Origin of the sequence: Gangjinia marincola, assembly GCF_039523415.1 — a bacterium.
Taxonomy (GTDB): Bacteria; Bacteroidota; Bacteroidia; order Flavobacteriales; family Flavobacteriaceae; genus Gangjinia; species Gangjinia marincola.
The window spans coordinates 2,038-59,708 of sequence record NZ_BAAAFG010000016.1 but is presented as its reverse complement, the minus strand read 5'-3'; the positions used below and the strand labels follow the sequence as shown (position 1 = coordinate 59,708).

Here is a 57,671-nt window from a genome sequence, read left to right as displayed (position 1 = left end):
GTTTGCGTAGCGCGGATTTAAAATCCGCGCACTCTAGACCAACAAAATTTATTTCTGTTTGGTTACATCAGGATATTCCGGTTTTGGCCAAGGCTTTACAGGGTTTTCTTTTAATTCTTTTAATGCAATTTCAATTGCTTTTTCCAGTTGAGGGTCCCTTCCGGCGATCACGTCTTTAGGGGTTTGGTCTACTTCTACATCTGGTGGCACGCCTTCATTTTCAACTTTGAATCCCTCTTCCGTATAAAATGCAACATTAGGTGCCGTCACACTACCGCCATCAATAAATTCCGGGTAACCCAATACACCAACTAAACCTCCCCAGGTACGTTTTCCAACCAATGTACCCAGTTCAAATTTTCTAAACATCCAAGGCAAGTAATCTCCTCCGGATCCTGCTGTTTCGTCTATCAACATCACCTTAGGTCCTTGAATAGACGCACTGGGAGCTTTCATATCATCTCCATACCTAAAATCCCAGTAGGATTGTACCGGCTTTTTGAGCATGTCAATCACATAGTCTGCCAATTGCCCACCGCCGTTAAATCGTTCATCAATAATAATGGCTTTTTTGTTTGCCTGTGGATAGAAGTATCTCTTAAAATACTCATGCCCGGCGTACGCCGTATTAGGGACATAAACATAGGCTACTTGCCCATTAGTCGCTTTGTTTACCTTTTCAATATTGCCTTCAATCCAGGCTCTGTTGCGCAAAGCCCGCTCTGATGATGCCGGAGTTACTTGTACTTCTTTTGAGTCTTTACCATTCGCACTTTTACTTATCGTAAGCGTGACCAATCGGTTGGCTTTATTTTCAAAATATTCGTGCAGGTTATCGCTTCCGGTTACTTCCTTACCGTCTACTTTTATGATATACATACCTTCACTTACATTCACGCCGGGCTCAGTTAATGGGGCGCGTAGTCCTGGGTTCCAATTGAGTCCGCCATAAATCTTGTCTATTTTATAGCGATTATTTTCAATGACATAATCTGCACCTAACAGTCCGCCATTAATATTGTCCGTTTCAATAAAATCATCTCCTCTGGATCCAAACCTGTGGTGACCAACGCCAAGTTCGCTAAACATCCATCCCATCATGCGATACAAATCTTCCTTTGTGGGCGCATCGTTTACCATAGGTTGGTATTTAGCCTTCATTGCGTTCCAGTCTACCCCATGCATGCCGGGATCATAAAAATAGTCGCGGTTGACACGCCAGGCTTCATTAAAAATACTGGTCCATTCAGCTTTAGGATCAATCTTGATTTTGATCGAGTTTACCGCTAAAGGTTTGCCGTCTGGTTTTTTACCGGTATCGGTTACGTACCATTGATCGTCGCGATACACCAGCATCTTTTTCCCTTTTGCAGCAACCTCAAACGCCCAAGTTGTAAACAAATCCTCATTCTTGCGATCTTTTAGGTCATAGCGGTTTAACATAGGTGGTTCTGAAAAACTATTGCCGTAGGCGAGATAATACAGTTTACCTTCTTCCGGCGAAGCAAGGCTTCCATAATTTCCGGGAGGTACCGGGATATGCACAATGCGATTCATAAGTCCGTCTACGTCTACCTTTATGGCTGGTGTTGCAGGTGCCTTGTCCTTTTTATCTTTCTTTCCTTTTTTATTTTTCTTATCATCCTCTTCGTCATTTTGAGCCTTTTCTTCAGGCTTTTCCATATCATTTTCACGTGCAAACGGATTGGGCGTTTCCTTAGCTAAAGTGACCAGGTAAAGACTATTCGTACTTCTCATGTCCTGATTGCTTTGATCAAACCAGTTCACCACGGGTCCGGCATCGGTAGATGCGGTCATGTAGACATATTTTCCACTTGGATCAAACGTGGGTTCGGTCACATTACTCAATCCATCCGAAATGGGATAGGATTGATTTTTTTCTACCGAAAATAAGTAGGCCTGTTCAAAATTTGTTTTGATGATGTTTGTATAGGTTAACCACTTTGAATCTGGTGACCAGCTGCCAAACAACTCCCGAAACACGCCTGGTACATACAGCACGTCTGAAGCTATTTGAGTCGTTTTAGCATTATCAACATTTGTGATGTATAATGTTCTGCTATTGTCGACATAAGCAACCTGCTTACTGTCTGGTGACCAGTGGAGATAAGCATAAAATCCGGCTCCTTTTAACGGAATTTTCTTTGTACTTACCGCATCGCCCATACTGCGAACGTGTAAGGCATATTCACCCGACTCATCTGAGAAATAGGCGATTTTAGCTCCATCCGGAGACCAGGCAGGGAATTTTTCGTGAGTACCAGTGGTTTCGGTAAGGTTATTTACATCTCCCTTTTCTGCGGGAACGGTAACTATATCACCTCTAAAGTCAAGTACCACCCTTGCACCTGAAGGTGAAATTCCGCCACTACGAACGTATTCGCTTCCGCTTACAAAACGCGAACGCATTTGTAACAGATCTGTTCCTATTCCTACACTAATTTTGGTGCTTTTTTGCGTAGAAGGGTTAAATTGATGCAGGTAACCGGCTTGTTCATAGATTAACTTTCCGGCGTTAGCCGAAAGGTTAGCGACATGATGATCGGTATAATTGGTGTGTTTGGAAACTTGTTTGGTCGCAGGATCAAAGCTGTATATATTGAATTCGCCGTCGCGATCACTTTTAAAGTATACCTTTCCATTGAGCCAGTTTGGCTGAGAGTCGTTGCTTCCGCTTGTGGGTTTTGGGACTTTTGTAATTTCTTGAGTAGCTACATCGTATACCCATATCTTAGAAGCGGTGCCACCACGGTAGTGCTTCCACTGGGTAAATCGATCAGAAATTGGGGTATAGGCGATGTATTTTCCGTCAGCAGAATAGCTGGCCCACCAGGCATTGGGAATTTCTAGTTGAGAGACCGGTCCGCCATTAGTAGAAACGGTAAACAATTGTGCGTAGCGGTTGGTGAAAATATTACGCTGTGAGGCAAATAAAACTTTTTTGCCATCTGGTGTAAAATCGCGGGCAATGTCCGGATAGGGATGATAGGTGAGTCGTTTGGGTATTCCACCAGTCACAGGGACGGTGAATACATCCAGGTTTCCATCATATTCAGCAGAAAACGCAATGGTTTTACCATCGGGGGAGAAGATAGGATTACTTTCATAGCCTTCATCCACGGTTAATCTGCGGGGGTTATTCCCATTAAGATCGACTACCCAAAGATCATTGGCATAGATAAACGCAATATGGTTTGTGCCAATCGCAGGTTGGTGCATCAATCGCGTATCGGTGGTATTGATGGACTGTGCTTGTAAAAAAGATGAGAACAAAAGTGCTAAAACACTTAAGAAAGGGAGTAGAGCGCGTTTCATAAGACAAATAGGTTGGTTATTGTGAAATTGATGTAACAAGATACAGAAAAATGACATTCCTAATATCTTGAACCTTGCCTAAAGAGACGTCAATCAAAGAGATATGTTACAACATTATAAGCTTAAAATCTCAATCTTACTTAAGGGTAAACCAGCGCTGAAGTTTAATAAAAGGATTTTCTAATCTGTTTCCTCACGTAGAAAAAGCGCACCAGACCTATAATCAATAAGACAAAAGCCGTTGAAATAAAAAAATACCCTAAGGTGGTAAGATTACTCAGCACATCTACCTTGAATATTACAAATCCAGAACTGAGTAGCACCACAAAGGTCCTAAAGTACGCCAAAAAGGTTCGCTCATTCGCAAGTTTAGTACGTTCTAACGCCAAGATGTCTGTTCTGCTTATACTGCTTTGATTTAAATTTTTTATCATAAAACAATAATTAGAGAGATCTAAGAATTTTTCTATTAGAAATCACCTAATCCAGGTTTTTTTTATAAATGAGTTTATTAATTGCACTTGATCTGGATACTGAGTTTTCCATATATTGAGAAAAGCGCTTTTTACTACTATTTCTGAAATAAAACCAAGCTTTTTACCAATTTGACTAAAAAGTAAATGATAATCTCTATTGGTTAATCTTACGTGATTAATTATTGATTTTACCTCTTCTTGATCTTCAAACTTTCTGTGAAGCGCTATAGTAAGCTCTCCTATCATTGAGTCTGTTTCGGAATTGATATTTTCCAATACTTCATCAAAAATATATGCTTCTGGTGATTCACCTGGGAGTTTATATACTTTTTCTTCTTCTGAATCGTTTTGTTGAGAATCACCATCAAGAATGCAAATTGAGCTATTTCCTGTGGTTGGATTCATATTATGGTATTTATTTACTGATTTGGCAATGCCATCACCTTCCATCTTGTGCACTTGAACCTCTTCATAATTAATTTCTGAATCACTTGCGATACAAGATTCCACCCACATCTTGGCAAAATCATCCTCTACGAATATTGCTAATTTCGCATCTACTTGTCCCGTTATCGCTCTCAATGACTTTACGTCTAATTTACCTTGGAAAAACTTATTATTGGTCGCAGACCATATAGCCTTAGAGGGAAGAGGTAAGAGAGCATCATTACTATGGGTTGTAAAAATTGCCTGTGAACTTTTTCTAGAGGCTACATCGATGAGATATTCGACCATTCTGATTGTCGCTATCGGATGGAGACCATTTTCTATTTCTTCTATTAGAATGAGAGAATTATCGGGTAAAGATTCTATTTTCAGAACCATTTTTATAATACTGGATTCTCCAGCACCAAAGTGAAATTCAGAAAATTGAACACCTTCATTTGTTGATCCCGTTAATAAAGTAACCTTACCATTGTCATCAACATTAATTCTAGTATAATTGTTTAAATCTTTACCAAGAATTTTCTGTGCGGCATCAATAACATTTTGTTCAAGTTGAAATATTCTATCTTCCGTTACATGAAATCTACCAGAGGCGCATTTACTAAATTCTTTTCTTTCATTTGCAGGTACAGTTCTAGATACACCAAACAAGGCCACATTTCTGGAGATTCGATCCCTAGTCCATTTAAAATTTGTAAATTTTGCTCTTCTATTTATGGAATCATTAGGGTTAATACTTCTATCTATTAATTCATAATTAATTTTCCAGTTTTGCATGCTATCATCAAATCTTCCACTTTTAGCAAAAAATCGACCAGGTCTAACAGAAATATACGCGCAACCTGCAGCTCCCAGTACACTAGTTTTTCCACCTCCGTTAGGACCTATAATAGCGGTAACGGGAAAATCAAAGGTTATAGTTTCATCTTTGAAACCACGTATAGGATTTAGACGTACCTTATTTAAGTATTTACCATAATTCCTGCCGTTAACTTTTTCGGTCAATCGATTTATTAGACTCTGCCTTATCTCACTTTGAAATGCCATATTCCGATCTTAATAAATTTTCAAAACATCTGAAGATATTCTAAAGTTATAATTTGATTAATCTCATATTGAGACCGTCTTGAATTTAAATCCGCGCCAACTTATTTGTACGTTAAAAGTATTACGTTCATAAACTCATAAACTCATAAACTCATAAACTCATCAACTCATCACTTCTCCTTCTTCTGCCCTTCGTATTTATCACTATATCGCTTAGCCAGCGTGGTTTGATGGGTTTCTAAACTAATATCTCTTCCTTCAATAAAAGCTCTGGTGAGCTGATTGGTTCGCATGTCCAATGCATTCCCTTCTGAAATAAATAGAGTAGCATCCTTACCTTTCTCCAAAGTTCCTAATCGATCATCAATGCCTAAGATTTTAGCAGGATTACTGGTAATCAACATTAATGCCTGCTCTGCTGTCAGTCCTGTACTCATGGTTTGCCCGGCCTGAAAAGGTAGGTTACGGGCATTGGCACGTTCCATTTGTCCCGCATTTTGTAACGCCACCAACACTCCTTTATCAACCAACATTTTAGCAAGTTTGTAGGGTAAGTCATAATCTTCATCGTCGCGTTGCGGAGTCGTATGTACACGTTTCAACAATACAGGAATATTATTCGCCTTAAGCTGATCAGCCACTTTGTGTGCATCATAGCCCCCAATGACTACCATATCCACATCATATTCCTTTTTAAAGGCAATCGCATCTAAAATTTCGCGCTCACCGCTTACATTCACGTATAGTTTTTGACTTTTATCAAACAATCCTGCCATCGCTTCAAACTGCAAATCTTTTTCAGAACGCGAACCTGCTAAATAGGCTTTAGCAGTCTTGAAAACCTGCTCAATGGTCGCGATGCGTTCTTTGTATTTATCATTGGCTTTATACCCAGGATCTTCACCCATCCACCAACGACCTCTGGTTACGCTATTGGGCCAGTTTAGGTGAATGCCGTCATCTTCTTTGATCACAGCATCTTCCCAGTTCCAGGCATCAAACTGAACAATAGAAGAGGTTCCTGCAACTACGCCGTCACGCGGGGTTATTTGACCAATCAACACCCCGTTAGGGCGCATACTTTCGACCACTTGAGATTCTGAATTATAGGCAATCAATCCCCTTACATGCGGGATGACGCCACCAATTTCACCATCATCATTTGTTTGACGCACCGCGCCAATTTCTACTAATCCTAAGGTTGAATTAGGAGCAATGATCCCTGGGTAAACGTGCTTACCGGCAGCATTTATGATTTCTCCTTTGGCTTCAATTTTAACCGTGGTGGCATCGCCAATAAAGCTAATTTTTCCGTTTTCAAACATGATAATGCTGTTCTCAATCACTTCGCCATTGCCAATATGAGCCGTAGCATTCATGATGGTTACCGCTTGAATTTGCTTAGGTGCCGGAGTTTGCTGTGCAAAAGACACCAAACCACAAAACATCACTACTTGAACTAGTATATAGATACGTGTTTTCATCGTAAAAATTTTATTTTTTAAATACATCATGAGTTTCTACGCTATCACAGTGAAAACGCATTTTATCTTTTCCTTTTACCGGTACGGTTTTGAGTCCGGCGTTTTTCTCTTGTAACATGGCCGCAATGAGTTGATTGCGTTGCTGTTTGATCTTAGCGCGTTGCTTAGCATCATTCTCAATGTCAAAATAAAGCTTTCCTTCGATCACTGTTTTTTCGGCTTTAGTCGCGACATGCAGCGGGTGGCCGCTCCATAAGACCAGATCTGCATCTTTACCCACCTTTACACTACCCACCTTATCATCAATATGAAGTAATTTTGCAGGGTTTAGCGTAACAAACTTGAGGGCATCTTCTTCGCTTATTCCGCCGTACTTAACTGATTTGGCAGCTTCTTGATTGAGTCTTCGGCTCATTTCGGCATCATCACTATTAATTGCGGTCACCACGCCAGCGTTGTGCATGATGGCTGCGTTGTACGGAATGGCATCTTTAACCTCATATTTGTATGCCCACCAATCGCTAAAGGTAGAACCACCGGCTCCATGCGCTGCCATTTTATCGGCTACTTTATATCCTTCTAAAATGTGGGTAAACGTATTGATATTAAAGCCGAAACGTTCAGCCACTTTCATGAGCATATTAATTTCACTTTGTACATAAGAATGACAACTTACAAAGCGTTCGCTGTTAATGATCTCTAACATGGTTTCAAGCTCCTCATCCATGCGGTAGTTGCCCGTCGCCTTTTTCGCTTCGTACTCCTTAGCTCTGGTAAAAGCATCAACAAATACCTGCTCTACACCCATACGAGTTTGTGGAAAACGTGAATAACTGTTCCAGTTGGCTTGCTTTACATTCTCACCTAAAGCAAACTTGATGAAGCCGGGTGCATCCTTATTGATCATCTCTTCAGCAGAGGATCCCCACTTTAATTTCAATATGGCTGAGCGTCCACCAACGGGATTAGCAGATCCATGTAATAATTGAATGGAGGTCACTCCTCCGGCCAGGTTGCGGTAAATATCTACATCTGTAGGGTCAACAACATCCTTCATGCGCACTTCCGCGGTGTTGTTATGTCCTGCTTCATTTATAGCAGATGCCGCGATATGCGAATGTTCATCCACTATTCCCGGGGTGAGATGTTTTCCGGTTCCATCAATGACCGTAGCTCTTCCTGCGGAAAGATTTTTACCAATTTTCGCAATTTTACCGTCCTTTACTAACACGTCGGTTTGTTCTAAAATTCCTTCGGCTTCATTGGTCCATACTGTTACATTCTTAAAAAGCATATCCTGCTGCTGCGGAAGCTTCTCATATCCATAGGCATTGTTGGGATAGGTGATCGGAAGCATGTCTAGCTTCTTCTCATCCTTCTTTTTCTTTTCGTCATCTTTCTCTTTGTCTTCTTCCGGTTTTTGAGTGGCTGTAAAAGAAGTTTCTGTGCCATTGGGTAGTACTGCTTTTCCTGAAAAATTCTTCGGGTTTGCAGGAATTTTAGCAATTAAGCGAACAAACTCTTTTTTGGTGGTATCTGCAGATGTCATCACCAGATTCATCCAGTCATTGTTTAGGCTTACCTTACCTCCTAATTTTAAATCACCTTGAGTTACTTCCGCCTTTGGCTTAGACGCATCACCGGTGATCGCGAGATCGTATTGTTGCCCTTGTACGTTTAAGGTATACTTTCCGGTAAGATCAACCGCATTCATATCGGTGATAACCGTTTTATTGCCTTGTACCCAATGTTCATATACTTTTGTGTCTTTTTCAAATAAATCACCACTGGTAATCATGAAGTTTGCCAGAGCACCTTTTTTAAGAGTACCTAAACTGTTTTGCATACCAATTAGTTGAGCAGGGACAGTAGTAAGTGCTGCTAAGGCATCCTCTTTACTCAACCCGTGTTTAACGGCTTTCATTAGATTACCTTTAAACTCTTTGGGTGATTTTAAGCCATTCGTGGTTAAAACAAATGGAATCTCATTTTTAGCAAACATCGCCGGATTAGTAGGGCCTTGTTGCCAGTGTTTCATATCCTCCAGACTAACATAATCGGTGAGGTACGGGTCAGACACATCATAAGTTTCCTGAAAGTCGATTGGCAGAATATAAGTAGCCCCGGTCGCTTTGATATCTTTAATACGTTGATACTCATCACCGCCACCTACAATGATATATTGAATGCCAAATTGATCCCCCACTTTATCAGCCCGCATGTCGTCTAAAAGTCCGCCGGCATCAAAAATCTGCGGTAGGGATTTATTTTTATTGTACGCCTCTAGTGTTAAGTCCTTGTTTTCAGCATTACCCCCTGCATACCATGTGGCATCATGATTTAATTGACGTAAAAGCGCCATGGCTCCCATGCGAGATGTAGGATACAATTGCTTTGAACGGGCACTTTTTTGAAATGAGTTGTACTGTGCAACATTTGTTTTCAAAATGCGATCACCGTTGTTCCCTTTTTCATTAAGTGCTACCACCATCCCCGTACCGCGAACGATACCATCTGGTACGTGAGTAACGACGGCACCAAAGCCGGCTTTGATCATCGCATCGGCCGATTTTTTATCAAATTTAAATTCTTCTAATGGGTCGTTGGTAGGTCTTATATGGTCATTCCAGTAATAACCTTCGCGTGAGGAGCCGTATTGAGGATTTCCGCCAAAAGGACTTCCACCTTCACTTTTTGGTTTTTCAATACCAAAGTGAGAGTAGATATCTACGAAAGAAGGGTAAATTTCTTTTCCCGCTAAGTCCACACTCATGGCATTTTTAGGAACTGAAAAAGATTTCCCTACATCTACTACCTTACCATCTTTAATAAGTAGCATCCCATTTTTAATGGTTTTACCGGGAGTGGTATGTATCGAGACATTTTTAAACACCGTATATACGGTTTGCGAAGCTTTAACGCCGTCATTTTTAGGAAAGTATTCTTGAGCAGAAGCAACAATCCCAAAAAATAATAGCGCTGCTGAAAGTACGTTTCGTAGCATGTGAAAGGTTTAATTGATTGAAAGATGTTAAATATAGCATCTTTTTTAGGTTTGAACGGTCGTTTATTCAAACTTTTCTAACCCGTAGTTTACAAGTAATGCTACAACATAGCTGTAGCTTTGCATGCCCTGGGGTTGATTATTTACCTTGAGAAATTGCCCATAAAATGCCTCAAATACGGGTTCCATAGGGTTTTGATAGGCCAGCCAAAATTGGCGTACTTCATCGTAATTAAGTCTGATTCCATAATTGACCCGGTCAATAAGCTCTTCGGTGTCCTCAGGTTCACGTCGGTATAATTCGGCTAAGCAATATCTAAGCGCAAACGTGTAACCGGAGTATCTAAAATATTCATTCTCATGCACCATACTATTTAGGCAAGCGATAAAATTCGCCTCATTTTCCTTAGCAAATCCCAGCTGGTGTCCAATTTCATGACTGGTTGTGGTGGGGTGTTTGTAAGAAGGCATCAAATAATTTACCTGTGCCTCATTGGTTAATGGATTGAGATAGCCGTTAAATCCCATATAGGTTAAGGGAATGCTATAGACCGAAGATTTTACACTGGGTTGGGTATAGGTCAACGGAATCTTATCATCATTTTGTTTTGCAGCAGCAATGGCCAATTGGCGCAATTCATGCTTAGAATAGGGCATCACTACCTTTAGGGAGTCATTTTGAGTCAACTGAAGATGAAGCGCGTTTGCTTTTTGTATGAGCGTAGTGGTGTATTCTCTTAATTTTTCTGTGGTATAATCACGCTCAAGACTCAAAATAGTATGCAAAGGTTGGCGGTAGTAATTAAAGCCCCAAAATAGGTGAAAGCAGAAGTAAATAATCGATAGAGTAGCAAGACTGCTGGTGATCCAACGTTTAGGTTGTTTAAATTTATTTTTGATACGTAACCACATCCACCGAATTAATAAAATCCCTAATACCGTGTAGAGTAAATCCCCAAAAGAAAAAGGTAACCATCCAAATAAGAAACGTTCTGTCATGGAGATATAGGGATAAACGCCATTGCTGTAATACTCCTCTACAAATTGTGGAGAGGTTTTTAATCCCTGAATGATACCCCATTGGACAGGCAGAAACAAAGCGAATGCAATCGTACGTTTTTTGGGCATTGATCAAAAATACAATGTTTGTTTTAATCTACAGATTTTACAGATATCTTTGGAAAAAAAATTTTTATGAGCCAAGAAGTTCGATCACTTTCACCTAAGTCTATTTGGAAAAATTTTGCTGATCTAAATGCAGTTCCGCGTCCATCAAAAAAAGAAGAGCGCGTACGCCAATTTATGAAGACCTTTGGTAAGTCATCGGGACTGGAGACCTTAGAAGATAACATTGGAAATATTATTATCAAAAAACCAGCCACATCGGGTATGGAAGATCGCCAGACCGTGGTGATGCAATCCCATTTAGATATGGTGCATCAAAAAAATAACGATACCACCTTTGATTTTGATCGTGAAGGAATACAAATGTATGTGGATGAGGATTGGGTGAGAGCAAAAGGAACGACGCTGGGAGCAGATAATGGATTAGGTGTAGCTACTATTATGGCTGTATTGGAGAGTAAAGACCTGCCTCACCCGGCCATCGAAGCCCTTTTTACTATTGACGAAGAGACGGGAATGACCGGAGCAAAGGAACTGGATGAATCAATTTTAAGTGGAAGCATCTTATTAAACCTAGATACAGAAGAAGATGATCATATTGACATTGGTTGTGCCGGTGGAGTAGACGTAACAGTAACTCACGCTTACAAAGAAGAAAAAACAGCTTCGGACGATACCTTTTTTACTTTATCTATTAAAGGACTTCAAGGGGGACACTCTGGGATGGATATTCATAAAGGTCTTGGGAACGCTAATAAGCTGGCGGCACGTTTTCTAAACATAGGAATTAAGCATGGCATCCGGTTAATTTCTTTTAAGGGGGGTAGCCTAAGAAACGCTATTCCGCGTGAAGCTGTAGTGACTTTCTGCCTTTCGGCGGAAGCCAACAATGAATTTCAAGGTGAGTTTGAGGAATTAAAGTCTGCTGTTCAAGTGGAGTTTAATGCCATAGAGCCTAACTTAAAGATAGCATTGCTTAGCACGGAAGCTGCTGATAAAGCGATGAGTATATCAGACTCCGGAAAATTTATCCAAGCTCTGCATGCCGCTCATAATGGCGTCTTTAGAATGAGTCCTACGATTGAAGATTTAGTCGAAGCATCTAACAATGTGGCGCGTGTAACTCTTAAAAATGGAACTTTAGAGATCGCCTGCTTAACAAGATCCTCAGTTGATTCAACCAAATGGCAAGTTGCAGAAGGTCTTCAAGCGATTTTTGAGTTGGCGGGATATCAGGTAAAGTTTAGCGGAGATTATCCGGGGTGGGCGCCAAACACAGATTCTGCAATTCTAGACGTAGTTAAGCGATTATATGTTCAGCTGAATGATGGAGAAGAACCTCATGTTGGCGCTTGTCATGCCGGATTGGAGTGCGGAATCATTGGTGAGCATTATCCAAACTTAGACATGATTTCATTTGGTCCTACCATTCGCGGGGCTCACTCACCCGATGAGCGGGTGAGCATTTCTTCGGTTCAAAAGTTCTGGACCTTTGTACAGGAGATTTTAAAGGAAATCCCGAAGAAATAAATACGACTGTTTGGGTCATTTCGATTTGCCGGCTGGCGGAGAGAAAGCACATTCTTAAATAATCCTGTAAGATCTTTTTTTGACCTTGGAGGTATAAATCAAAGGACCTACAAGGTTTTGGAAACCTTGCAAGCCGTCAAGTTAGTGGAATGCAAATTCCCTCCTAATAAGGAGGGCTAGGGAGGTGTTTTGTGTTAGTAAGTAAGATTTTTTAAACTCCCCTGAATAGTTTACAACTATTCTTTCCCCTCTAAAGTGAGCTTACTCGAGTAATTATAAAAAGTATGATAATATGATGGTTTTAGAGAATCTGTTCCCTTTTACTAATGAGGCTTAAGGAGATGTTTTCAGAATTAAGCATAAAAAAAGCGCCGCATTCTTATGCGGCGCTTTTTACTAAGGCATGTAAGGATTTAATTGATACCAACGATTTCCATGTCAAATACTACATCTGCATTAGGTGGTATGGTGCCTCTTGAGCCGCGCTCACCCCAGGCAAGTTCTGTCGGAATAAAGACAACCCATCGATCACCGACCTGCATGTTCAGCATAGCTTCCTTAAATCCCGGAATCATTGGGGCATCTGCACTGTAGGTCGTTTGAATAGGTTTGTAAGCATCTAACGACGGACGAATTATATTTTCTTTACCATAGTTTTTTGCAACTTCTATCATGTTAGTGTCAAAAATTTTACCGTCTTCAAAATAGCCTGCATAATCAAGAGATACTTTATCTGTACTTTTCGGTTGTTCTCCATCTACATCTTTGATACGATAAATCTTCAAACCACTCGGCATTTCTTCTGCTTTTTCTTTAAGATCTGCTAGACGCACTTTAGTTTCTTCAATGGCTTGTTGTGCTTTTTTTTCGGCTTCTGCTTTAGCTACTTCGGCTTCTTCCATTATATTTTCAAATATTTTTGGAGCATCAAAGTCTTTGGCTTCTTTCCCTTTTCGTATGATTGTAACGGTATTTATGGTTACAGGATTTACTGGTTTATCTCCGGGCTTAACAGTTTCTACAGCACCAATACTATCTACCACTTCCTGACCTTTTACTACTTTTCCAAAAACAGTATGTTTACCATTGAGCCAAGGGGTTTCTTTGAGCGTAACAAAAAACTGACTTCCGTTAGTTGCCGGTCCAGAATTAGCCATAGAAAAATATCCTTTTCCATCATGCTGTAATGAATCCACAATTTCATCTTCAAACTTATATCCGGGTCCTCCAGAACCAGTTCCCATTGGATCACCTCCCTGAATCATAAAATCTTTGATCACACGATGAAAGCTAATCCCATCATAGAAGTTTTTGCCTAAATAGGTACTGTCAACAAAGGTGTTAGAACCTTCGGCTAGTGAAACAAAGTTTGCTACCGTAAGTGGAGTAGCTTTATAGAATAACTCGCCTACAAAAGTTCCTTTATTTGTTTCGATTTCGGCATATAGACCGTCTGACAAATCAGGATATACTTCTTTGCAGGCAGAGAATACTGTAACTACTATAGCGGCTATGATAATTGATATTTTTTTCATGGTTATTTAATTTATTATTGAGTCGTTTTCTTTTTTTAAGGTGGTCAAACTAACTGTTGTTTTTAACGGATAATTAGTGCCAATCTTGTTTTTATCACCGTAATATCCAAATCCAAGATGCGAAGGAAATAAAAAAGTTACAGTTTCCCCAGTTTTCATGAGTTTAAGTCCTATCCGCAAGCCGGTAAAAATCTCTTCTTTATCCATTACGTAACTTTTTGGAGAAACTTCATCTACGGTATAGATTGGTGTTCCATCCAGCCGGTCTACTTTGTAGTCAAAAACCAATTGGTCTCCCACCTGTGGTAGGGTAGATTTTGCCATATCTTTTGCTACATAATAATACCAAAATCCGTTTTTTGAAGCAATGTATTGGTTGGCGGTATCTTTTGCGATGATGTCTTCAATGAGCTTTTCTTCAAAAGCTACTTGCTTTATGTTGCGATCAATAGATTGGTCGATAAACGTACCAGAAGAATTTGAAACAGGTCGTCGCGCTTCTTGAGGCTTACAAGCAACCATTCCTACAGTGATCAAGAGAATATACATTAGATTTTTCATGAGGTCAATTCTTTTTTGTAATGAGGTAGGATCTTTTCAAACGCCAAGATAGTTTTGGTGAGTGAGAGATCACTTTTTCCACCTGCGGCATTAGTATGTCCACCACCACTAAAGTGAGTTCTGGCGAAGGAATTGACATCAAAATCTCCAATTGAGCGTAAAGAGATCTTGATTATCCCCTCGTCTTTATTCTCTATAAAAATCAATGCAAATTTAATTCCTTTAAGCGATAAACCATAATTAACGAAGCCTTCGGTATCTCCTTTTTTGAAATCATGTTGATTTAGCTCTTCCTGCGAAAGGGAGATATATGCGGTATGATAATCTTTTTTGACCACTAAGTTATTCAAAGCAACACCTAATAGTTGTAACCTGCTTTTTGAGTTTGTGTTGTAAATCTTTTGATGAATCGTAGCGTTTTCGGCACCACGATCCAATAAACTGGCAACGACGTGATGGGTCGTACTGGTTGTAGAGGCAAATCTAAACGATCCTGTATCGGTCACAATACCCGTATAGATACAAGTTGCCATTTCTTTAGTAATCATTGCTGTATCTCCTAAAAAGTCTAAAAAATGATACACCATTTGGCAGGTGGAACTCATGGATACATCGCTGTATGTATAAGAAGCATAATCATCTGGTGATTGATGATGATCAATCATAATAAAGGTAGCTTCGGCTTTTTCAAGTGCGTTCTGCAAATTTGCTACTCTGGAAAGATGATTAAAGTCAAGGGTGAAAATGAGGTCTGCTTCCTTGATAATCTTTTCAGCACTTTCGGTATCCTTTTCCGCATTAATAACTTTATTTTCAAAGGGTAGCCACTTGAGAAAATCTGGGTAGTCGTTAGGAGAAACAACTACAGCATCGTGATTTTTTTGTATGAGGTATTGGTATAATGCAAGTGTAGATCCCATAGCGTCTCCATCTGGGTTTTTGTGCGGAATTATAGCAATTTTTTTGGGAGTTTGAAGGAGTTGCTTGATTTCAGCAATATCAGATGCAGTCATAGGTGTCAAAAATACAATTATTTAAAGATGACGTAAAATAGAATATTAGAAATTATTGCATCTTGCTATTATGAAAACAGCACTTCTTAGTATTCTAGGTATGTTTATGTTGACGCTAAATGCTCAACAAACTATTCAGACAAAAGATTCGATTCTTACTTTGGCGCTAGGCAGTTGTAATAAACAAGATAGGGAGCAACCTTTTTGGGATGAAATTATTGAACTGCAACCCGATGTTTTTATCTGGGGTGGTGATAATATTTACGGGGATACGAAAGATATGGAGCTTCTAAAAGCAAAATATGATCGACAATCGTCAAATCCCGGATATCAACGATTAAAAAATGAGGTTCCCGTACTAGGTACCTGGGATGATCATGACTACGGAAAAAACGATGCAGGGAGAGAATTTAAAATGAAAAAGGAAAGTCAGCAACTCTTTTTAGACTTTTATGATGTGCCTAAGAATGATCCCCGAAGAGATAGAGAAGGGGTGTATCATGCCGAAACTATTTTGACTCCCTATGGAACTGTACAAATAATCATGCTGGACACACGATATTTTAGATCACCTTTACGCAAAAACAAGAAGAAAGGAAAAGGTAAAAAGCGCTATTTGGTCATGAGGACGGAGAAGGGACTATATTAGGAGAAAAGCAGTGGAGTTGGCTTGAAACGCAGCTCAAAAATACTACAGCTTTGATGAGCGTTGTAATGACAAGCATTCAATTACTATCCAATGAACATGGGTGGGAAACCTGGGGGAATTTTCCTCATGAACAAGAGCGATTTTATGCATTACTAACTAAAATACCAGATCATCCCGTGGTCGTCTTAAGTGGTGATCGACATTTATCAGAATTTTCAAAAAAAACCTCTCCGGCTATTCCTTTCCATTGATTGATTTCACCTCAAGTGGTTTGACGCATTCCTATAGTGGTGATAAAGAGGAATCCAACCCTTTTAGAGTGGGAAAATTAGTTACTTCACCTAGTTTTGGTATGATGTATATTAATCTAAAAACGATGCAGGTTGAATTTGAGATGAGGGGATTAGAGAATATTGTATTCGAAAATTTAAAAATTGACTATTCCGTAACGTCTACTGTGAAGAAATGATTATTTTTGCAGCCGCTTAGATAAACTCAAAAAAGATAATTATGGCAGGCAATAGAACATTTACAATGCTTAAGCCTGATGCTGTTGAAAAAGGACACATTGGGGCAATATTAGAAAAAATCAATTCGGCTGGATTTAGAATTGTGGCGATGAAGTTAACGCACATGACAAAAAATGATGCTGAAACATTCTACGAAATCCACAAAGAGCGCCCTTTCTTTCCAGAACTGGTAGAATATATGACCCGTGGTCCTATCGTTGCTGCTATCCTTGAAAAAGATAATGCAGTAGAAGACTTTAGAACTTTAATTGGTGCAACAAATCCTGAAGATGCTGCTGAAGGTACTATTCGCAAATTATATGCTGCCTCTATAGGAGAGAACGCTGTTCATGGAAGTGATAGTGATGATAATGCTGCTATTGAGGGAGCGTTTCACTTTTCAGGAAGAGAGATGTTCTAAAGCATACACTAATTACCATATTAAAGCCGATTCAAAAGAATTCGGCTTTTTTATTTAAGCACCAATTTCTTAATTACTTCTTTTCCAATCTCTTCATTGATCAACCGTATGATTTTTTCTTTTCCGTAACTCAATTCTTCACGCAGCACTGATGAAGTAAGCGAAACATAAAGCGTTTGGCGTTCTAATCGTATAACGTGAGTATATTTTTGAATCGCTGGACCCATTTGTTTTTGCCATGCCTCAGCCACATGAACTTTATCCAACCCCTTCTCAAGCTTGTTTTCTGTTACGAAGCTCTTTAGGACATCTTTAATAGATTGGTGGTCATTAGTTCTCTTTGTCATCAAAAACAGCTTAATTATTTATATTAATTGGCTCAAATTTCTTATACGTATAAATAACTCCTTCTTCATTTTGAATACGGAATTCTTCCGCCTCCAATGCAAGTAAATTTTCCTTCCAGCGATCCATATCTGTTTCATAAATTAGGACTAAGGATTCACCCTCTTTAGTAATCGTGATATTCTCTTGCGAGTCACTGGTTGTAAATGTGCCGTCAAATTGCGGACGAACTTTTTTACGTATACCTTGATCACCTTCGATAAAAATATAGTCCACCGTTGGGTTGGCTCTAAATTCTTTAACCGTACCATCGGTAAACTCTACCTTCTCTATTTGCCAGTATCCATTTAGGTCTTCCGCGTCAGCGAGAGAAATATTTTGTTTACATTGAGTCATGATCACCATCAAAAGGCACCACAGGATGGAATTGGTTATTTTTTTCATGTGATTACATTTTAAAGATGTGATAACTCTGCGAGGTTTCTTTGACAACACGTTCAGTCCGTTCTGCATGTGTATCACTTATAAATAATTGTCCTAATTGATCTGTAGTGACCAGATCTACAATCTTAGCGACGCGATGTTCATCTAATTTATCAAAAATATCGTCTAGTAGCAAAATAGGATTAACGCCGCTTTGCTCCTTAATGAAATCGTATTGTGCTAATTTCAAAGCGATTAAAAACGACTTTTGTTGCCCCTGAGAACCAAATTTTTTCACAGGATAATCGTTAATGAACATTACCAGATCATCTTTATGGACTCCTATAGAGGTATATTGCATAGCCATGTCCTTTTGCAGGTTTTGTTCAAATAAATGTTCTAGGGATTCTTCATTTAATTGACTTTTATAGGTAAGGTTAACCTCTTCAGAACCACTGCTAATAGATTCATATCGCGACTTAAAAATAGGTGTAAATTTCTTTAAAAAATGTTCACGTTTTTGATGAATCTTATTTCCTAAATCAATCATTTGGTCATTGTAAATACTCAAGGTATCCCGATCAAACGTTTTATTGGCAGCAAAGTATTTCAACAGTGAATTGCGTTGCGATAAAATTTTAGTGTAAGTGATTACTTGGTTAAGATAGTCTTTATCACTTTGCGAAATCACATTATTCAAGAACTTTCGGCGGGTATCACTGCCTTCAATAATCAGGTCACGATCTGCAGGGGAGATAATGACTAGAGGAATAAATCCCACATGATCACTTAATTTATCATATTCTTTTCCATTTCTTTTTATGATTTTTTTTTGTCCGCGTTTTGCACTTACTATAACTTTTTCATCACGTTCTTCTTTTTCAAACACCCCGTCTAACACAAAAAATTCTGTATCGTGCATGATATTTTGACCAGTAATAGGATTAAAATAACTTTTTCCAAATGCAAGGTGATAAATACTATCTAATACATTTGTTTTTCCTACGCCATTGTTACCTACAAGGCAATTAATCTTTTGGTCAAATTCAAAAGAAGTTGAAGCAAGGTTTTTATATTGAATTAAGGAGAGTCGTTTGAGAAACATAAAAAATTGAAAATCAGAAAACTGCATCAAGAAAAGTTAGATCAAATACTTCTCTTATATTTGATGCAAAGTATTGAAAAATAAGCAATATTTTCTCTTTTAAATACCAATAAAAATTTTATTTTTGCGCACCAATTAAATGATATATGGCCACGTATAAACGCAGAGGATATAAACCGAAATCGAAAAAAGAAACCGAAGAAGTAGTTGAAGAACAGTCAACAACGGCTGAAGTTTTTAGCACGCTTGATGAGTCTGCCAATAAAACTGAAGCTTTCATCGCCAAAAATCAAAACTACATTTTAGGTTTTGTAGGTTTAGTCGCTTTAGCGGTTTTAGGTTACTTAGGGTATCAAAATTTTATTCAGGAACCTAAGGAATTAGAAGCAGCAAATGAAATGGCACAGTCTCAGGATTACTTTGGAAATGCGCTTGAAGCGGCTGCGACCGAGAAAGATTCTCTTTTTAATTTAGCGCTAAATGGAGGAGAGGGGAAGTTTGGCTTCCTGGATATTACCGAGGAATATAGCGGCACTAAAGCAGCAAATTTAGCGCATTACTATGCTGGGATGTCCTTCTTGAACACTGCAAAATATCAAGAAGCAATTGATCAGCTGGATCAATTTCAAGGAGATGACCAAATTCTAGGTCCGCTAGCTCAAGGGGCCATTGGAGATGCATTCATGCAATTGGATCAACCTGAACAAGCACTGGAATATTACATTGCGGCATTAGAGATGAGGTCAAACGAATTCACCACGCCTAGGTACTTACTTAAGGCAGCGATCACAGCACTCGATTTAAAGAAAGCAGACCAGGCACTTAACTATCTAGAGCGTCTTGAAAAAGAATATCCTAATGCAGATGAAACCCGCCAGTCAGCCGTTTATTTAGGAATGGCACAGGCGATGAATAAATAATTATGGCTACTGCCAATAAAAACTTATCACAATACGATAAAGAAACAATCCCAAACGCGAAAAACTTCAAGTTTGGGATTGTTGTTTCAGAGTGGAATGAAGACATCACTCAAGGTCTTTTTCAAGGTGCATTTGATGCATTTATAGATAATGGAGTTCTTAAAGAAAATATTGTACGGTGGAATGTACCGGGCAGTTTTGAATTGATTTATGGCTGTAAGAAGTTGACCGAAAGTTTTGAAATGCTGGACGCTATCATCGCTGTAGGAAGCGTTATTCAAGGTGAAACCAAACACTTTGACTTTGTCTGCGAAGGAGTAACTCAAGGAATTAAAGACCTAAATTTACAACAAGATATCCCCGTAATATTTTGTGTACTTACAGATAATACAAAGCAACAGTCCATTGATCGTAGTGGAGGAAAGTATGGAAATAAAGGTACTGAAGCTGCTATAGCAGCCATAAAGATGGCACAGCTGCGCAAAGACGCAAAATTCTACAAAGACTAGTAGGTCATTTCAAACTATTTTCACTTGAGTATTTGCAGGATTAAGGTTCGGCATTAAACATGATTTTCATTATCTTTACATAACTAAAGAAAAAGGCGATGTTGGGTAATGTTTTTAAAACCAGGGGTAATAATAAGTTTAGTTACACTCCGCGATACTACAAAAGTGACAAAGAGGGTAGTCCATTTGAGATTGAGCACAAATTTGATCCTTACCGCAAAACGGTAAATGGTCCTCGTGGACTAAAAAACAAAGCGCAAGCAGCCTTTGAGGAACTTAAACAGCCCGCCGATCGCAGAGTCAATAAAACCATACTTTACGTTGTTCTTATTCTCGTATTCTTATTCTTGTGGCTCATCGATTTTGATTTATCCATCTTCTCTACGCCGCGATAAATGAGTGATATCATCAAGCTCTTACCAGATCACGTTGCGAATCAAATAGCAGCGGGAGAGGTTGTACAGCGTCCGTCTTCTGTCGTTAAAGAATTACTTGAAAATGCTATTGATGCAGGTGCAACTACTATTAAATTACTCATTAAAGAGGCAGGTAAAGTATTGATCCAAGTGATTGATAACGGTAAAGGTCTGAGTGAAACAGATGCCAGGATGGCGTTTGAGCGCCATGCTACCTCAAAAATTAATCAGGCTGAAGATTTGTTTAAAATACAGTCTAAAGGATTTAGAGGTGAAGCCCTTGCATCCATCGCAGCTGTGGCCCATGTGGAACTTAAGACCAAACAGGAAAACGAAGAGACGGGAACATGTATCACTATCGAAGGTAGTAAAGTAATTTCTCAAGAAGTATGTGTCACTCCTAAAGGTACTGTCCTGAGTGTAAAAAATCTTTTTTTTAATATTCCTGCCCGAAGAAACTTTTTAAAGTCTGATGCTGTTGAAACACGCCATATTATTGACGAGTTTCATAGAGTGGCGCTGGCCCATCCCGAAATTTCTTTCACCATGCTGCACAATGGGAATGAGGTATTTAGGTTGCCTGCATCCAATCAGCGACAACGTATTGTGAATGTTTTTGGGATAAAAACGAATGAAAAGCTGGTTCCCGTTGAAGAGGAGACCGATGTAGTGAAAATTAAGGGTTTTGTTGGAAAACCAGAATTTGCTAAACGAACCCGTGGCGAACAATTTTTCTTTGTCAATGACCGCTTTATAAAAAGCCCGTACCTCAATCATGCTGTTTCTGCTGCATTTGAGGGACTGCTCAATGATAAAGTGCATCCCAGGTATTTTCTATATCTCAGCGTGGATCCTCAACGAATCGACATTAATATTCATCCCACTAAAACCGAAATCAAATTTGACGATGAACACGCTCTTTACGCGATGTTGCGAAGTACAATCAAACACAGCCTAGGTCAATTTAACGTAGCTCCTGTACTTGACTTTGATCGTGATGCTGGTATGGAAGTTCCTTATCAATACAAGAATAAGCATGTTATCGCTCCCGTTATTGAGGTAGATCACACTTTTAATCCATTTGCTGAAGATAATGGTGGGGTAAAGGTTAATGTATCGTCTAAAACGTCAACAGGATTTAAACACGATAAACGTGAGCCTACCTGGGATGCCTTGTATAGCGGAATTCAAGCTGAAAAGCAAGAACAGCAAACAGAAGCTTCTACCGTAACGTTTGAGACAGAGGAGGTCAACAGTAGTATTTTTACAAAAAACACTGCACCTGCACCTGAAGCGACCGTTTTTCAATTACAACGAAAATTTATCGTTACCACCGTCAAAAACGGAATGTTAGTGATTGATCAGCATCGTGCTCACACCAGGATTTTATATGAAGAATTACTAAAAAATATTACGGTTTCTACCGGCGCAAGTCAGCAATTATTATTTCCACTTTCTTTACCTTTTTCGGGAAATGAGATAGGCTTAATTGTTGAATTGAAACCTATGTTAGAGCAAACAGGATTTCTATTTGGAGAAATAGCCAACGAGCAGGTAGAAGTAAAAGGAATTCCAACCATGTTAACCGAGGGTGAAGTGCCAATATTACTGGAGAAGTTACTTTCAGACTTTCAACAGGAGGTCCCTGATGCTGGTTTTGAACAAACTGATTTATTGGCAAGATCCTTGGCAGACAGTATGGCGGTGAGAAATGGTACATTGTTAGCACAAGAGGAACAGTTGCAGCTTGTTAATCGATTGTTTGCTTGTAAAGAAACACTCACGACCCCATCAAATAAACAAATATTTATAACGTTAACGGCAGAGCAGCTGGAGCGTAAATTTTAGAATTTTTATGGCGAGAATTACCGAAACGGTTAAAGTACTCCTAATCATCAACGTGATCTTTTTTATTGGTTCTATGACACTGGGCGACATGGCTATTAGACTATTTGCCATGTGGTTTCCAGAAAATGAAAACTTTCAAGTGTGGCAAATTCTTACTCATATGTTTATGCATGGCGGCTTTGGTCATATTTTATTTAATATGTATGGGTTATGGGCGTTTGGTAGTGCTCTAGAAATGAAATGGGGACCGCAGAGGTTTTTATTTTTTTATATAAGTGCCGGCTTAGGGGCGGTTGCTTTGCATATTGGCATCGATTATTTTCGTTATCAAAGTTTTTTCGCCACACTAGTTGATTCAGGTCTAACACCTCAAAATATTAATGAATTGCTTACCACAGGTAGAACGTCTGGTGGTTTTGATGTCTCCCAGGATGCAATAGATGGTATAGCTTCTATTTACCGATCGCCTATGTTGGGAGCTTCTGGTGCAGTGTATGGTGTTCTTGTAGGTTTTGGGATGTTGTTTCCCAATGTGGAGCTGATGCTGATCTTTTTGCCGGTACCTATTAAAGCTAAATATTTCATTCCTGGATTGTTATGCATCGACTTATTTTTCGGTATAACAGGTTCCCCACTTAATATTGCGCATTGGGCGCATTTAGGTGGAGCGTTGGTTGGGTTTTTGATGGTATGGTACTGGAAACGAAATGAGTTTAATAAAAACAGGTGGGACTAATGGATTGGAAACAAAAAGCCCGATATAAATATACTGTAGCAACAATGGCAGAGAAGCTCATTATTGCAAATGTGGTTGTTTTTGTGTTCTTTAAGGTGATCAATGTGGTTGGTTATCTGTTTCAGTTTCCAACAGAATTCATCATGGAGTGGTTTGTTTTACCTAAAGAACCCATGGAATTTATTGTTCAGCCATGGTCGATCATTACTTATGCTTTCTTACATCAAGGTTTTTTTCACCTGCTCTCTAATGTGATTGTGCTCTATTTTGCAGGCAAGATATTTCATACCTACTACAACGGTAAGCGACTTTTGAATTATTATTTTTTAGGTGCTATCGTTGGAGGATTGCTGTATTTACTTAGTTATAATTTGTTTCCAGCCTTTACTCAATTGGGTAATTCATATCTTCTAGGTGCTTCTGCCGGCGTGATGGCCGTCTTAGTAGGAATTACCACCTATGTACCAAATATGCCTGTGAGGCTTTTTATTTTTGGAAATCTTAAACTATGGTATATTACAGCGGTGTTGGTCGTATTGGATGTGATTCAAATTCCGTTAGGAAATGCAGGGGGTCATATCGCTCATTTAGGAGGTGCTTTTTTAGGATACTTTTATACCTCACAATTGCAAAAAGGAAAGGATATTGGAACAGGTTTTGAAAAGTTGGTAGATTCGGTCGTCAATTTATTTACATTTAAGAAAAAATCACCGCTCAAAACTGTTCATCGTACCCAGAAGAATTCCACCAAACGAACTTCGTCTGTTAAGAACAGTTCGGCCAGCGAGCAACAACAAAAGATTGATGCTATTTTAGATAAGATTAGTAAAAGTGGCTATGACAGCCTTTCAAAAAAAGAAAAAGATTTTTTATTTAACGCCGGTAAGGATTCGTAAGCTTTGAAGAAACTATCTTTTATCGATAAGATCATATTCTTTTTAAACAGTCTCTTTGCGGCCGCGCTATTACTTGCGTACCTGCTGCCTTTTATCCCACCAACTACTTTTCCGGCGCTGGCGATTTTGAGCTTAGGAGTTCCCTTTTTAATCATTATCAATATTTTTTTCTTATTGTTTTGGGCAATTCGGTTTAAAAAACAATTACTACTTTCTTTAATCGTATTACTTTTCGGCTTAAATCATTTAACTTCTTTGTATCAATATGCCGAAGAGGAGTCGCAAACGGCGGATTCGATTAGTGTAATGAGTTTTAACGTTCGAAACTTTAACCGGTATGAATGGATGAAAACCGTAAATGTTTCGAATAGAATTGCGGCATTTATTGCTGCAGAATCTCCTGATATTCTATGCGTGCAAGAGTATTATGATCAAGGTAATGAACGATTTAAGGATTTCTCTTATGCCTATATCGAACCAAGACTTAAAGAAGGAAAAACAGGGCAGGCTATTTTTTCAAAATACCCAATTGTTAGTAAAGGTTCGCTTGACTTTGAAGGAAGTATGAATAATGCGATTTATGCAGATGTGGTCATCAAAAAGGATACATTACGTATTTTTAATGTACATTTAGAATCATTGAAAATTAATCCCCGTGTAAGTGATTTACAGCAGGAAGAGCAGCGTGATATTTTACTAACTAGAATGTCCAACGCTTTTAAATTACAACAGGGCCAAACTAAAAAATTAACTTCTGCTTTAGAGGCGGTTTCCCACCGAAAGGTTGTGTGTGTTGATTTGAACAATACTGCTTATTCTTATGTTTATCGGCAATTGAGCAACACCGGGCTAAAGGATGCATTCAAAGAAGCGGGAACGGGCTTAGGCAGAACATTTAATTTTGACTTTATCCCATTGCGGATTGATATGATCTTTGTAGATGAGGAAATTTCTATTTCAGGATTTTCTAATTATGATATTGAACTATCAGATCATTTTCCTGTTTCTACCCGCATTCGTTTATAAGCTATTACCCACCTGGTACAAATATCTCAAACTGGCCGGCCCTTCATTAAAAAGCAAATCCAAAATAGATAGATTAGGAATAAAGCCGTGCTTATCATCAAATACCTGAGTATACTTAGGAAAATTAGCGTGCAATGTTGCCTTAGCATTTACTAAATAACGAAAATCGTCCTGATCGTCAAGATAAATTTTATATGAGTTTGTGAAGTTTATGGCGGGAAATAATTCTAAGGAATCTAAAACCACTTTAGTACAAGTTACGTTAAACTCATAAAGCGATTTTATCGATGCTGATAATGTAGACTGGATGTTATCGTAGTAAAATTCAAAAAAAGGAGAAGATTGATATGCGCTTTCAATGGATTTTAAATGAAGGCTTCGCCAGTTTTCATTGGGATCAATCTCAACGTGTTTATAGACTTTCTTTTCGCCCTTCTTTGGATGAAGGATGGGAATGTTAAGCAGTAACTTTCCGTTAGCACCATAAATGTATTGACGATTACGATAGGTCTGCTTTTGATAGTTGTCTTCTCGTTCAAAAAAGATTTCGGCATTATCATCACCATCCATACAAGTCTTTGCGATCACGGCGTATTGTGCTATGCTTCCAAAATAGCAGAGGTGGAGAAGTGGCTTCATAACCCTTATTCTTCAGCAGTTTTCTTTTTCCGCTTTCTAAAAGAGCTGTAGCCAATATAAATAACCAGAGCGATAAGGAAATAATAGAGGTATGAAACCGGTTCGCCGCTACCGCTCACCGTCGTAAAGAGACGTTCCCAACGTATCTTATCTACCAGCTTAGAGGCATTGCTATCCCAGGACATCCAGATAAATACAGGTTTCCCTACCACATGATTATAGGGAACGTAGCCATATTCACGACTATCTGCACTGTTGTGCCTGTTATCTCCCATCATCCAGTAATAATCCTGTTTAAAGGTGTATTGTGTAATAGGTTGACCATTCATAAGTACCTGGTCACCTTGGATTGTAATTTCTTGAGGTGTACCCATTTCTTTACCATCATAGTATTCAATAATGTGGGCATATAGAGGAATGGTAGACGTATCGATTTTGACTGTTTTTCCTTTTTGTGGAATGTAAATAGGACCGTAGTGATCCAGGTTCCATTTTTGTGTGCCTTTTTTAGGAAAAAGACCAATGTTACGTTTTCCTTTAGGAGCTTCAATGCGCTTAATCCATTCTACATTGGGGTGATATTTAAATTTAGCGATAATATCTTCAGACAATGCCTGAAATTGATACTGGCGCTGTTCTTTATTATACCACATGATGGGATCGGTAATAGTATAACGTTGGATTAGGTCATTCAGATCAAAGCCTTGACCTTTTCCCTGTACGATATATGAATATTGAGGTTTTGCCCGATCTGGTAATTGTAGTGAGTCACCATTGATAAAAATTTTCCCACCAATAATTTCCAGGGAATCTCCAGGGAGACCAACAGCACGTTTTACATAATTAGATTTTTTATCAATTGGCTTATCGTAATACTTCCCGTCATCTAAACCATAAAAACGATTTACGGTATCTACAGGCCAGTTGAAAACAACAATATCATTTTGTCGAATATCTGTAAATCCTGGAAATCTAAAGTAAGGTACTTGCGGCCATTTTACGTAGGACTTTGTTTTTAAAATTGGGATAGTATCATGAACCATGGGTGCCGCAATGGCTGTCATGGGTAAACGTGCGCCGTAGTGAAACTTACTTACAAATAAGAAATCACCTACCAACAATGTTTTTTCTAGAGACGAAGTTGGAATAGTGAAAGGTCGCATCACATACGTATGAACCAGGGTGGCAGCGATGATCGCAAATAAAATAGAGCTTACCCATTCTCCTACTCCCGATCTTGGTTTTAGACTTCTGTCTTTAATGTAGGTTACATCCAATACATAATTCACATAAAAGATATAGAATCCCAGCGTTACAATAACCAGGATGGTGTCTAGCCGTGAATTGCGCCCAAAGCTGCGAATAGTTTCTACCCACACCACCATAAACATGATAAGGTTTACAATTGGTATAAAGAGAAGAATTACCCACCACACCGGGCGATTAATGATCTTCATTAAAACAACAGCATTATAGAAGGGAACGGCAGCTTCCCAGGCTTGTCTACCTGCCTTTTGATATAATTTCCAGGTTGCAGCAAAATGAATTACTTGCACTAAAAGGAAAAATATAATCCACTCGGTAATTGTCATAATTGTCTTTTTATACTAGTCTTCTTCTCGCCCATAAGGTTACGCAAAAGAAGTAATTTATTTTTAGAGTCCAAGCACATCTTTCATGCTATAGACTCCTTTTTTATGTTGCAGCCATTCTGCTGCGATGACTGCTCCTAAGGCAAATCCATCTCTGTTCAGGGCTTTGTGTTCAATCTGTATCTCATCAACTGTTGAGCTATAGGTTAAACGATGTGTCCCGGGAACATCTTCAATTCGCTTTGCGATGATGGGTATTTTAGTAGTATCTCCAAATTCATTTAATTCCCAATCTGTATGGTTGGATATTTCAATCACCTGTTCTGCTAAACTAATGGCAGTACCGCTGGGAGCATCCAATTTTTTGGTATGATGAATTTCTTCCATCTCCAGGCTATATTCTTTAAACCGTTGCATCAACTTAGCTAGCTGTTTATTGAGTTCAAAGAAAAGATTTACACCCAAACTAAAATTAGAAGCGTAGATAAATGCAGCGTCATATTGCTTGCATATGGCTATAGCTTGGTCATAGTTCTCCAACCAACCTGTAGTGCCGCTAACTACTGGAGTGTTGGCTTCGAAACAGCGTGTTATATTTTGGAATGCAGCACCAGGTAGACTAAACTCAATGGCGATATCTGCTTGCTCTAAATCTTTTACGACAATCGGGGAGGATGCTTTTAAAACAATGTGGTGACCACGATCTATTGCCAGCCGTTCAATTGTTTTTCCCATTCTACCGTATCCAAGTAAGGCGATATTCATGCTTAAAAATTATATTGTAGTGCTATACCATACGTACCTAGTCCTGTGAACTGATCATACCTTAAATCGGGATTGATGGTGAGTTGATCGCTGACATTAAATTGTTGTAAATGGGCATCTACATTAGCATCTACAATATTTAAAATATATGCTGCAACAGTTAACAATGTCCAGACATCTCGCGTTCGCTGGGTGTTCTGTTGTAAATCGATCAGGTTGTCATCTGTTAGAATATCGGCGAATTCGTCGTCATCAAAACCGTTCAACCTTCTGCGGTAGGCATCTCTAAAACGATTGTATTCTCCATCGTAAAAATCTCTCACCACAAAAGTAGTTACCAGCGCGCCATATACTAGCGGAATTTTCCAATAACGACCGTTATAGGCTTGCCCCAGACCCGGAACAACCGCAGAATAAAATGCGGCCTTCGCTGGAGCTAATGGATCGTAAGCTTTAACACGTTTCGCTTTTCTGAGCTGTTTTTTGAGTAGACGAATACTATCCTCATTTTTTACCTGAAGACTATCCTGTTGAGCGATAATCCCTGAAACAGAACACATAAAAATTGTAAAGAGAAGAATATACCGAAAATTAGGCACCGTCTATCATTTTTTTAATGCGTTTAAAATCTTCTTCAGAAGAAAACGGAATGGTAATTTTCCCTCTCCCATCGCTAAATGATTTGATATCTACTTTTGCACCAAAATGCGACTTGAAGAGGTCAATATTTTCTATGATATAATCGGGTAGAGACTCTCTATCGTTTGCAGTAGATGAAGAAGACTTTTTAGAGGTGGTCATGTTGCGCACTAGAGCTTCAGTATCTCTAACGCTTAAAGATTTTTCGATCACCTCCTCATACGCCTCAATTTGTTTAGCAGGGTCTTCAATGGTGATCAAAGTTCTTCCATGCCCCATACTGATAAAACCGTCTCTCATCCCGGTTTGAATAATGGGGTCTAATTTTAACAGACGCAAATAATTTGAGATGGTAGAGCGTTTTTTACCCACACGATCACTTAATTGTTCCTGGGTTAAGTTAATCTCGTCAATAAGGCGTTGGTAGGATAAAGAAATTTCAATAGGATCAAGATCCTGGCGTTGAATATTTTCAACCAGGGCCATCTCCAGCGATTCCTGGTCATTTGCAATTCTGATATAGGCAGGAATGCGGTCAAGACTAATCAATTTAGATGCTCTATACCTTCGCTCTCCAGAAACCAATTGATAGGAGTTAAAGCCTAGCTTTCTTACGGTAATGGGCTGGATTACTCCCAGTTCTTTGATAGAAGTTGCCAATTCTTGAAGTGCCTCTTCATTGAAACTGGTTCTGGGCTGAAAGGGATTTACCTCTATAGAATCAAGCTCTAGTTCTACTATATTGCCAACGACCTTATCTGCATTTTTGTCTTGTGCTGTGGTGATATCGTTTTCGGGGTCTTTCAGTAAAGCTGAAAGTCCGCGTCCTAAGGCTTGTTTTTTTGTCGCTTTTGCCATGTGTCTTGCGTGGTGATCGGTAATTTTTATTCAGAAGAAAACAATACTAAGGTTGGCATTACTGCACCAAAGCTTCATTCTTTGCAATGATTTCTCTAGCCAAACTTAAGTAATTTGAAGCACCTTTACTACCTGCGTCGTAATTTATAATGCTTTCTCCATAACTAGGGGCTTCACTTAAACGCACATTACGTTGAATAATTGTTTTAAACACCATTTGATCAAAGTGCTTTTGAACCTCCTCTACCACCTGATTAGAAAGTCGTAGTCTGGAATCGTACATGGTGAGCAGCAGACCTTCAATATCCAGATTGGGATTATGGATTTTTTGTACGCTTTTTACCGTATTAAGTAATTTGCCTAATCCTTCAAGCGCAAAATACTCACATTGGATGGGAATCATTACCGCATCTGCCGCAGTTAGTGCATTGAGTGTCAAAAGACCTAAAGAAGGTGCACAATCTATCAGAATGAAATCGTAGTCATTTTTAATAGGAGCAAGGGCCTTTTTAAGCATATATTCCCGCTCATCTTTATCGACTAATTCAATTTCTATCGCAACCAAATCGATATGGGCAGGAATGATATCTAAATTAGGAGAATCTGTTGGGATGATGACCTTTTTTGCCGAAGCTGTATGTTCCAGCAATTGGTAGGTCCCACTTTTAATCTCTTCAATATCAATACCTAAACCACTGGAGGCATTTGCCTGTGGATCTGCATCAATAAGCAAGACTTTTTTTTCAAGCACGCCTAAAGAGGCGGCCAAATTGACTGAAGTCGTAGTTTTACCTACTCCGCCTTTTTGATTCGCTATAGCGATAATCTTCCCCATAATTCCTATTCGTATTCGGTGTAAAAATACAACATAATTGATCAACCTAAAACCGGAGTTGTTAACAGGGTAAATGAGAATTATATGATCTTATATTTTAAGAAAATTAAAATTTCCTTTTACTGTTACTTTTTTTGAAAACGTATCATGGCCTCCAATTGATCCCACATTTCCTGCGGAATAGCTTCCAAAAGGTTGAACTGTCCTGCTCCCTGTAGCCATTCTCCACCATCAATGGTAATTACTTCTCCATTCACGTAAGCCGAAAAATCGCTCATCAAATAGGCGCATAGGTTTGCCAATTCCTGATGCTCGCCCACACGTTTAAGGGGTACTTTTTTTGCCAGATCAAATTTGTCTTTCAAGTCACCCGGAAGCAATCTATCCCAAGCTCCTTTGGTAGGAAAAGGTCCCGGAGCAACGGCATTAAAACGCATCCCGTATTTTGCCCATTCTACCGCTAAAGATCGTGTCATCGCTAATACGCCGGCCTTGGCGGTAGCACTTGGTACCACAAAAGCTGAACCTGTCCAGGCGTAGGTTGTTACCACATTGAGTACGGTTTTGTTTTTTTCACCTTGATCGATCCAATGCTTTCCAAAAGATAAGGTACAATTTTTTGTTCCTTTAAGAACGATATCAATAATCACGTCGAAGGCATTGGCTGATAGTCTCTCTGTGGGAGAGATAAAGTTTCCCGCAGCATTATTTACAAGACCATCGACTGTTCCAAATTCTTTCATCACAGCCTCTCGCATCGCATCAACCTGATCGATATGACGCACGTCACATTGCACCGGGAAACAGGCACTGCCCGTCTCATCACTTAATTCTTTTGCGGTGTTTTTAAGTTTATCCAGATTTCTGGAAGAGATGGCCACGTCTGCGCCCAATTCCAGAAAATAACGCGTCATGGCTTTACCTAAGCCGCTCCCGCCGCCGGTGACCACAATAGTTTTTCCTTTAAGTGCATCATCGCGCAGCATTTTATCAGTGTATTTCATGTATGGTTGTATTTGTTAGGTAATATAGTGTTTTATCAATTATATTAAAAGTAGGTCTCTTTGAGCCTAATCTTAAGAATGCAAGTTTGACTTTGTTGTTTAGACAAAAAGATTCTATACCAGAATTTGGAAAACTATTGATACCTACAAGGTTTTGAAGACCTGGCAGGATACTATTTATTGAATCACGAACTCACGAACTCATAAACTCACCTCACTCCTCATCAATCAAAATCTCCAACAATTGAATCGCTGCTTCACTTATTTTGGTACCGGGTCCAAAGACGGCTACTGCGCCTGCATCAAACAGATGTTGGTAATCTTGTGCAGGAATAACCCCTCCAACAATGACCATAATATCTTCGCGGTCGTGTTTTTTTAATGCTTCGATTACGTGAGGAACTAAAGTTTTATGACCGCCTGCAAGAGAAGAGACCCCTAAAATATGCACGTCATTTTCTACGGCTTGTTTAGCTGCTTCTTGGGGAGTTTGGAACAACGGACCAATATCTACGTCAAAGCCTACATCTGCATAACTGGTAGCAACTACTTTGGCACCACGATCATGCCCGTCTTGCCCCATTTTAGCTACCATAATTCTGGGTCTACGGCCTTCTTTTTCAGCAAAATAGTCCGCTAACTCTTGCGCTTTTTTAAAGGAGCTGTCATTTTTAATTTCTTTGCTATACACGCCACTAAAGGATTTAATTTGTGCTTTATATCGACCAAAGGCTTCTTCAAGCGCATCGCTTATCTCCCCTAAGGTAGCTCTTTCTTTCGCTGCATTTACTGCTAACATCAGTAAATTGTCATCGTCATTCCCGCGAATGCGGGAATCTTTTCCTCCTGAACTCGTTTTTTCATCCATCTTCTCCCTCGCCGCATTGGTTAAAGCACTAAGGGCTTTCTCAACAGCGACATTGTCTCGCTCTCTTTTTGTGCGCTCCAGACGATCGATTTGTTGTTTTCTAACGGTATCGTTATCCACCTCAAGCGTGACGATGGGATCTTCTTTTTCAAGGCGGTATTTGTTTACCCCTACAATAATATCTTGGCTGCTATCGATACGCGCTTGTTTACGGGTAGCTGCTTCTTCTATTCTTAATTTAGGGATTCCTGCTTCAATGGCTTTGGTCATTCCACCTAATTCTTCAACCTCTTCAATCAATTTCCAGGCTTTCTCAGCGATATCATGTGTAAGTTTCTCCACATAGTAACTTCCTGCCCACGGATCTACCGTTTTAGTAATCATGGTTTCATGCTGCAAATACAGCTGAGTATTTCTTGCGATACGTGCCGAAAAATCTGTGGGTAAGGCAATAGCTTCATCTAGGGCATTGGTGTGCAAACTCTGCGTACCACCAAAGGCCGCTGCAGTAGCTTCAATACAGGTACGCGCCACGTTATTAAACGGGTCTTGTTCTGTAAGGCTCCAACCACTGGTTTGGCAATGTGTCCGCAGTGCCAGAGATTTTGGATTTTTTGGATTGAACTGTTTGACCAGTTTTGCCCAAAGCATTCTAGCGGCCCGCATTTTAGCGATTTCCATAAAATGATTCATGCCTATCGCCCAAAAGAAAGAAAGTCGGGGCGCAAAATCATCAATATCCATCCCGGTATCTAAACCTTTTCTAATATATTCCAATCCATCGGCTAAGGTGTATGCCAGCTCAATATCGCAGGTAGCACCCGCCTCTTGCATATGATATCCTGAAATACTTATGCTATTAAACTTAGGCATGTTCTTAGACGTATATTCAAAGATATCTGCAATGATCTTCATTGACGGAGTAGGAGGGTAGATGTATGTATTTCGCACCATAAACTCCTTTAAAATATCGTTTTGAATGGTGCCACTTAATGCACTTATGTTTACTCCTTGTTCTTGTGCTGCTACGATGTAAAATGCCATGATGGGAAGCACTGCGCCATTCATCGTCATTGAAACCGACATCTTATCCAGCGGAATCTGATCAAACAGCAGTTTCATATCCTCTACCGTATCAATCGCTACCCCGGCTTTCCCCACATCACCCACCACACGTTCATGATCACTGTCATAACCACGATGTGTGGCTAAATCAAAAGCAACCGATAAGCCTTTTTGTCCTGCGGCAAGGTTTCTGCGGTAGAAGGCGTTACTTTCTTCGGCTGTTGAAAATCCTGCATATTGTCTAATCGTCCAGGGTCTGCGCACATACATGGTGGAGTAGGGCCCTCTAAGATTTGGGGCTATTCCCGCGGCAAAGTTGAGGTGCTCCAGATCTGCCATATCTTCTTGTGAATAGTACGGTTTCACCGGAATATCCTCTGCAGTGAGAAAAATCTCCTTTTCGGAAAGCGCCGAAGCTTCTTCTTTAGGTTGATCTGTTAGCTGAATATGTTGAATATCTTTTCGCATATGATTGACTATGAGCTAGGCTGAAGTCTCAGCATTTAATCGCTCCTGTTCGAGTTTTTCGGCTAAGCGACGTTGAATGATGGGTTCAATTAAAGTTTTTCTTGATTTTGAGGTCAAAAAGGGATGCTTTTCTATTTTCTGATGCATTTGATCTTCTTTGTTCTCAAATTTATTGGTTCCCACCAGCACTTTTTCCTGCTGGTCAAACGCTTTTTGTTCTTTACTTGCCTGTTCCTTAATTTTTCGCTGGATGACACCTTCTGCCAACTGTTTTAAGAAACCACCACCTTGTTCGATCTGCTTAAAAATGTCTAATGCATTTTCTGAAAGTTGGTGTGTGAGTGTTTCTATGTAATATGCTCCATCTGCCGGATTTTCGACTGCGTTAAAATAGCTCTCATGTTTTAGAATAAGCAATTGATTGCGGGCAATACGGTCTCCAAATTCATTGGGTTCATGATACATATTATCATAAGGTCTGTTACATAAAACATCTGCACCCCCTAAAACGGCGCTCATGCACTCTGTGGTGGTACGCAGCATATTGGTGTTGTAGTCGTATAATGTTTTATTGCGTTTGCCCGGTGCGGCGATGATGTTAAGGCTTAGCGCAATACCGTATTCTTTTGAAAGGGTGTTAAGTAATAAACGAATTGCTTTGTGCTTTGCTATTTCAAAAAAGTAATTACCACCGATAGCTGTTTTAACCACTAGCTTGAGCGATTTGAATTCTTTCTTATGTTGCTCAAATACATTAAAATATTCATTGGTGTGAGCCAATAAATAGGCTAATTGTTGGGTAATGGTTGCCCCAGCCTCATGATACCCACGAAAATCAACTTCTAGCGTGGCGTAATCGTGCTGCAAATGTTCAACTAAAGCATTAAAATCTTCTGCTTGATTGTTAAACCAGTTCCCGCTATAGGCAAGTTGAGCTATAGGATCAAAACTAATGCTTAGATGTTGATGTAGGTTATTTTTCAGCGCTTCATGGAGATTTTTTGGATCAGTTTTGACGGTGATGTGTACCGGAAAATCTTCCGGGAGTTTTTTTAGAAGTCTAGTTATTTCAGCACAATCTTCGGTGAACCTTAGGGTATAATGCTCAGTTCCCTTCGCCGATGGATCTGTATCTTTTTCGGCGAGAGCCTGCGCAGATATTTCTTCAGAAATCAACCAATTCGTCGGACTTTTAATCTGGTGGGTAACCCCATCTGTATCTTTATGATAAAAAGGTTTGATGTCAATTCCTTCCGCCGTAGGCGTGATTACTTCTTCGTACGAAGCTCCTTTGAGGTCTGCCTGTATTTTTTGTTTCCACTGCTTGGCAGAAACCGGGTCAAATTCATGAAATAATTCTTGACTCATTTATTTACGTTGTTTTAGGCTATCCTCGTATTCAATAATATAAATATCTTCATTTTCTCGCTTCATGTAGTATTCCTCACGCGCGAAACGCTCTAAACCGACAGAATCTTCTAATCGTTCCAAGGTTTTCTCGTCTTTTGAGATTTCATTGAGGTAGTACAGTTTATTTTTATTAAGGTCGTCTATCTCACTATTGAGTTCGTGGTGGATAAACCAATTATTGCTATCTAAAAAAAACATCCAAGTACCAAAAATGATGAGCATAAGTATGTATTTGTTACTTATCACTTTGAACCATTTTTTCTGCCGAAGTTCTTTTAGCTTCATGATGTCCTAAAGATACAGGTTTAGACTAAACGTTCGTTGATGATTGTCTTCACGATATCAACAGCTACATTGTTATATTTATTATTTGGGATGATAATATCGGCAAACTCCTTTGTAGGCTCAATAAACTGTTGATGCATAGGTTTTAAAGTAGATTGATAGCGGTTTAGCACTTCATCCAGGTCTCTGCCTCGTTCTGCAATATCCCGTTTTAACCGTCTAATAAGACGTTCGTCACTGTCTGTGTGAACAAATATTTTAATATCAAAGAGTTTGCGAAGTTCAGGATTGGTGAGGATAAGAATACCTTCAATAATAATTACTTTTTTAGGGTGAGTGGTTACTGTTTCTCCTGTTCTATTGTGAAGTGCAAAACTATATACCGGTTGCTCTATGGGTTTTCCTTGGCGTAAGGTTTGAAGGTGTAGGGTCAATAGATCAAAATCAATGGACTTTGGGTGGTCAAAGTTAATCTTCGTCCGCTCTTCATAGGACAATTCACTCGTGTCCTTATAATAGGAGTCTTGAGAGATAACCGTGACTTCATCGTGATCAAGTTCCTTAATGATTTGATTTACAACGGTTGTTTTTCCGCAACCGGTTCCCCCTGCGATTCCTATGATAAGCATAGCTTCTATTTTGCTTCAAAGGTACGTATTGGGAAGTGTTTAAACCAAATGTTCGTGGTTAAGGAGAATGTGGTTTTACTCTTTTCTTTTTTGCATTGCCTAAAAAGGGGACTGAAAAATTTAGCGATAAAGACTGATCTAAATTCTATAAGTAGCATTTAAGCTGGTTGGTAGATGACTCCGCTACATGAATCGCGTTTTGCTCCGGTTACGCTGCGCAAACAATTAACCTTGCCTTCTAAACGACGCATTCCCATCAAGGCAAAAACTAAGGCTTCTTTGCATGTAATTAACTCATTATTAGGCACTTTTAACCGAATGTCATGACCCGCTTTTTTCTGGAGCGTATCTATCAAAAAGGTATTAAAGGCTCCGCCGCCGGTAACCAAAACTGTTGAGGTTTTTTTAGTTTGATGCCGAAGCAGCTCAGCAGCGATTTGATCCGCAATATGATGTACTGAAGTATGAAGCAGATTGGGAATGCTGTCTTTTGTCTGCTCAATCAGTGGAATAATTTCAGCGGCAAACCATTCGTACCCTGTAGATTTTGGAAAGTTTTTTTTGTAATACTCTATTTTATTGAGTTGCTCCAGCAAAGTTTGGTTTATTTGTCCGGATTTAGCTGATTCACCTGCTTGATCATAGGCCTCGCCTTGCTTTTCGCTTAGATAGTTAAGCAGCATATTGGCAATACCAATGTCGTAGGCTATACGTTTTTCATTTTGTTTGAAGGATACATTTGCTATTCCGCCCAGATTAAGGCAAAAATTATAGGTAGAGAAAAGAAGTTCGTCTCCAATAGGGACTAAGGGTGCACCTTGACCACATAACGCAACATCTAAGGTTCTAAAATCACATATCACCCTGTGTTGACAGGCATTTGCTATATGCTGGCCGCTACCCAGCTGAAATGTTAGTCCACTATCCGGCAAGTGATGCACCGTGTGACCGTGACTGGAAACCGCGTCTATTTTGAGATCTTTTTCATGAATAAATAGTTTGGTTTGTTCACCCAACCAAGTGCCATATTCATTATGCAGATGTAGTAATTCTATGGCAGAAAGCCCGGGCGCAGTAGATAGTTTTTTCTTCCACTCTGGTGTATAGGGAACTTCTTTTGAGGCGATGATTGTGTAGGAATACACATCATTTTGTTGTTCTATGGTGCAGCATACCAGATCAAGGCCATCTAGTGAGGTACCAGACATAAGGCCAATGAAGGTATAGCTGGAAGTAGACGAGTTATTTTTCAACGCCGGCGACTTCTTCTTTAGTTACCATTCTTTCTTGAGTGTTGCCCCAACTATTCATGGTGTAGTTCATCACATCTGCGACCTCTTGATCTTCCAGACCCATGGGCATCATTATGTTACTGTAAGTTTGACCGTTAACCTCGATTTCACCTTGCAGTCCATACTTAACAGCGTGAATACTTTCTTTGCGTTTCTCTTTGAGCCAATCAGAATTCGCCAAGGGCGGATAGATATTTTTCACACCTTTGCCGTTTGGTAGATGACATTGTTTGCAAAAGTCATTATAGACTTCTTCGCCCCGGGCGATGCTTTCTTCCAGTGGACTTTGTATAGCAACCTCTTTCTGTCCAATTTTTAAGGTTTCGTTCTTCTTAGCGGTGGATTCTTGGCAAGAAACAACCATACATAGAAGCAGCAGCAGTGATATAGCTTTCATATTTATTTTTTTGGAATTAATTTGACAATACCTGTTCCTTCAACGCCTACGTAGACAAAACCATCTGGTCCCTGGATGACACTACGAACCCGACCAATTCCTTCCAACAGTTTTTCGCGTTTCGTCACTTGTTGTCCCTTTAAAACCACATGCTCTAAATATTCAAATTTAAGAGATCCAACCAAAAGATTGCCTTGCAGTTGGGGATATTTAGATGAAGTTACAAAGGTCATTCCGCTGGGAGCGATAGAGGGTATCCAATAGTAGATGGGCTGTTGCATACCCGGTTTTGAGGTTTGGTCTGTAATTTCAGTACCGCTATAGTTAATCCCGTAGGTGATGACGGGCCAGCCGTAGTTTTCGCCTTTTTCTACGATATTGATTTCGTCTCCGCCTCGCGGACCATGCTCATGCAGCCAGATTTTGCCGCTTTCAGGGTGTTTGTCCATTCCCTGCGGATTGCGATGCCCATAGGAATAAATGGCTTTTTTCGCATCTGCCTGATCGTAAAATGGATTGTCTTTTGGGATGCTACCATCGTCATTTAAACGGTAAATTTTTCCGCCATCGCGGGTAATATCTTGTGGATTTACATCCCTAGCTCCGCGTTCACCGATGGAGAAATATAGGTAACCTTTGTTGTCAAATACGATTCGGCTTCCAAAATGTTGACCTTTAGTAGTGTTGGGAGAAGCTTTATAAAGTACTTCCTTTTCGACTAGGGTATTATTCTCAAGTTTGGCTCTCATGAGTGCGGTGTGACCACCTTTTTCTTCACCATCGTCAGATGCATAGGTAAGGTACAACCAGCCATTATTTTTATAATCTGGATGTAGGGCGATATCTAATAGCCCTCCCTGGCCTCTCACGTAAACTTGTGGCACGCCCGTTATCATAGCTTTCTTTTGGCCATCAAACCGAATGAGCTCACCTGTTTTTTCTGTAACAAGCAGGTCACCATTAGGTAAAAACGTCATTCCCCATGGGATATTTAGTCCATCTACAACTATTTCGTGATCATAATTGGCGGTAGTGAGTGGCACATCATTTTCTTTTTCGCGCTGGGCGCAGGCAATCAAAGTGCATACGAAAAAAATAAAGCAGAATTTTTTCATGATAAATTTTGACTTAAAAATACATATTATTTGATCAACATTAAGGTGGTATAGGACTACTTCTTTTTTATTGCGAAATTCAAAGATGCTGTTATCTTTGCAAATCTTAAAATCTTGTTAATTGAGAAACAACATTCTATTCATACTTTTCCCTCTTTTATTCTTTTACGGGATTAAAATCTCAGCTCAAAATCAATATCATCCTAATGACTTTGATCTCTTTGAAGATAAGCTAGAGACGCTCCATGAGTCTTACTTATCTAATATTCAAGGAAAAAACGCTAAGAAGATCAAGAAAAAATACAAGGAACTTTATGCAGGATTTGTTGAAAGTGTTGAGGATAGCGCTTTTTATTTCAACGCCACGATTGATTTTTCTTTAGATAATGTTATCAATGAAATTGCTAAAAATAATGCTGAAATTAACGCCAAAGACCTCACTTTTTTAGTGAAAAATAGTACTATTCCAAACGCAGCTTGTTACGGCAATGGTCTTTTTCATTTAAATCTTGCACTCTTCAATTATATAGAGAGTGAGGATGAACTGGCTTTTATTGTCGCCCATGAAATCGCTCATTATCAATTGGAACATAACAAGAAGAAGTTGACTAACTATGTAAATACCTTGCATTCTAAATCAACCAAAGAACGTTTAAAGAACATTAGGCGCAAGAAATACGGAGTGACAAGGGGCGTTATGTCAATGATGGATGATATTGGAGTAGAATTCATCAATAGAACAATCCAATCTGAAAAAGAAGCGGACTCACTTGGTTTTTTACTTTTATCAAAAACTAAGTATAACCAGTCTGCTGCTTTATCTGCCTTGGAAAGACTTGAAATAGAAGATGATGTTCTCTTTGACCACGATCCTCAATTGAAAAAACGATTCAATTTTCGAAAATTGCCTTTTAAAGATAAGTGGTTAGCAGAAGAAAAGTCTTCCTTATTTGATCTTGAGGATGAGGTGGATGATTTTTCATTAAGGAAGGATACCCTAAAAACGCATCCTGAAATTAAAGAGCGCTTAGAATTTCTTAAAAAAACATTTAACGTAAAAAGTAATAACAGTGATCTCTTAGCTCAGCGCACATTGGCTGATGTGAGGGAGATTACACTTCATCACACCATTGATTTCACAATTGACTTTAAATTCTTAGATCTTTCTATCTATTTGTTATCAAAATATAGGTCTGAAAATTTAATCTCAGAGGCCTATTTTAAGGATAAATTGATTCTAGTGTTTGAAACAATATATCATGCCAGATTAAATCATGAATTAGGTAAATATGTTCCTCAAAAAAACGACATGTCTGATGAATTGATGCTTAATCAAATACGTCTATTCATTCATAACCTGGAAATTACAGAAATTAAAACCATTGCTACCTTATTGTGTCAGCAGTATAATCGCGATAATGGCGAAAACACTAAATGTTTAGAAAATTAAAACCCTAATACCTATGATCAAGAAGTACGTTTTTTTATTCCTTTTTTCTTCTCTGTTTATGACAGCTCAAGAAAAAACAATTAATGAAATCACTCAGTTTGAAGTAAGAAATTCTGGTGTGATGCTTGACAACCAAAATGATGTGGATGGATATTATTTTTTCTACGAAGTTGATAGACTTAAAAAGGGGCAGCGCGAGTTCGCCATTGAAGTCATTGATAACTCACTTAATGAAGTCGCTAAAAAATCTTATATAGATGATAAACGCACCTATTTGGTAGATAGTAAATTCAATAATCAGGCATTGATTTTTGCACTGGCAAACAAAAAAGAGAAATTCTTAAAAGTAATCACTTTTGACAGAAAGGCCAATCAAAAAGAAGATATTGATATCCCGCTTACTAGTAAAGAATTAAAATATCTTGCGATGATGGAGCAAACAGGTTCTTTTAACATGTTATTTCCGGTCGACAACAAAGGATTTTTGGTGAATTATGTGAAAGATAACAAGAAAATTGGTTACTCCTTAAAATACGTTGCCACAGATGGTAATTCATCGTGGGAATATAATTCTCCGTTAGAAGATAAACTGATTTACACGATTAACCCTATCGAAGCCAATGAAGAAGTTGTTGTCGCACTTGAGGGAAGTCGAAAATCCAATGCATCTAAGAAAATTGATTATCGTGTAATCGTAATCGATATTGATAACGGTAAAATGTTATTTGAAAGTAAGTTTGAGCGAAATGACAATCCAAGATTGGTGACGAACGCCTTCTTAACCGATGAAAAAAAATTGGTTGTACTGGGAGAGTATTTTGAAAACGGAGCTAAGATTTTTTCAGATAAGAGTGCGGGTTTATTTGCTGAGACATTTAATCTCGATGGAACGGTGCTAAGAGATTCTAAAATTAGTTGGGAAAATGAAATTGATCCTAAAATGCCTTCTTCTATTGATGGAAAGAAGAAGAAGCGTGGATATATCTATTTTCACGATATCGTACGAACTAATGATGGAAGTTATTACGCTATTGGTGAGCGCTATAGAAAAACTGCAAGTGCAGCTGGTATTGCAAGCTTAGTACTTGGAGGGGGCAATTCACAAACACCTTTGACTCAATTAACAATTACGAATGCAGCTGTATTTAAGTTTGATAATACGTTTAAGTTAGAAGATGTTAAGGTATTTGAAAAAGGTAAGTCTAGAGCACCTAGTGTGTTTGATTTTGGTTCTCCTCAATTTAATGCACACATTTTAAAAACAATCGGGGCATTTGATTTTGAATTTACTCAACGTGATATAACGAATGATAGATTTTACAGCACATTTATTGATTATGAGCGTTTAAAAGGAGAACGAAATAAATTCGCGCTTAAAACAGTGATCTATAATGACGGTAATTTATCTCAAGATAAAATGTATTTAAATAAATCCAATGGTACAGTTGATATGAGAGTCTTACCGGGTAAACTTGGTAGTGTGATGTTAGTAGAATACAACAAAAAAGATAAAACAGTACAATTACACCTGGAGAAACTAAATCTAGGGAATTAAAGATCGTAGTGTAATTTACTAAACCTCTGTAAGTTTACTATTTGCAGAGGTTTTTTAGTTCAATGAGACTTGAATTCCAACGTAATAATTTCTTGGTAGACCGGGATAAAAATACCTGGGTTCGTTACCGCCAAAGCCTCTGGCATTTACTTGCAGCTGGGAAACATAATTGGTATCAAACATATTATTGATGCCGAAAAAAACCACTACATCGATCGGCTTAGAAACTTCTCTTTTATAATTAAGCCTTGTGTTGATTAAGCTATAGGAATCAGAAAATACCGTATTCATATCATTCACCGGAATCTCACCCACATGCTGAAGCACTACATTTCCAAATATCCCAGAAGCATGTTTAAACTGAGTTGACACGTTATATACCCCTTGTGGCACTCCTGTGAGCTGATTCCCATTATAGTTGATCAGTTCCTCTCCCACAATTTCTTGAAAATCTTCAAACTCATACAAGTAGAATGCGGCAGAAGCCATAGGAGATACCTCCCAACTAGGAGTATTTAGTACATTGAGATTAACTAATGTTTCAATGCCCGTATGCAAAGTTTGACCGGCATTAATCGCAAAGGCTTCATCCAGCGCAGTTCGCCGACTAACCAACAAATCATCAACCCAAAGTCGATATACAGATGCGGTTAGATTAAGCTTACTTTTTAGCAGCGACAGGCTGGTGCCCAGCTCCAGATTCCAACCTCGCTCTGGTGAAATATCAGGATTAAATGAACCTTGCGGAAGAAGGGTTTCTTCAGAAGTAGGAGGGGAGAAGCCGTGTGAAACATTGCCATAAAAAACAGTTTGCGGATTTACTGAATAATTTAGCCCCAGCTTCGGGGATAAGATATAGTCAAAATCGTATTCCAGTACTTCGGTCGTTGTTTTGTTTTCGATCTCGTAAGAGGTTTTGTTGAGGTTGATTCCGCCAGAAAGAATGAGCTTTTCGGTTAGGTTTATATTGACTTCCGCGAAAGCGTTATTATTATAGCGAATCTCACTAAATTGGTCGAGCAGGCTGCCTTTCACGCTTCCGGTTCCTGCGGGGAACTCCTCATACAGGTTTTGATAGGTGACCTGATCGTAGTTTTCTCTAAATAGTTCTGCGCCCATGGTCCAACTCAGGTTCTTTTTAGTGAACAAGTATCGGCTGCGCACGCCATAGGTATGGCTGTTTTCATCCAGAATATTGAACGGCCGTGGTTCATAGTTCGTGCGGTTTGTGCCAAATACACTGGTGACGATAGTCTGGTTTGGCGTCAACGAATAGTCCCAGGTCGTCCCGATCAAGAAGTAGTTGCTGTCTTCAAATCCCTGAGCATTTCCCCAGGTAAAGGCTGCCTGAGTGGGATTTTCTGCCAAGTTGGTAGCAGAAAGTGAACTTGGAATAAACGCGGTTAAGTTGATTAAACTAGAAATTACGCTTAGGCTGTGTTGCTCAGTGAGCTTAAGTTTACCGGTTGTGGTGAGTGTAAGACGATCGTAGGTGTTGTTCTCTCTATAACCTTCTGCCTCTTGTCTACTGGCGATTAGATTAAGGTTGACCTTTTCTTTTTTATACTGAAGGAGTGCCACGGCTCTTTCTAACCCAAAACTCCCAAAGGTTCCTGTGGTGGTGAGTGAGGTGCCATTACTTTTTTTATAGATTGGCTGAAGCAGAAGCGTACCACCTAAACCTACGCCGTAACTACTGGCAGAAGGTCCTTTGTAGACCTCAATTGACGAAACCGAAGCCAGCTCAAAATCTTCTACGGCAGACTCTGCGTTGCCATTAGTGAGTGGGATGTCTCCAAAATACGCTCTGATTCCCACGGTTCCAAAAGAATTGCGGGCACCAATCCCACGTATGCTAATGCGGTTAGTATTGAGCGCGCCAGACTGCATAAAGATCCCGGGAACTTGGTTGAGCACCTGTGAAACGTCATACCCATTATTTTGATTGAGCTGTGCGGTAGTTAACAAACTAACAGACTCAGTTGCGTATTTTAATTTAATCGGGATGGTATTGGATTTTATGATCACCTGTTTAAGGGAGTCTTGGGCAACCCGCAGGGAGTCTGTTTGTGAAAAACAGACGTTCCAAATTAATAGCAGTAAGAGAACACTAGCGTGATAAAACTTCATACACGTGATAAGACTGGGTCTAAATAACGCAAATACTTGTGATCTAGGTAGATATTTAGTGAAGTTTTAAGAGGTGCCTCCTACTACAGTGATCCTACATTTTTAGCCATTCTAAAGCTATTGCTTTATGCGTTATCAAAACAAAAATCCATCCGCCAATTGACGAATGGATTGTGAGTGTCGGGTAGAGAGGATTCGAACCTCCGATCTCTGGTCCCCCAGACCAGCACTTTAACCGGACTAAGCTACTACCCGTAAAACTTGGATTGCAAAGAAACTAAATTCGATCAATTTCTATCCCCAAATCATGAAGAAATCTTTTCGCCCCACGTTTTTTTACGCTACGCTCTAATTTTACAGCCTCGATTCTACTCTCCTTCACACCTTTCCATATAATATTCCACGGTGCACCATTTTTAGTTGAATTAACTAAACCTTTATTATGTCGTTGCAAACGCTTCTTTAGATCTTCTGTTTGGCCAGTGTAGAATTTAGATGTAGATAAACTGTATAGAATGTAGACGAAAAACATAAAAAGGACCAGCACTTTATCACGCAAAGCGTGACAGGCCTGCTACGCCTAAGGCGTAGACTAAGCTACTACCCGTAAAATTGGTTTGCAAAGAAACTAAATTTGATGAATTTCTATCCCCAAATCATGAAGAAATCTTTTCGCCCCACGTTTTTTTATTCTTCGTTCTAATTTTACGGCTTCAATTCTATTCTCCTTCACAACTTTCCATATAATATTCCACGGTGCACCATTTTTAGTTGAATTAACTAAACCATTATTATGACGTTGCAAACGCTTCTTTAGATCTTCTGTTTGGCCAGTGTAGAATTTAGATGTAGATAAACTGTATAGAATGTAGACGAAAAACATAAAAAGGACCAGCACTTTATCACGCAAAGCGTGACAGGCCTGCTACGCCTAAGGCGTAGACTAAGCTACTACCCGTAAAACTTGGATTGCAAAGAAACTAAATTTGATGAATTTCTATCCCCAAATCATGAAGAAATCTTTTCGCCCCACGTTTTTTATGCTACGCTCTAATTTTACAGCCTCAATTCTATTCTCCTTCACACCTTTCCATATAATATTCCACGGTGCACCATTTTTAGTTGAATTAACTAAACCATTATTATGACGTTGCAAACGCTTCTTTAGATCTTCTGTTTGGCCAGTGTAGAATTTAGATGTAGATAAACTGTATAGAATGTAGACGAAAAACATAAAAAGGACCAGTACTTTATCACGCAAAGCGTGACAGGCCTGCTACGCCTAAGGCGTAGACTAAGCTACTACCCGTAAAACTTGGATTGCAAAGAAACTAAATTTGATCAATTTCTATCCTAAAATCTTGAAGAAATCTTTTTATGGAAGTTTTTAATGTAATGTCTTAATCTCATCCATCTTATTATTGGTCCAAAAAGAATAGCAACCGCAGCAAATAGGTTAGAGTAATGAAACCTTGTAAAAACGAACTGGCATTTACTTTCCGTCACTCAGATAATATTTCTTCTCTAAAATTTAAAGAACTCTCAAACCTTAGAAACATAACGATTTTATGGGTTTAAAAAAAAATAATGTTCTGATGCAGAAAATAATATATTATTAGCATTTTTGATAAATTTGAAATAGATGTAAGATTATAAGTTTGGAAAATGTAATTCTACTACTCAAGCATCAAAAATTGTATGGACGGTTTAGAGAAAATGTTAAGTTAGTACAAAGAAGAAAAATTGTATATCTGTGAAGATTGCCTTATATGCAGCTAAGCACAGAACAATGTTACAGAGCATTAAAATGTTAACTCAGTGATTTCCATATTTAATAATTTCGATATATTATCAAGATTTGATCTACACAAAAATTTTCTTAAGCAGGATAGTACTTATGAATTCGTTAGAAAATCAAAAATCGTAGGTTTATGGTATTATAATTTTAATTGATTACCAAGTGGTATAGTATATAAAAACCTAAAACTCGACCTTAATAATAGTAAACTATGAAAAACATCTTGTTCATAATTATAATTATAGTTTCTTTCTCTTGTGCTGAGGAGAAGAAATCTATCGAAGAAATTGAAATTATACCTCAAGCAAATTCAGACACTATTTCAAACAAGATTCCGGTATTAAATTTTGCCACCTTTCACATGGGAAAGACATCTGATGCAAATTCTACCGAATTTGATGAAAACGACAGGAAAAATCAACAAGATGCAAAAAGGATTGCTGAGATGATCAGCAAATTTAAACCTACAATTGTTTGCGTTGAATATCCAACTGAAAAAGATTCTATCCTTAACCTAGAATACAATGAATTCCTTAAAAATTCATCTCAACCTGTTTCTTGGTATGGTGAGATCGGCTTAGTTGCATTTCCTTTAGCCAGTATGAGCGGTTTGGACAAAATTTATGGCATCGATCATAAAATGGGCTATAATTATAGGATAGCAGGAGAAATTGAGAATCAAATCGATTCAGTTACCGTAAATAACTATTACGAAAATCCTTTTGAGGAGTATCCTGAACTTGGATCAGATATGGATACGCTTAATCTTTTGGAAAAACTTAAATTGATGAACCACCCTAAATTTCTGGATTTTCTGATTGTCGTTAACGCTGATATTCTGGCCTATGCTGGAACAGAAGATAATTTTGAAGGCGCCGATGAAGCAGCAAAATACTATCAAAGAAATTTACGCATCTATTCTAATTTAAACAGAATACCAATGACTCCAGATGATCGGGTTTTCATTTTATCTGGCGGGAGCCATACCGCTTTTTTGAGAGAATTCTTTGAGCGCAGCCCTAAATACGAAATGGTCGATACATTTCAATATTTGGACTAAGGGCAAAAAGTTTAAAAAAGACAGTCGCATCAGAATTTAGAACGTTTTTTCCAGAATCTGTACTCATTGTATTTAATGTACTTTTTGTGTTATTATCAATCAATGTCAAAATTAGTTTCAGGAAGAGAAGTGCACGGAAGGTATATTGAAAAACTTAAAAGTGAGCTAGAAAATAACCGTGGAGCTGCACAACGTTTAATGAATAACGGAGATGTTTTGAAAAAACTTTTGAAAAAACTAGAGACCGCTAATGAGGATTCTAGAAGTAAACAAGTTTTGGTTTTATAAATTAAATGAATGAGTTTTTTTGACATTGATTAACTGTAGCAATCTATATTATGGGAGCATCACTATAATAGGATAATGTATTGTCCTTTATTGATTCGCGCAATATTCTAAAATAGATATAGTAAAAAAATGAAAAAATACATTTTTGTAATCGTCACGATCCTTTGTTACCAACTTTCAATAGCCCAGAAAATTGATCGCTATAATGGTGAGATAACTATTGATATGAATAACAGGACGTATCAAGCCAACCTAACGATCAATTTTGGATCTTATAATAATGTCGATACTATTAAATTATGGATACAAGGTGGTGCCAAAATCAACTCAGTGATTTCTCAACGTAAGGTGATTTCTTATACACTTACTGAAGAAGAATTAGTCTACGGCAGTAGAAAAAAACAAATTCTGATTCCGGTACAAGACATCAAGGATAAAACGCTTACAATAACATATAACAACCACTTCGATGAAATCAAAAATGAGCGTTTTCAATATAAAAAAGAGTGGACAGAATTTAATATCTATACCGATTACTTTCCGTGGAATTTTGAGTACGGCCTTTTTGATTACACCTTAATAATCAATTCATCAGATACGATTATAGCTCCCAATCTATCAAATGATAACATCCTTAAAAGCACCAAACCCACGTTCGATATTCCCTTTTTGATTTCTACTGAAGCCACCAAAACGATCACTGACAATGAGAAAATACATATTTATTCTCATCAAGTGTCAGATAGTATTATTAGCGATGTTCAAAACAAATCAAAGAAATATTATACCTATTTTGAGGACACATACGGACCAACTGATATCGATAAGTTGGTAATTGTAGTAAGCGATTCAAAACGATCTGTAAGTTATGCCCGTCCCAATTTTATATCACTCAATTTTGATAAAAAATTCACAAAAACGCATATAAAAGTATTGGCTCATGAAATTGCGCATTTATGGTGGCTCAAAGCAGAGTTATCAACTTGGGAAGATTGGCTCAATGAATCTTTTGCAGAATATAGCGCTCTTGTAATGTATCGTAGAGATTATGGCAAGGAAGCGATGGACGCCTATAATAAGAGATTCGGTGATTGGATAAAAAAAATGGAAGCTCCGCCGGTTTGGGGAATCGATAAAAGCCACGAAAGAAGCAACGCTGTGGTGACCTATAAAGGTGCTTTTCGATTATTAGATTTGGAAGAAAAAATAGGAGAACAACAGATGGAGAAATTATTAAATCAGATGCATAATCGGCAAATTAAAACTACTGAAGCACTTTTGGATTTGCTTGCAGAACTAACTGGTCAAGACACCAGTAACTGGTTTGAATTAAAACTTAAACAGTAATAGCATTGACAATTGTGTGAGTAGGTGAAAAACTCTAAAAGGTAACCTCTATTATTTTTAACTTACGCACTTGATGGGAGGGTATCGTTACGTTGTCGTCAATAGTGCTATATTGCTAGTTTGATTTTACTTCGGTTAACAAATTTCTAGCCTCTACGTTTTTTTCGTCTATAGCTACGGCTTTTTCTAGATTGTTCGTTGCCTTTTTTAATTTATCAATATTGTAATAAGCTTTACCAATGAGGTAATATAAGTATGTTGTTTTTATGTTCTTTTTAAACAGATCATTACATAATTCGATTGCCTCAATATTTCTGTCGACTGAAATGAGTATCGCAATGGCATTTTCCCAATCTTTAGAGGTAAATGTTTCAGGTTTTATCAAGTTGTTCAATTCTTGATTCTCTTTCATGAAATAGAAAGCTGGAAGATTTACTTTCCAATTTGGGTTTTCATCAACACCTTTTTTTATCCAATGGACTGCCTTATCCTTACTTCCAATTAAAATATTGGTCAGTGCAATTTTTGAGTAAATACCTGTCCAGCCACTAAGCATTGATTCAGCTTCGGTTAATTTTTGTGCCGCCATTTCAGTATTTCCTCTTTTAAAAGCATATCGTGCTTGATTTAATCTTATTCTACCGTAATGATAATTCATTAGTGTCTGTAGTTCGTCAAAAGGTTGTTTTGAATTATCTACTCTCAAATCTATTTGATTGTACCATTCATTATTCTTTCCTTTTACTGCTAGCGCTGCTGACTGTTTTCCTGTTATCTGTCCGCCAGCATCTTGACCAGCTGTAATACTTTTTAGAAGACGTTGAGCCAATGTGCCATTAGTATTTTCAAAGGTTGTAGCCATTCTATCTAAAACTTTATCATCAAGCTGATTTCCCATCACAACGTAGTATTTGCCCATCTTATGAGAAGCGTTCCCGTTCCAATATTTAAGAGATTCGCCGGTGAAAGCAAAAACGTTTCCATTTGAGTCAATTCCTGAAACCTGCCTGTAGTTAGATTCAGTGTCATTTTGTTTGACTTTTTTAATGGATTCCTCTATTGTTTTACCCTCACGTAGATATTCAAATCCTTTCATAGCATAATCAGGTTCTGTTTCTGCAATAACCGAAAATGCACCAAGACTAGGTTCTATGAAAATCGTAGAATTACCCACATAAATATTGTCAGTTGCAACTGCAACTCCCCATTCTTCAGCATTTTTATCATAAGCAAGTATTGAGAATGTTGAATTTATATTTTTGTTTGTTAATAAACTTGGCAAATTCTGCGCAGATAGTAGTAGCGGTAAACCAAATAAAAAAATTGAGGTCACTTTTTTATATATTTTCATTCTTCTCTCAAGGTTTGTTTTGCATTATTGACAACGATTTTTATATCCTGCCTCCGGCGATCCACCCCATGGTGGAGAGAGGAAGGCATTTTATAGACGCAGCGCCACGGGCAGCCATTCCCGACGCTTCGGGACGCCCATAGGGTACTTGTCCGACTACTGGCGAATACACTGTGTTGAATGTACTTCGTCTTGGCTCAGCACGCTTTTTGCTTTACACCTTAGGATAAAAATAGACAATTAGATTGTAATAAAGGTATTACATACAACGATCCTGACGAATTAGGGGATAATACGGCAAGCCAATAAGGTGATGCACCTTTCCGCGGTGGCCTATAATCTGAAGAAGTATCTAAAATTCACTAAAAAACTGGTTCAACGTGGAGTAGGAGCGGCCCATTTAATGAAGATGATCAAAAATGGTAAAAGATACCTCAAAAGCTTACTTTTAGGGATCCCAAATTTTGACCATATAACACCAGTCTGAAAATAAAAACGCCCTTAAAAGAGCGCATGTGAGGTCTAAATTTTAGGATTTATCGGGTTGTGCAACGGTTACCATTGTTACGCACTGGGCTTTTTTCAAAATTTTCCGTTATCGTTTCTCCATTCGCTTTTTGGTAATATGGCTTCAACAACGTCCCAATGTTCTGCAATTTTACCATTCTCAACTCTAAATAGGTCGTAAAATGAAGTATGCTCGTCTCCAAATAAGCCTTCGCTTACTGATAAAACAAAATTCCCTTCGCCCAGTACTTTATGAACCTTGTTGTATTTCATTTTAATACCTTGTGAAGCCATATATTCTAATGCTTTTCCAAGTCCAGAAAGTCCATCTGCGATTTGTGGATTGTGTTGAATGTAATTGTCACCCTCAAAATATCCAGATAATTTTTCCATTTTGCCATTAACCAAAATATCATTCACAAAGTTTTCTACCAACTGTTTGTTTTCTTTGGTCTTGCCCAAATCCATAATTTGAGTCGTTCCATCAATCATTGTGTGTCCACTTGGGTTGGGGTTTTCTGGTTTTTCTTGCAGATTGTCCCAATGTTCTACAATTTTGCCGTCCTCAAAACGAAAAATGTCAAATCCAATTTTAGGGCCGAAAAAATTGTAGTCGGTTTGAGTGAATACGAAATCTCCATCTTGAAATGCTCTTACCGTATTTACTTTTGCTGAATTTGGTGGAAGTTGTTGTAACAACGCTCCAAAGCCTGCAAGTCCGTCCGCTACTCCAAGGTTGTGTTGAATGTAATTGTCTTGATTAATGTAACCAACTGGTTCTTGAGCTCCCGTTTCTATACTTTTTAAAAGAGCAACTACTTTTTCTTTGTTTGAAATTTCCATTTTTTCTTCTTTTTTAGTTTCTAAATTTTGTTTTTGTTGTCCATTGCAAGATGTTAATCCCATTGCTAGAACTGCTGTTGCACTTAATAGTATCTGTTTCATTTTTTTTGATTTTAATTTGATATTTCAAAGTTGCGGCAAGGAAGAAGAAAAGTGGCGATACAAAAACGCCTTTGAATGATACTTTTGAGCCTAATTGTATTGTTCGCTAAAGGAATTTGGTGTTTCGCCTGTGTGTTTCTTAAAATATTTGATAAAGTTAGTAGGTTCTTCAAATCCTAATGAATAAGCTATTTCTTTTACGCTATCGCTGGTATAAATCAACAATCGCTTGCATTCAAGCAAAACTCTATCGTCTATGATATTTTTAGGCGATTTTCCAAATATTCTTAAGGTCGTTTGATTTAGCCTTTTTGTAGAAATGTTCATTTTGTTTGCATAAAAACCTACATTTTTATGTTGGATAAAATTGTATTCCAAAAGGTCTTTAAAAATCAAGGCGAACTCTAAATTTGTATCCTTTACAAACTCAACAAAACCTTGCTTTTTTCTTTCCCTTTCAGAATGTAACAAGAGATTTCGCAAGTCATTTCTAATAATGTCTGCTTGATATTCATCTTTTATATTTTCTGTTTCTGTTTCAAGTTGTTTAAATATTGTCTCGATTATCGAATCTGAAATATTGATTTGAGCAACAGAAAGCAAATCATTAAAGAGAATTGTACTTTTTAAAAATCGTGTGTCTAATTTTGTTTTGCAGAAAAAATTGTCGGTAAACAGAATGGCTTTTCCTTTAAATGTTGTTTCGGTGTCAAAAAGTTGAACACTATTTTTATTGATAAATAGTAACGAGTTCGGATTGATTTTTATGGGTTTAAAGTCCACCATATGTGTTGGTGAGCCCTCTTGAAACCAAAATATTTGATAGAACTCTACTCTATGAGGTTTTTTGATTTCTTTAGAAAAATCGGTAAAAAATAAATTAAAATCAATGATTTCAAACTCTTGGGGAAGACCTTCTTTAAAGTCATATTTTTGAATTTTTTCTGCCAATTTTGATTTATTTTTCAGTAGTTTTTGCTTTGTGCCTAACGGTCTAGTATAATAATAGTAGCGGATTATACATACTTAATTTTCGGTTTAGCAATTTACTTAAACAATTTAAAAAACGGTTTGAGTTTGCACCCAAACCGCTATTGCGTTTATACAATCTTGGCAGTAGTTCTTTCCTTTTCAGATGTCCATAGTCCAAGTTTATCAAACATAACAATATGTGTCAGTCCAGATATTGGAACTCCGAATAATGGAATCATAGCCAATGGCAAAAGTCTTAAGTTCTCAATGTCGTTTGAACCTGAAAACGTAAATGTAAGTCCAGTACCAACCGCAATCAAGAAATCAGCAAACCCAACAATATTGAACAACCAAAAGGATATTTTTTTGTCTCTAAAATAGAGAACTACAGGAACCATCAATCCAGCAATTAAATCACCATAACCTGCAAGATAAGCGAACATAGATGGCAACAAATTTTCAGCTCCGTATTGAATGAAAAGTACGGCGGCTATTATTCGCCAAAGGTGAAGGAATGTTAGTGACTCCAACGAGAAACGTCTCATAAAATTTTGAAAACTATGATTCTTGAAGTAGAGTAAACACAAGCCAGTAAAGGTGAGAATAATAATGATTCCAAAGGTTATGCCGTGTAAGTCATAAATCAATCCAGCTGTACCTAGGCTAAATATGAGTAATGCGTGAAGGAATGAGAAAACGATTACTCTTTTTTCGGTTAATTTTAAACTTGAATTTTTCATTTTTTCTGTAATTTTTAGTTCATTACAAAAGTGGTTCAAGTCAATTAACTAAAACTTGATGCATATCAAGACTTTTAAATTTTTGTTCGAAGTCTGCTTAAAGTTTCTGGTGTCATACCCAAGTGAGACGCAATTTCCTTTCCGTTGACTCTACCAAGTGCAAATGGATATTTTTTGTTGAAATACTTCAATCTATCCAACGAATCAAGAGCCATTAGATTATTAACTCGATTCAGGAAATCAGAATGTGATTCTTCCAACATTTGCCTATAAACTGTATTAAATTCAGGAATGTTTTGGCTCAAGAAATTAAATTCATCTAGAGACAAGGAGAGAAAATCCGTGTCTTCAGCGGCTATAATGCTCTCTTGGGATGGTATTCTGTTTTTGAAGCTATCTATAACAGTAAACCATTCTTGGTCAAATACAAGTCCAACATTATTTGAAACTCCGGAAGCGTCCGTTCGAACAATTTTGAAGCTTCCATTGGTTAAGAAATAACAATTCCGACAGATATTTCCTGACATTAAAATGATTGAGTTTCTTTTTACTCTATTTTCGGTAAATGAATCGAGAACAAGGTCAAGATTTATTGGAATCTTTCCCAAGCGATTAATTATGTTCTGCCTTAAGATTTCTTTCATTTCCGTTTATTCGAATTACTGCCAACGGGATTTGTGTCCTGCCTCCGGCGATCCGCCCCATGGTGGAGAGAGGAAGGCATGTTATAGGCACAGCGCCACGGGTAGCCATTCCCGATGCTTCGGGACGCCCCATAGTTACTTGTCCGACTACTGGCGGATACATTGTGTTGAATCTACTTCGTCTTCGCTCAGCACGCTTTTTGCCTTTACACCATTAGTTAAAAATAGACAATTAGATTTAATTGGGGTGTCTTGCATCCGACGATCCGCCGGCTGGCGGAGAGAGGAACGCAAAAAGGTCCCCTTGGGCCATTGCCTTTAACGATCCTATATAGAGCTTGTGCTCAACTCGATTCAGTAATGCTGAGCAAGTTATATTAAAAGAAAAAAAGGTGGTTTAAGTAAAAAAGAAAATATTATTTAACTTTAGAGGACTGGACTAAGGCTTTTCATAGGATACATTGTTGCCAGTAGTTATTTCTGATGCTTTGTAAACCCACTCATAACTTTTTCCATTACTCTTATTTTTCCTGATCTAGGTAAAAGTCTTAAATTGTAAACCAGAAACTTGGTTAAAAAACCAGGAAGTAAAGTGGTTTTCTTTCCAATAGCACTTATGATTGGCAAAGCAACGTCATATGGGGAAAGCGACATTCCCATTTTCATATTTGCTCTATCAGCGAAACCTGACTTAACTGGTCCAGGTGCAGCGCATAAAATATCAATACCTAAAGGTTTTAACTCTCTCGCCAATCCTTCGCCAAGAGATTGGATGTATGCTTTACTTGCAGCATAGTTGGCAGCATTTGGTACGCCTTGAAATGCAACCATTGAACTAAGTAATACAATGGCTCCTTTTCTTGTCTCAGCTTTCATTTTATTGCTAAAGTGATGCAACATTTCTAAGACTGATTTACAATTTAGATCAACCAAGTTTAATTCATTTTGAATATTAGAATTTATAAACTCTCCTGAAGTGCCAAATCCAGCGTTCAAAATTACTATGCCAATAGACAAGTGATTGGTCTCTTCTAAAAGTGATTCAATGGCTTTTTTTTGAGACAAATCACCAACAATCGGTATTGCTTCTACTTTGTGTTGGTCGAAGAATTCCGTACTCAGTGAATTTAATTGTTCTTCTCTGCGTCCAGTAATTACTAAATTAAAGCCTGATTCAGCTAATTTGGTAGCAAACGCTTTACCGATTCCTGAGGTAGCTCCAGTTACTAAAGCCCAATTCCCGTAGTTTTTCTTTAATCTATCAACCGTCTTATTCTTTAATTTCATTTTCAGCTTTTTTTTTGAGTTCCTTTAACCATATGTCATGTAATTTTTCCAACTTATTCGGAACAAATACCTTTTGCATAAAGGTTAAAAAACCATGTTGAGTTTCACTTGTAATCACTTTACATCCATTATCGGTTGGTATAATCAGCCAAGCATGGTAGCCTTTAATGTTATTTTTAGTTGCTTCCCAACTTAACCTGTAAGGCGGTGAGAACTCTTTGATAGTAGTTGATTCGAAACTTTGACCCATCGTTTTCCAAGAGAATATTGTTTTGTCTCCAAGTTGCGTTGACTTATTGTTTATAATGTTTACATCTGTAGCTCCTTCATACCACTTTGGCCAATCTTCGGCTTTAATTAAAATATCCCATACTGCTTGAGGTTCAGCATTAATGTCAATTTCATTATGAACAAAAAAACCTGCTTCTTCTGGCTTATAATTAGCAGGCCAGTTTATTTTTTCCGAATTGAGCTTACTCTTTTCCACGGTCTTTTTAACCGAGTAGCAACTCACTAGGACTAGTGAATAAAGAATTATTAATAAATACCCTGTTTTTAATTTACTTTTCATTTTATATAGTTTTAGAATTTGAATATTGAATTTCCTCTTAGTGCCATAACTAAAATGAAGATTGCTAAGAGTGTATAAATTACAGACGCTAGAACAGTCAATTTTATATTTTTTAAGAAGTACCAAGCTAGTAATGGAAGTACTTGAAGAGCATGCATACCTATAAAGTGTGCAATACGTAAGTCACCATAACTAAGACTCCAATTTAGAAACGGCAATCCTTTTACTCCATCATTTGCTCCAACTGTATGTGCCATGTTACCTCCCATAACAAACCCTTCAAATGAGAAAATGACGAATAGGATAAAACCAAAGCGGATAGCCCATAAATAATAATTAGGCAAATCATTTATAGGGTCTAAGAAAAATTTATATCCAATACATCCTATAGCAATGGTGGCAATAGTAGCCGCTAAAGCCATCATTGAAAACATGAATGAGTAAAATGGTGAGGATTGGTTATAGTGTGAAGCCTGTCCTTTACTTGCTTGCCAAGTGATGTAGATAACTTCAAATGCCAGCGTAATTATAATAACCCAATTCATCAAATTGATGTCATTACCCTTTGTCAAATAACCAGAGTACCAAGCTATGGACAATGATAGTATTGTTGTAGAAAGTGCAAACTTAATCGGTTTGTACCATGCATTTGTTCCAGCAAACTCTATTGGTTTGAAATAAGAAAAGAATATGAGTAAAAACGCAACACTCAGGTTTATTATTCCAAACCAAAGTAAAACTGCATTTCTTTCTTTTAAGGTTTCAATGAATTCCATTTGTCATAAATTGTTTTGACAAATTTCATCACTAAAGCAGTTTCAAAACGATAACAAATGTTTATGATTTAGAGTAATTGCTTTTTTATTCTACTTAGATGTATTGGTGTAATTCCTAAGTATGAAGCTATCATGTGTTGTGGAACTCGATTATGAATATTAGGGAATATTTCATTCATTAACCGATAGCGTTCTATAGGTGATAAGGTATATAGATTTTGAATTCTTGTATCCATATAAACAAAGTAATACTCAGCAATTATTCTTCCCATTTTTTGCCCATTGCTCATATTTTTGTAACCCCATTCAATGGCTTTTCTCGGAAGTACAATTACATCTGTATTCTCCATTGCTTCTAATTGATATCTGGACTTTTGTTGCGTAAGGAACGCATTGTAATCGGCAATGAATTGATTTTCTATTGCAAAATGTGTAGTGTGTTCTGTTCCTTCTAAATCAATTATTTTTACTCTCAAGATGCCTTTTTCGATAAAGTAAATTTCATCAATAAACTTATCGTCATCGCTTAAAATCCCTTTCTTTTTGAATGATTTCTTGTAACAAAAAGACATGAAAGTGTCCATCTCTTTTTGAGAGATTTCAATCATAGATTCTATGGCATTCTTTAGCGAAATCATATTCTAATTACTGGCAACGGTCTAGGCTATGAACAGTTGCGTGGGTTGGCACGGACTTTTGCAAGTACACGATAAGCTGAAAATTCCTCAGGAATTTTCAGGATAAGCCTGTGATAGCAATTGTTTATAGCATCTATGTAAAAGCAGCCTGTCGAGTATCTTTAAGATTCACTAAAATCAAAAGGTATGGACACCCAACAAACTGCGACACCTAAGTTATTCATTGGTATTGACATTCACAAACGAAGCTGGAAAGTTCATTGTGCGACTGATATTTCAGGCGGTAAGACATTTAGTATGTCTCCAAACCCTGTTGAGCTCAAGAATTACGTAGATCGTCATTATAAAGGTTATGAGGTATCTACAGCTTACGAGGCAGGTTGCTGTGGT

General features: G+C 38.2%; 55 protein-coding genes, 1 tRNA gene and 1 pseudogene. 17 read left to right on the top strand and 40 right to left on the bottom strand.

The genetic code is table 11. The annotated features are described in order from the left end of the window. Positions 1-48 precede the first annotated feature (48 nt). The 6 genes from ABD000_RS11140 to ABD000_RS11115 all read right to left on the bottom strand — a co-directional run bounded on the left by ABD000_RS11140 (position 49) and on the right by ABD000_RS11115 (position 10,922). Positions 49-3,336 (bottom strand): S41 family peptidase, encoded by a 3,288-nt coding sequence (locus tag ABD000_RS11140; protein ID WP_343767450.1) that lies wholly within the window; start codon positions 3,334-3,336, stop codon positions 49-51. Positions 3,337-3,500: 164 nt separating this feature from the next. Next, positions 3,501-3,770, bottom strand: a complete 270-nt coding sequence (locus ABD000_RS11135; protein ID WP_343767447.1) for a DUF202 domain-containing protein — start codon at positions 3,768-3,770, stop codon at positions 3,501-3,503. Positions 3,771-3,812: 42 nt separating this feature from the next. Further along, the gene (locus ABD000_RS11130) at positions 3,813-5,306 is read right to left on the bottom strand and encodes an ATP-dependent nuclease (RefSeq protein WP_343767445.1); all 1,494 of its coding nucleotides are present in this window, start codon (positions 5,304-5,306) and stop codon (positions 3,813-3,815) included. 170 nt (positions 5,307-5,476) lie between these two features. Further along, positions 5,477-6,790: an amidohydrolase family protein gene (locus ABD000_RS11125; protein WP_343767443.1), complete on the bottom strand. Its 1,314-nt coding sequence runs from the start codon at positions 6,788-6,790 to the stop codon at positions 5,477-5,479. A 10-nt stretch (positions 6,791-6,800) separates the two neighbouring features. Then, positions 6,801-9,794, bottom strand: coding sequence for an amidohydrolase family protein (locus ABD000_RS11120; RefSeq protein WP_343767439.1), 2,994 nt, complete (start codon positions 9,792-9,794; stop codon positions 6,801-6,803). 63 nt (positions 9,795-9,857) lie between these two features. Beyond that, positions 9,858-10,922, bottom strand: a complete 1,065-nt coding sequence (locus ABD000_RS11115; RefSeq protein ID WP_343767437.1) for a DUF3810 domain-containing protein — start codon at positions 10,920-10,922, stop codon at positions 9,858-9,860. Between the two features lie 66 nt (positions 10,923-10,988). Between ABD000_RS11115 and ABD000_RS11110 the strand changes: the two genes are divergently transcribed. Beyond that, positions 10,989-12,449: an aminoacyl-histidine dipeptidase gene (locus ABD000_RS11110; protein WP_343767434.1), complete on the top strand. Its 1,461-nt coding sequence runs from the start codon at positions 10,989-10,991 to the stop codon at positions 12,447-12,449. Positions 12,450-12,862: 413 nt separating this feature from the next. On the opposite strand, the gene ABD000_RS11105 is transcribed toward ABD000_RS11110, so the two are convergent. The 3 genes from ABD000_RS11105 to ABD000_RS11095 are packed head-to-tail and all read right to left on the bottom strand — an operon-like array spanning position 12,863 to position 15,558. Beyond that, the gene (locus ABD000_RS11105) at positions 12,863-13,984 is read right to left on the bottom strand and encodes a peptidylprolyl isomerase (protein ID WP_343767432.1); all 1,122 of its coding nucleotides are present in this window, start codon (positions 13,982-13,984) and stop codon (positions 12,863-12,865) included. 6 nt (positions 13,985-13,990) lie between these two features. Continuing rightward, positions 13,991-14,545 carry a gliding motility-associated peptidyl-prolyl isomerase GldI gene (gene gldI, locus ABD000_RS11100; RefSeq protein WP_343767430.1) on the bottom strand — a complete coding sequence of 185 codons (555 nt, stop codon included), beginning with the start codon at positions 14,543-14,545 and terminating at the stop codon, positions 13,991-13,993. Then, positions 14,542-15,558: a DHH family phosphoesterase gene (locus ABD000_RS11095; protein WP_343767428.1), complete on the bottom strand. Its 1,017-nt coding sequence runs from the start codon at positions 15,556-15,558 to the stop codon at positions 14,542-14,544. Before ABD000_RS11095 ends, gldI begins: the two co-directional genes overlap by 4 nt. Positions 15,559-15,628: 70 nt before the next feature. Here ABD000_RS11095 and ABD000_RS11090 point away from each other — a divergent pair, with 70 nt between their 5' ends. The 3 genes from ABD000_RS11090 to ABD000_RS11080 all read left to right on the top strand — a co-directional run bounded on the left by ABD000_RS11090 (position 15,629) and on the right by ABD000_RS11080 (position 17,137). Beyond that, positions 15,629-16,207, top strand: coding sequence for an alkaline phosphatase D family protein (locus tag ABD000_RS11090; RefSeq protein ID WP_343767426.1), 579 nt, complete (start codon positions 15,629-15,631; stop codon positions 16,205-16,207). After that, positions 16,201-16,458 carry an alkaline phosphatase D family protein gene (locus ABD000_RS11085; protein ID WP_343768873.1) on the top strand — a complete coding sequence of 86 codons (258 nt, stop codon included), beginning with the start codon at positions 16,201-16,203 and terminating at the stop codon, positions 16,456-16,458. Before ABD000_RS11090 ends, ABD000_RS11085 begins: the two co-directional genes overlap by 7 nt. A gap of 259 nt (positions 16,459-16,717) precedes the next feature. Beyond that, entirely contained in the window at positions 16,718-17,137 is a 420-nt protein-coding gene (locus tag ABD000_RS11080; RefSeq protein ID WP_343767424.1) for a nucleoside-diphosphate kinase, read from the top strand. Between the two features lie 50 nt (positions 17,138-17,187). Here the strand turns inward: ABD000_RS11080 and ABD000_RS11075 are convergent, their stop codons facing one another. From ABD000_RS11075 to recF, 3 genes are read right to left on the bottom strand one after another with little or no spacing between them, the layout of a single operon-like run. Next, on the bottom strand, positions 17,188-17,484 hold the full coding sequence (locus ABD000_RS11075) for a DciA family protein (protein ID WP_343767422.1): 297 nt from the start codon (positions 17,482-17,484) through the stop codon (positions 17,188-17,190). Positions 17,485-17,494: 10 nt separating this feature from the next. Further along, complete coding sequence (locus ABD000_RS11070; protein WP_343767420.1) at positions 17,495-17,926, bottom strand: lipocalin family protein; 432 nt, start codon at positions 17,924-17,926, stop codon at positions 17,495-17,497. A gap of 4 nt (positions 17,927-17,930) precedes the next feature. Beyond that, on the bottom strand, positions 17,931-19,010 hold the full coding sequence (gene recF / locus ABD000_RS11065) for a DNA replication/repair protein RecF (protein WP_343768870.1): 1,080 nt from the start codon (positions 19,008-19,010) through the stop codon (positions 17,931-17,933). 146 nt (positions 19,011-19,156) lie between these two features. Here recF and ABD000_RS11060 point away from each other — a divergent pair, with 146 nt between their 5' ends. From ABD000_RS11060 to ABD000_RS11030, 7 genes are all read left to right on the top strand, one after another. Next, complete coding sequence (locus ABD000_RS11060; protein ID WP_343767418.1) at positions 19,157-19,930, top strand: tetratricopeptide repeat protein; 774 nt, start codon at positions 19,157-19,159, stop codon at positions 19,928-19,930. Positions 19,931-19,932: 2 nt separating this feature from the next. Continuing rightward, complete coding sequence (gene ribH / locus ABD000_RS11055) at positions 19,933-20,439, top strand: 6,7-dimethyl-8-ribityllumazine synthase (protein ID WP_343767416.1); 507 nt, start codon at positions 19,933-19,935, stop codon at positions 20,437-20,439. A gap of 98 nt (positions 20,440-20,537) precedes the next feature. Continuing rightward, positions 20,538-20,834, top strand: coding sequence for a riboflavin synthase subunit beta (locus ABD000_RS11050; RefSeq protein ID WP_343767414.1), 297 nt, complete (start codon positions 20,538-20,540; stop codon positions 20,832-20,834). Next, the gene (mutL, locus tag ABD000_RS11045; RefSeq protein ID WP_343767411.1) at positions 20,835-22,703 is read left to right on the top strand and encodes a DNA mismatch repair endonuclease MutL; all 1,869 of its coding nucleotides are present in this window, start codon (positions 20,835-20,837) and stop codon (positions 22,701-22,703) included. Positions 22,704-22,710: 7 nt separating this feature from the next. Continuing rightward, on the top strand, positions 22,711-23,439 hold the full coding sequence (locus ABD000_RS11040) for a rhomboid family intramembrane serine protease (RefSeq protein ID WP_343767409.1): 729 nt from the start codon (positions 22,711-22,713) through the stop codon (positions 23,437-23,439). Beyond that, positions 23,439-24,335 (top strand): rhomboid family intramembrane serine protease, encoded by an 897-nt coding sequence (locus ABD000_RS11035; RefSeq protein ID WP_343767407.1) that lies wholly within the window; start codon positions 23,439-23,441, stop codon positions 24,333-24,335. Before ABD000_RS11040 ends, ABD000_RS11035 begins: the two co-directional genes overlap by 1 nt. A 3-nt stretch (positions 24,336-24,338) precedes the next feature. Beyond that, positions 24,339-25,361, top strand: a complete 1,023-nt coding sequence (locus tag ABD000_RS11030) for an endonuclease/exonuclease/phosphatase family protein (RefSeq protein ID WP_343767405.1) — start codon at positions 24,339-24,341, stop codon at positions 25,359-25,361. Here the strand turns inward: ABD000_RS11030 and ABD000_RS11025 are convergent. The 14 genes from ABD000_RS11025 to ABD000_RS10960 form a co-directional block, all read right to left on the bottom strand. Further along, positions 25,356-26,000, bottom strand: coding sequence for a WbqC family protein (locus ABD000_RS11025; protein ID WP_343767403.1), 645 nt, complete (start codon positions 25,998-26,000; stop codon positions 25,356-25,358). The genes ABD000_RS11030 and ABD000_RS11025 overlap by 6 nt on opposite strands. A 5-nt stretch (positions 26,001-26,005) precedes the next feature. Beyond that, positions 26,006-27,592 (bottom strand): signal peptidase I, encoded by a 1,587-nt coding sequence (lepB, locus tag ABD000_RS11020; protein WP_343767401.1) that lies wholly within the window; start codon positions 27,590-27,592, stop codon positions 26,006-26,008. Positions 27,593-27,655: 63 nt separating this feature from the next. Beyond that, complete coding sequence (dapB, locus tag ABD000_RS11015; RefSeq protein WP_343767399.1) at positions 27,656-28,357, bottom strand: 4-hydroxy-tetrahydrodipicolinate reductase; 702 nt, start codon at positions 28,355-28,357, stop codon at positions 27,656-27,658. Positions 28,358-28,359: 2 nt separating this feature from the next. Next, positions 28,360-28,917, bottom strand: a complete 558-nt coding sequence (locus ABD000_RS11010; RefSeq protein ID WP_343767397.1) for a DUF5683 domain-containing protein — start codon at positions 28,915-28,917, stop codon at positions 28,360-28,362. A gap of 31 nt (positions 28,918-28,948) precedes the next feature. Then, a complete protein-coding gene (locus tag ABD000_RS11005) occupies positions 28,949-29,854 on the bottom strand; it encodes a ParB/RepB/Spo0J family partition protein (protein ID WP_343767396.1) in 906 nt (301 codons plus the stop codon). A 58-nt stretch (positions 29,855-29,912) separates the two neighbouring features. Continuing rightward, a complete protein-coding gene (locus ABD000_RS11000) occupies positions 29,913-30,689 on the bottom strand; it encodes a ParA family protein (protein WP_343767394.1) in 777 nt (258 codons plus the stop codon). Positions 30,690-30,814: 125 nt separating this feature from the next. Next, the gene (locus ABD000_RS10995) at positions 30,815-31,693 is read right to left on the bottom strand and encodes an SDR family oxidoreductase (protein ID WP_343767392.1); all 879 of its coding nucleotides are present in this window, start codon (positions 31,691-31,693) and stop codon (positions 30,815-30,817) included. Positions 31,694-31,907: 214 nt separating this feature from the next. After that, positions 31,908-34,094: a methylmalonyl-CoA mutase gene (gene scpA, locus ABD000_RS10990; RefSeq protein ID WP_343767390.1), complete on the bottom strand. Its 2,187-nt coding sequence runs from the start codon at positions 34,092-34,094 to the stop codon at positions 31,908-31,910. A gap of 15 nt (positions 34,095-34,109) precedes the next feature. Then, entirely contained in the window at positions 34,110-35,462 is a 1,353-nt protein-coding gene (locus ABD000_RS10985; RefSeq protein ID WP_343767388.1) for a methylmalonyl-CoA mutase subunit beta, read from the bottom strand. After that, entirely contained in the window at positions 35,463-35,789 is a 327-nt protein-coding gene (locus ABD000_RS10980) for an FtsB family cell division protein (RefSeq protein ID WP_343767386.1), read from the bottom strand. Positions 35,790-35,809: 20 nt separating this feature from the next. Further along, positions 35,810-36,418: a uridine kinase gene (udk, locus tag ABD000_RS10975; RefSeq protein ID WP_343767384.1), complete on the bottom strand. Its 609-nt coding sequence runs from the start codon at positions 36,416-36,418 to the stop codon at positions 35,810-35,812. A gap of 158 nt (positions 36,419-36,576) precedes the next feature. Continuing rightward, positions 36,577-37,671, bottom strand: a complete 1,095-nt coding sequence (locus ABD000_RS10970) for an anhydro-N-acetylmuramic acid kinase (RefSeq protein ID WP_343767382.1) — start codon at positions 37,669-37,671, stop codon at positions 36,577-36,579. Continuing rightward, positions 37,661-38,107, bottom strand: coding sequence for a c-type cytochrome (locus ABD000_RS10965; RefSeq protein WP_343767379.1), 447 nt, complete (start codon positions 38,105-38,107; stop codon positions 37,661-37,663). The genes ABD000_RS10970 and ABD000_RS10965 overlap by 11 nt, the downstream gene beginning before the upstream one ends. Positions 38,108-38,109: 2 nt before the next feature. Beyond that, a complete protein-coding gene (locus ABD000_RS10960) occupies positions 38,110-39,222 on the bottom strand; it encodes a PQQ-dependent sugar dehydrogenase (protein ID WP_343767376.1) in 1,113 nt (370 codons plus the stop codon). Between the two features lie 121 nt (positions 39,223-39,343). Here ABD000_RS10960 and ABD000_RS10955 point away from each other — a divergent pair, with 121 nt between their 5' ends. Together ABD000_RS10955 and ABD000_RS10950 are read left to right on the top strand one after the other, a co-directional pair. Then, the gene (locus tag ABD000_RS10955) at positions 39,344-40,672 is read left to right on the top strand and encodes a M48 family metalloprotease (RefSeq protein ID WP_343767374.1); all 1,329 of its coding nucleotides are present in this window, start codon (positions 39,344-39,346) and stop codon (positions 40,670-40,672) included. Between the two features lie 13 nt (positions 40,673-40,685). Next, the gene (locus ABD000_RS10950; protein WP_343767373.1) at positions 40,686-42,227 is read left to right on the top strand and encodes a DUF6770 family protein; all 1,542 of its coding nucleotides are present in this window, start codon (positions 40,686-40,688) and stop codon (positions 42,225-42,227) included. 54 nt (positions 42,228-42,281) lie between these two features. Here the strand turns inward: ABD000_RS10950 and ABD000_RS10945 are convergent, their stop codons facing one another. The 5 genes from ABD000_RS10945 to ABD000_RS14045 all read right to left on the bottom strand — a co-directional run bounded on the left by ABD000_RS10945 (position 42,282) and on the right by ABD000_RS14045 (position 45,591). Further along, a complete protein-coding gene (locus tag ABD000_RS10945) occupies positions 42,282-44,357 on the bottom strand; it encodes a TonB-dependent receptor domain-containing protein (RefSeq protein ID WP_343767371.1) in 2,076 nt (691 codons plus the stop codon). Between the two features lie 180 nt (positions 44,358-44,537). Further along, positions 44,538-44,612, bottom strand: a tRNA-Pro gene (locus ABD000_RS10940). Positions 44,613-44,634: 22 nt separating this feature from the next. Next, positions 44,635-44,889 (bottom strand): GIY-YIG nuclease family protein, encoded by a 255-nt coding sequence (locus tag ABD000_RS10935; protein ID WP_343767369.1) that lies wholly within the window; start codon positions 44,887-44,889, stop codon positions 44,635-44,637. Between the two features lie 96 nt (positions 44,890-44,985). Further along, positions 44,986-45,240, bottom strand: a complete 255-nt coding sequence (locus ABD000_RS10930; protein ID WP_343767367.1) for a GIY-YIG nuclease family protein — start codon at positions 45,238-45,240, stop codon at positions 44,986-44,988. Between the two features lie 114 nt (positions 45,241-45,354). Beyond that, a complete protein-coding gene (locus tag ABD000_RS14045) occupies positions 45,355-45,591 on the bottom strand; it encodes a GIY-YIG nuclease family protein (RefSeq protein ID WP_425545361.1) in 237 nt (78 codons plus the stop codon). Between the two features lie 775 nt (positions 45,592-46,366). Between ABD000_RS14045 and ABD000_RS10925 the strand changes: the two genes are divergently transcribed. From ABD000_RS10925 to ABD000_RS10915, 3 genes are all read left to right on the top strand, one after another. Further along, positions 46,367-47,215 (top strand): DUF5694 domain-containing protein, encoded by an 849-nt coding sequence (locus tag ABD000_RS10925; protein ID WP_343767365.1) that lies wholly within the window; start codon positions 46,367-46,369, stop codon positions 47,213-47,215. 102 nt (positions 47,216-47,317) lie between these two features. Then, the gene (locus ABD000_RS10920; RefSeq protein WP_343767363.1) at positions 47,318-47,503 is read left to right on the top strand and encodes a hypothetical protein; all 186 of its coding nucleotides are present in this window, start codon (positions 47,318-47,320) and stop codon (positions 47,501-47,503) included. Between the two features lie 129 nt (positions 47,504-47,632). Continuing rightward, positions 47,633-48,850 carry a M1 aminopeptidase family protein gene (locus tag ABD000_RS10915; RefSeq protein WP_343767361.1) on the top strand — a complete coding sequence of 406 codons (1,218 nt, stop codon included), beginning with the start codon at positions 47,633-47,635 and terminating at the stop codon, positions 48,848-48,850. A gap of 115 nt (positions 48,851-48,965) precedes the next feature. Here the strand turns inward: ABD000_RS10915 and ABD000_RS10910 are convergent, their stop codons facing one another. From ABD000_RS10910 to ABD000_RS10870, 9 genes are all read right to left on the bottom strand, one after another. Further along, positions 48,966-50,201, bottom strand: coding sequence for a DUF1028 domain-containing protein (locus ABD000_RS10910; protein WP_343767359.1), 1,236 nt, complete (start codon positions 50,199-50,201; stop codon positions 48,966-48,968). A gap of 582 nt (positions 50,202-50,783) precedes the next feature. Continuing rightward, positions 50,784-51,653, bottom strand: a complete 870-nt coding sequence (locus tag ABD000_RS10905) for a nuclear transport factor 2 family protein (protein WP_343767357.1) — start codon at positions 51,651-51,653, stop codon at positions 50,784-50,786. A 90-nt stretch (positions 51,654-51,743) separates the two neighbouring features. Then, positions 51,744-52,604 carry a helix-turn-helix domain-containing protein gene (locus tag ABD000_RS10900; protein ID WP_343767355.1) on the bottom strand — a complete coding sequence of 287 codons (861 nt, stop codon included), beginning with the start codon at positions 52,602-52,604 and terminating at the stop codon, positions 51,744-51,746. 149 nt (positions 52,605-52,753) lie between these two features. Continuing rightward, a complete protein-coding gene (locus tag ABD000_RS10895; RefSeq protein ID WP_343767353.1) occupies positions 52,754-53,365 on the bottom strand; it encodes a hypothetical protein in 612 nt (203 codons plus the stop codon). A gap of 74 nt (positions 53,366-53,439) precedes the next feature. After that, complete coding sequence (locus ABD000_RS10890) at positions 53,440-54,009, bottom strand: Crp/Fnr family transcriptional regulator (RefSeq protein WP_343767351.1); 570 nt, start codon at positions 54,007-54,009, stop codon at positions 53,440-53,442. 474 nt (positions 54,010-54,483) lie between these two features. Next, a complete protein-coding gene (locus ABD000_RS10885; RefSeq protein WP_343767349.1) occupies positions 54,484-55,296 on the bottom strand; it encodes an SDR family NAD(P)-dependent oxidoreductase in 813 nt (270 codons plus the stop codon). Then, entirely contained in the window at positions 55,280-55,867 is a 588-nt protein-coding gene (locus ABD000_RS10880) for an SRPBCC domain-containing protein (RefSeq protein WP_343767346.1), read from the bottom strand. Before ABD000_RS10880 ends, ABD000_RS10885 begins: the two co-directional genes overlap by 17 nt. A gap of 11 nt (positions 55,868-55,878) precedes the next feature. After that, a complete protein-coding gene (locus ABD000_RS10875) occupies positions 55,879-56,643 on the bottom strand; it encodes a hypothetical protein (protein WP_343767344.1) in 765 nt (254 codons plus the stop codon). Positions 56,644-56,711: 68 nt separating this feature from the next. Then, the gene (locus ABD000_RS10870) at positions 56,712-57,281 is read right to left on the bottom strand and encodes a Crp/Fnr family transcriptional regulator (protein WP_343767341.1); all 570 of its coding nucleotides are present in this window, start codon (positions 57,279-57,281) and stop codon (positions 56,712-56,714) included. 186 nt (positions 57,282-57,467) lie between these two features. On the opposite strand from ABD000_RS10870, the pseudogene ABD000_RS10865 reads away from it, so the two are divergent. Then, positions 57,468-57,671, top strand: a pseudogene (locus tag ABD000_RS10865) (IS110 family transposase); the annotation flags it as partial.

Bases quoted from the DNA above. Each gene is read 5' to 3' on its own strand.
- ABD000_RS11140 (WP_343767450.1), bottom strand. From the start codon at position 3,336: ATGAAACGCGCTCTACTCCCTTTCTTAAGTGTTTTAGCACTTTTGTTC.
- ABD000_RS11135 (WP_343767447.1), bottom strand. From the start codon at position 3,770: ATGATAAAAAATTTAAATCAAAGCAGTATAAGCAGAACAGACATCTTG.
- ABD000_RS11130 (WP_343767445.1), bottom strand. From the start codon at position 5,306: ATGGCATTTCAAAGTGAGATAAGGCAGAGTCTAATAAATCGATTGACC.
- ABD000_RS11125 (WP_343767443.1), bottom strand. From the start codon at position 6,790: ATGAAAACACGTATCTATATACTAGTTCAAGTAGTGATGTTTTGTGGT.
- ABD000_RS11120 (WP_343767439.1), bottom strand. From the start codon at position 9,794: ATGCTACGAAACGTACTTTCAGCAGCGCTATTATTTTTTGGGATTGTT.
- ABD000_RS11115 (WP_343767437.1), bottom strand. From the start codon at position 10,922: ATGCCCAAAAAACGTACGATTGCATTCGCTTTGTTTCTGCCTGTCCAA.
- ABD000_RS11110 (WP_343767434.1), top strand. From the start codon at position 10,989: ATGAGCCAAGAAGTTCGATCACTTTCACCTAAGTCTATTTGGAAAAAT.
- ABD000_RS11105 (WP_343767432.1), bottom strand. From the start codon at position 13,984: ATGAAAAAAATATCAATTATCATAGCCGCTATAGTAGTTACAGTATTC.
- gldI (WP_343767430.1), bottom strand. From the start codon at position 14,545: ATGAAAAATCTAATGTATATTCTCTTGATCACTGTAGGAATGGTTGCT.
- ABD000_RS11095 (WP_343767428.1), bottom strand. From the start codon at position 15,558: ATGACTGCATCTGATATTGCTGAAATCAAGCAACTCCTTCAAACTCCC.
- ABD000_RS11090 (WP_343767426.1), top strand. From the start codon at position 15,629: ATGAAAACAGCACTTCTTAGTATTCTAGGTATGTTTATGTTGACGCTA.
- ABD000_RS11080 (WP_343767424.1), top strand. From the start codon at position 16,718: ATGGCAGGCAATAGAACATTTACAATGCTTAAGCCTGATGCTGTTGAA.
- ABD000_RS11075 (WP_343767422.1), bottom strand. From the start codon at position 17,484: ATGACAAAGAGAACTAATGACCACCAATCTATTAAAGATGTCCTAAAG.
- ABD000_RS11070 (WP_343767420.1), bottom strand. From the start codon at position 17,926: ATGAAAAAAATAACCAATTCCATCCTGTGGTGCCTTTTGATGGTGATC.
- recF (WP_343768870.1), bottom strand. From the start codon at position 19,010: ATGTTTCTCAAACGACTCTCCTTAATTCAATATAAAAACCTTGCTTCA.
- ABD000_RS11060 (WP_343767418.1), top strand. From the start codon at position 19,157: ATGGCCACGTATAAACGCAGAGGATATAAACCGAAATCGAAAAAAGAA.
- ribH (WP_343767416.1), top strand. From the start codon at position 19,933: ATGGCTACTGCCAATAAAAACTTATCACAATACGATAAAGAAACAATC.
- ABD000_RS11050 (WP_343767414.1), top strand. From the start codon at position 20,538: ATGTTGGGTAATGTTTTTAAAACCAGGGGTAATAATAAGTTTAGTTAC.
- mutL (WP_343767411.1), top strand. From the start codon at position 20,835: ATGAGTGATATCATCAAGCTCTTACCAGATCACGTTGCGAATCAAATA.
- ABD000_RS11040 (WP_343767409.1), top strand. From the start codon at position 22,711: ATGGCGAGAATTACCGAAACGGTTAAAGTACTCCTAATCATCAACGTG.
- ABD000_RS11035 (WP_343767407.1), top strand. From the start codon at position 23,439: ATGGATTGGAAACAAAAAGCCCGATATAAATATACTGTAGCAACAATG.
- ABD000_RS11025 (WP_343767403.1), bottom strand. From the start codon at position 26,000: ATGAAGCCACTTCTCCACCTCTGCTATTTTGGAAGCATAGCACAATAC.
- lepB (WP_343767401.1), bottom strand. From the start codon at position 27,592: ATGACAATTACCGAGTGGATTATATTTTTCCTTTTAGTGCAAGTAATT.
- dapB (WP_343767399.1), bottom strand. From the start codon at position 28,357: ATGAATATCGCCTTACTTGGATACGGTAGAATGGGAAAAACAATTGAA.
- ABD000_RS11010 (WP_343767397.1), bottom strand. From the start codon at position 28,917: ATGTGTTCTGTTTCAGGGATTATCGCTCAACAGGATAGTCTTCAGGTA.
- ABD000_RS11005 (WP_343767396.1), bottom strand. From the start codon at position 29,854: ATGGCAAAAGCGACAAAAAAACAAGCCTTAGGACGCGGACTTTCAGCT.
- ABD000_RS11000 (WP_343767394.1), bottom strand. From the start codon at position 30,689: ATGGGGAAGATTATCGCTATAGCGAATCAAAAAGGCGGAGTAGGTAAA.
- ABD000_RS10995 (WP_343767392.1), bottom strand. From the start codon at position 31,693: ATGAAATACACTGATAAAATGCTGCGCGATGATGCACTTAAAGGAAAA.
- scpA (WP_343767390.1), bottom strand. From the start codon at position 34,094: ATGCGAAAAGATATTCAACATATTCAGCTAACAGATCAACCTAAAGAA.
- ABD000_RS10985 (WP_343767388.1), bottom strand. From the start codon at position 35,462: ATGAGTCAAGAATTATTTCATGAATTTGACCCGGTTTCTGCCAAGCAG.
- ABD000_RS10980 (WP_343767386.1), bottom strand. From the start codon at position 35,789: ATGAAGCTAAAAGAACTTCGGCAGAAAAAATGGTTCAAAGTGATAAGT.
- udk (WP_343767384.1), bottom strand. From the start codon at position 36,418: ATGCTTATCATAGGAATCGCAGGGGGAACCGGTTGCGGAAAAACAACC.
- ABD000_RS10965 (WP_343767379.1), bottom strand. From the start codon at position 38,107: ATGAAAGCTATATCACTGCTGCTGCTTCTATGTATGGTTGTTTCTTGC.
- ABD000_RS10960 (WP_343767376.1), bottom strand. From the start codon at position 39,222: ATGAAAAAATTCTGCTTTATTTTTTTCGTATGCACTTTGATTGCCTGC.
- ABD000_RS10950 (WP_343767373.1), top strand. From the start codon at position 40,686: ATGATCAAGAAGTACGTTTTTTTATTCCTTTTTTCTTCTCTGTTTATG.
- ABD000_RS10945 (WP_343767371.1), bottom strand. From the start codon at position 44,357: ATGAAGTTTTATCACGCTAGTGTTCTCTTACTGCTATTAATTTGGAAC.
- ABD000_RS10935 (WP_343767369.1), bottom strand. From the start codon at position 44,889: ATGTTTTTCGTCTACATTCTATACAGTTTATCTACATCTAAATTCTAC.
- ABD000_RS10930 (WP_343767367.1), bottom strand. From the start codon at position 45,240: ATGTTTTTCGTCTACATTCTATACAGTTTATCTACATCTAAATTCTAC.
- ABD000_RS14045 (WP_425545361.1), bottom strand. From the start codon at position 45,591: ATGTTTTTCGTCTACATTCTATACAGTTTATCTACATCTAAATTCTAC.
- ABD000_RS10925 (WP_343767365.1), top strand. From the start codon at position 46,367: ATGAAAAACATCTTGTTCATAATTATAATTATAGTTTCTTTCTCTTGT.
- ABD000_RS10920 (WP_343767363.1), top strand. From the start codon at position 47,318: ATGTCAAAATTAGTTTCAGGAAGAGAAGTGCACGGAAGGTATATTGAA.
- ABD000_RS10915 (WP_343767361.1), top strand. From the start codon at position 47,633: ATGAAAAAATACATTTTTGTAATCGTCACGATCCTTTGTTACCAACTT.
- ABD000_RS10910 (WP_343767359.1), bottom strand. From the start codon at position 50,201: ATGAAAATATATAAAAAAGTGACCTCAATTTTTTTATTTGGTTTACCG.
- ABD000_RS10905 (WP_343767357.1), bottom strand. From the start codon at position 51,653: ATGAAACAGATACTATTAAGTGCAACAGCAGTTCTAGCAATGGGATTA.
- ABD000_RS10895 (WP_343767353.1), bottom strand. From the start codon at position 53,365: ATGAAAAATTCAAGTTTAAAATTAACCGAAAAAAGAGTAATCGTTTTC.
- ABD000_RS10890 (WP_343767351.1), bottom strand. From the start codon at position 54,009: ATGAAAGAAATCTTAAGGCAGAACATAATTAATCGCTTGGGAAAGATT.
- ABD000_RS10885 (WP_343767349.1), bottom strand. From the start codon at position 55,296: ATGAAATTAAAGAATAAGACGGTTGATAGATTAAAGAAAAACTACGGG.
- ABD000_RS10880 (WP_343767346.1), bottom strand. From the start codon at position 55,867: ATGAAAAGTAAATTAAAAACAGGGTATTTATTAATAATTCTTTATTCA.
- ABD000_RS10875 (WP_343767344.1), bottom strand. From the start codon at position 56,643: ATGGAATTCATTGAAACCTTAAAAGAAAGAAATGCAGTTTTACTTTGG.
- ABD000_RS10870 (WP_343767341.1), bottom strand. From the start codon at position 57,281: ATGATTTCGCTAAAGAATGCCATAGAATCTATGATTGAAATCTCTCAA.